This is a genomic window from Sphingopyxis sp. (assembly GCF_016704835.1).
GTDB lineage: Bacteria > Pseudomonadota > Alphaproteobacteria > Sphingomonadales > Sphingomonadaceae > Sphingopyxis.
On record NZ_JADIZJ010000001.1, the window covers coordinates 1 to 57,418 of the forward strand.

Here is a 57,418-nt window from a genome sequence, read left to right on the forward strand (position 1 = left end):
CGCTTTGAAGCGTGCCTGATCATCTATGCGCTGGCGGTGGGCGCGATGGCGCGCGGCGGCTCCTATCTGCACGAATATCCGGGGATCGGCGGCAAGCTGCTGCTAGTCGCGTCACCCAGCGGCATGAAGTTTTTCTGGCTGGAGCCAAGATTACCGACTGCCTGCGCTATGAACAAGCCGCGGCGCAAGATAGCGGACCTTCTAAACCGCAGCGGCCTTCCCCGCATCCCTGCGGGATATGCTAAGGCAGGAGCCATGAGCGGGATCAGCGGCCAGCCGGCCATCCAGTACCGAACATGTCTGTGGCCTGACGCCTGCGCGTCGCGCGCTCTGGCGGGCTGGCGCGGAGGCACGCCGCTGTTGTTTCTGAACGGCATCGGTGCCGACTTGGCCGCCGCAGCGCCGCTGCTCGCGCAAATCCACGGCCGCGAGGTGTGGACGCTCGACGTGCCAGGGTCGGCCGGCTCGCCCCGACGCCCTGCTGCCCTATAGCGCATCGACGATCGCCACCCGGTGGTGATGGAGATCGCCGATCGTTTCGCTCACAAGATGATCGACATCGCAGGGATTCCAGCTGGGGCGGCGCGCTGGCGCAGCAGCGTGCGGTCAATTTCCAAGCCGCGTCCTGCGCCTCGTCCTGATGGCAACGACACCGTTATGGGCGCGCCCAGGATTGGGTAGGCCGCGATGTTCGACGACGACATGCAGGCGAACGGGCTGAAAATCCGGAGCGCGACCCCGCCGCAAACATAGCGTATCAGACGGCGGCGATGGCGGGTTGGACCAGCGCGGCTATCTGCCGAAGCTGGAGGCGCTGCCGACGCTGGTACTGACCGGCGAACGGGATGGCGTCATGCCCGCCTGCTATGGTCAGATGCTTGCCAGCCTGATCGACGGCTCCGGGTGCTGGAAGGTGGTGCCGGGATCGCACCTGTTTCCCTTCACCCACGCCGCCGCGATTTGCGGCGCGGATCCAGCGTTTCTGGTTCCAGCCCGGCAGCGGGGCGAAGCATGACCGCCGCTTAAGGAAAATCGGCAATCGCAGCCGCTGTCGCGTCAGGGTCTTCATCATCGGCAAATGACCGATGTTTTTAGGCAGCACCGCCCCAGACCCCGCATCCTTTTTCACCGAGAAGTCTGCGCGCCCCGCTGGGATTGATGATGGAATCTTTATCGCCGAACAGGATCAGCGTCGGCGCCTTGATTTATCACCGACCCGCGCCGCCATCGCGGGTTCGCGGTCCATCCGCGCCCCGCGTGAGCGCCTCGCGATTGCCGGGGAAGCTGGCAGCACTCCCAATAGCGGTCGATCCCATCGCCCCATCGACGATCGTCTGCTTTTCGACCGATCCGCGCAGCGACTGTTCAACCAGCACGCGCGGCGTGATCTGGGTCGCGAGCCAGCGACCGAAGGGATATTTCAGGATCCGAAAGCCGACATTGATTCGGGCGCTCTTCTCTCCTCGGCGCGGCGGCATGCCGCTTGCGTCGAGCAATAGCAGCGCATCGACCCGCCCCGGCCGTGCCAATGCGTAACGCCACGCAACCCAACCGCCCATCGAATTGCCGCCAAGGATGAAGCGATCGAGGTGACTTTGCGGCGACGACATCGACCGCCGCTGCCATGCCGTCGGCGCTGTAATCCTTGTCCGGAGTGCCACCGGTCAGCCCACGGCCGGGCAGGTCGAGCGTGACGATACGGTAATCGGCGCCCAGCCGCTGCACCAGCGGTTCCCAGGTGTGCAGGCTGCTGTTCGACCCGTGCAGGAGGATAATTGCAGGCCCGCCGCGCTTGCCCTGGTCGCGATAGTGGATGCGCTGCCCCGCCGGTCCGGCCGCGAACACCGCGTTCGGTCCGCCATATTGCGATCATCGCCTCGCGATCGGTATCCGACGTGCGCAGCGCGAGGAAAATGGCGAGGATCGCCACGAGCAACCCCAGCGGGATCAGTAACCGCTTTCGCCGGAACAACGGACGCCGCGGCGGCTGTGGTTCGAAATCGTCGTCGTCGATCATCATCACGCCCCTCACGGCTGGCGCGACCCTAGCGCGCGAGCGCAGTCCGTCAATGCGAGGCTAGGAGCCCGTCCACGATTTAGCATATTTGGGCTGGACTGCGGCGATGAGTTTTGATTCAGTCGGGGGATGAGCAAGCGCTTTCTTCCCTGGGATGTTGATCAGGTATCTCTGTTTCCGCCTTCGGTGTCGGATTATGTCCCGGTCTCGCACCCTGCCCATTTTGTTCGGGATCTGGTGCGCGACGAGCTGGATCTCGAAGCGGTCTATGCATCGTATGACGATGCTCGTGGGGCGCCGGCGTTTCATCCTGCGATGATGACGGCGCTGCTGCTATACGCGTACACGCAGGGCCTCTATTCCTCGCGACGGATCGCGCGGGCTTGCGAAGACCGGCTCGATTTCCTTGCGGTGACGGCCAGTTCGAAGCCGGATTTTCGGACGATCTCAGAGTTTCGCAAGCGGCATCTCAAAGCGCTGTCGGGATTGTTCGTACAGGTGCTGAAGCTGTGCGCCGAGGCTGGCCTGGTCATGCTTGGCCACGTCGCGCTGGACGGTACCAAGATCAAGCCAATGCGTCCAAGCACTGGCGATGAGCTGCCCGTCATGCAAAAGGCCGAAGCGGCGCTTGCGGCCGAAGTGGCAAGCTGGCTCAAGTCTGCCGAGGCCGCTGACCGCCGCGATGATGCGAGCCTCGGTGCCGGCCAGCGCGGCGACGAGTTGCCCGACTGGGTTGCCGACAAACAGCAGCGCCTGACCAGGATCCGTGAGGCCAAGGCCGCGCTCGAAGCCGAGGCCCGAGCAAAGGAAGATGCCAAGGCTGCAAGGCGAAGGGCGATGATGACGATCGCAGCGATGGACCGCGGCCAGGCCGCAAGCCTGAGCATCCGCCAGGAACGCCTAAGCCCAAGGCACAGCGCAACCTGCACCGACCCGGACAGTCGGATCATGCCGGGCAGATGGCTTCATTCAGGCGTATAACGGTCGGATCGCCGTCGATGCGACCGCGCAAATAATCGTGGCGCATTCGCTGTCGAACTCGTCAGCCGATTCACTTTGCCTGATCCCGCTCACCGACGCTGTCACCCGGAACATGGAGGCAAGAAGGCCAGGAGATCTCGGCGGACGCCGGCTATTGCTCCGAAGCCAATCTGGCCGGGCTCGGGATCGCGAGATTTCCGCTTACATCGCCACGGGCCAGGCCAAGCGCCCGACGACCGGAGGCAAGGTGGGCGGACCGCTCACCCCAGGCGATGCGCCAGAAGCTCAAGCTTGGCGGACACCGCAGTCGCTATCGTTTACGCAAACAACTGCCCGAACCGGTTTTCGGACAGATCAGCAAGCGCGCGGATTCCGTCAGTTCCTCCTGCGCGGTCTCGACAAAGTCCAAGACGAATGGAGCCTCGTCTGCATCGCCCACAATATCACCAAGCTCTGGGCCGTAGCGTAGTTCTGCCCTCTTCGATTGCGTCTCTTCAGCGCCACAGGCCGCAACCAACCCGGCATTCGGGCCCAATCCACCGCGATTCCACCACCCCTCAGGTCAAAACCGCGCGAACGCCGTCATGTCCGCCGCGACACCTGCGAAAAAAGAGTTCGTGGACGGGCTCCTAGTCGTGAATTTGGCGACGAAAAGTTTCCGGCAGGAAGAACAGCCCGATGACCAGCGTGATCACCGCTACCACGACCGGGTACCACAGGCCGTAGTAGATATTGCCCGTCGCCGCGACCATCGCGAACGCGGTCGTCGGCAGGAAGCCGCCGAACCATCCGTTGCCGATATGATAGGGCAGCGACATCGAGGTGTAGCGGATGCGGCTTGGGAACAACTCGACCAGCATCGCGGCGATCGGACCATAAACCATCGTCACCAGAAGCACGAGGTAGAAGAGGATCGCGACGACGAGCGGTTTGTTGATCGCCGCAAGGTCGGCTTTCGGCGGATAGCCAGCTTCCGTCAGCGCTCTCTGGATGGACTCCCTGATCTCGCCCAGATTCTCCATTGGCGCTGGCGAGCCGCCGAAGGTCGTTGTCGCTACCTCCAGCACGATGCGATTTCCGACGAGAAGCCGCATTTCGTTCGATCCCGGCGCGAGTTGCCGGTCTTCCGTCTGATAAGGCACACCTGCCTTCGCCAAATAGGCCTTGGCGACGTCGCAGGGACTTGTGTTGAACTTGTTTTGACCGATCGGATCGAACTGAAATGAGCAGTATGTTGCGTCCGTGATGAGAGTCACCGGCGCGCGCGCCTGCGCCTCGGCCAGCGCCGGGTTGGCGGCGGTGGTCAGCATGTGGAACGCCGGAAAATAGGTCAGCGCGGCGAGCGCACAGCCTGTCAGGATGATCGCCTTGCGCCCGATCTTGTCGCTCAGCCAACCGAACAGGATGAAGAAAGGCGTGCCGAGCGCGAGCGCAATGGCGATCAATATGTTCGCGGTCGCGCCGTCAACCTTCAGCGTCTTTTCGAGGAAGAACAGCGCATAGAATTGGCCGGTGTACCAAACGACCGCCTGCCCCGCGACAGCGCCGAACAAGGCGATGATCACCCATTTGAGGTTGCCCCAGCGCCCGAACGCTTCGGTCAGCGGCGCCTTTGACGTCGTACCCTCATCCTTCATTTTCTGGAAAACGGGGCTTTCGTTGAGCTGGATGCGGATCCACAACGATACGCCGAGCAGGATGATCGAGACCACGAACGGGATGCGCCAGCCCCAATCGGCAAACGCTTCCTCGCCGATCAGGGTGCGGATGGTGATGACGACGCCCAGCGCCGCGAACAGGCCGAGCGTCGCGGTGGTCTGGATGAAGCTGGTGAAGAGCCCACGCTTTCCCTCGGGCGCATGTTCGGCCACGTAAGTCGCCGCGCCGCCATATTCGCCGCCGAGCGCCAGCCCTTGCAGAAGGCGCAAGACAACGAGCAGGATCGGTGCGGCGACGCCGATCGACGCATAGCTGGGCAGCACGCCGACGAGGAAGGTCGAGGCGCCCATCAGACCCATGGTGACGAGGAAGGTGTTTTTGCGCCCGACCAGATCGCCGATGCGGCCGAACACCAACGCCCCGAAAGGGCGCACGGCAAAGCCTGCCGCAAAGGCGGCGAGCGCAAAGATGAAGCCGGTGGTTTCGTTGACGCCCGAGAAAAATTGCGCCGAGATGACCGTCGCGAGCAGACCGTAAAGGTAAAAATCATACCATTCGAAAACGGTACCGAGCGACGAGGCGAGGATAACCTTGCGTTCGCTTTGGCGCGTGTCGATGGGTGTTGCCCCGATCGGTCCGGTCATCCTCTTCCCCCGATCGCCCCGAGCCAGTCGAAGGCCGTTCTCCGTTTAGCGACGCTAAAGGAAAGAGCGGTGCTTCGACAAGCTCAGCGCGAGCGGAAAGAGAATATTGTTTAGCGCATCAACCGACGCGCGTCACCGCACCCTTATGCGCGCCGACGCTCTTGTTGCGCGGGCGGAAGCGGCGCTTGCGCTGGCCTTCGGCGCCTTCGCCGGCCGGAGTATCGCGGCGCGGACCGCGATCACCGCGCGGCTGGCCGCCGCTCGGCTGGCGGCGCGCATCCTGACGCTGACGGTTCGGGTCGCGGCCCTGGCCGCCGGTGTCACGCGGCCCCGCAACCGGCTTGGGCAGGTTGCGCACCAGCTCATTGAAATTCTCCGGCAGCGGCATCGGCTCGGACTTGCTGCGCGTGACGCGCTCGATGTCCTTCATATACGGCCGCTCGTCGGGGGCGATGAAGCTGATTGCCATGCCCTCGGCGCCGGCGCGCGCGGTGCGGCCGATGCGGTGGACATATTGTTCGGGTACGTTCGGGATTTCGAAGTTGATGACGTGCGAAACGCCCGACACGTCGATGCCGCGCGCGGCAATGTCAGTCGCGACGAGCAGCTTGATGTCGCCCGAACGGAAGGCCTGCAGCGCGTGGGTGCGCTGCGACTGGCTCTTGTTGCCGTGGATCGCCATCGCCTTGATCCCGGCGCCCGCCAGATGACGCACGACGCGGTCGGCGCCATGCTTGGTGCGGGTGAAGATCAGCGCGCGGTCGATATCCTGGGTCGCAACAACCGAGTGCAACAACGCCTGCTTTTCCTTCTGTTCGACGAAGGTCGCGAACTGACGGATCTTTTCGACGGTGGTTGCCTGCGGGGTGACCGACACGGTGACGGGATCGTTGAGGAACTGCTCGGCCAGACCGGCAATTTCCTTGGGCATCGTTGCCGAGAAGAACAGGTTCTGGCGGCGCGACGGCAGCAGCTTGGCGACGCGGCGCAGCGAGTGGATGAAGCCCATGTCCATCATCTGGTCGGCTTCGTCCAAAACGAAGATTTCGACGTCGTCGAGACGCAGCGCGCGCTGGTCGATCAGGTCGAGCAAACGACCCGGGGTCGCGACGAGGATATCCACGCCGCCCGACAGGTCGCGGATCTGTTTGTTGATCGGCACGCCGCCGAACACTGTCGAGACGCTGAGCTTGGTAAAGCGGCCATAGTCGCGGCAGCTCTGCGCAATCTGCGCCGCCAGCTCGCGCGTCGGCGCGAGGACGAGCATGCGGCAACCGCGCGGGGTAGGGCGGTGCGGGTAGGTCAGCAGGTGGTGGATCGAGGGCAGCGAGAAACCGGCGGTCTTGCCGGTCCCGGTCTGCGCGATACCGCACAGGTCGCGGCCCTTCATCAGCGGGGGGATTGCCTGCATCTGGATGGGGGTCGGGACGGTATAATCCTTGGCGGCAAGCGCGCGATTGATGTCGGCGTGCAGGCCAAAGTCGTTAAAAGTTGTCATAAATACTCACTATGAGCGACGCGCAGGCGCATCCGTTCGGATCGAACGGACGGCGCACGGGCCGCGGGTTCGAAACGACCCGCGTGAAAGGGTGCCTCTGGGGACAAAGCGCTGGTCCGGCTCGTCCCGCGCCTGAGATTGGGCGGGAAAATCACGCTGCCGGTAGTTACGGCGGGTGATCCCGCCATGCTGCGCTGCAACAGCATATGGCATGGGTTGCGTGCTTTTGCAAGATAATTGCGCGGAGCAGGATTGCTCCCCTCCTCCGTTCGTGCTGATCTTGTCGAAGCACAGTTCTTCTCTTCGGCCGTCGGAGAAGAAAGAACGGCCCTTCGTCAAGCTGAGGGCGAACTGGAGAGGGAGGGCGTCATGGCCGAGAAGATCATCGTTATCGACGAGGGCACCACGTCGACCCGGACGATGCTGTTCGCCGCCGACGGCACCCCGCTCGGCAGCGCGCAGCGCGAGTTTCAGCAGCATTATCCCGGTCCCGGTCTGGTCGAACATGACGCCGCGGAGATCTGGGAGGCCACCCTCGCCTGCACCCGGGCGATGATCAAGAAAGCCGGGGGAGCGGACAAAGTCGCAGCAATCGGGATTACGAACCAGCGCGAGACCGTCGTGTTCTGGGACCGCACCACCGGCGAACCGCTCGCGCCCGCGATCGTGTGGCAGGATCGGCGCACCGCCGCCGACTGCGCGGCGCTGAAAGACGCGGGGCATGAAGCGGCGGTTCAGGCGACGACCGGCCTGCTGCTCGATCCCTATTTTTCGGGGAGCAAGATCGGCTGGGCACTCAAACACTGGCCGCAATTGCGCGAAGCGGGCGACCGGCTCGCGGTCGGGACGATCGAATCCTATCTGATCTTCCGGCTGACCGGCGGCGTGCATGTCAGCGATGCGACCAATGCGTCGCGGACGTTGCTGATGGACATCAACGGGCGAGGCGGCTGGGATGCGGGACTGTGTGCTCTGCTCGGCGTACCGATGTCGCTGCTGCCCGAGATCACGGGTTGCACGACCACCGTGGGCACCACCGATCCCGAGCTGTTTGGCGGCGCAATCCCGATTTGCGGTATGGCGGGCGATCAGCAAGCAGCGACAATCGGTCAGGCGTGCCTCGCGCCCGGGCAGACCAAGGCGACCTTTGGCACCGGCGCCTTCATCCTGTCGGCAAGCGGGACGACGCGCCCGCATTCGCAAAACCGGCTGCTTGCGACGGTGCTGGTGGAGGAAGGCGATGTCCGCAGCTACGCCCTGGAAGGATCGGTATTTGTCGCGGGGAGCCTGATAAAATGGCTGCGCGACGGGCTGGGCCTGCTCGCCAATGCGGGCGAGAGCGAAGGGCTGGCGCGGTCGGTGACCGACAATGGTGGGGTGTATCTGGTCCCTGCCCTCACCGGGCTCGGCGCGCCGCACTGGCGCCCCGATGCGCTTGCTGCGATCTCGGGCCTCAGCTTTGCCAGCACCAAGGCGCATGTCGCGCGCGCCGCATTGGAGGCGCAGGCGTATCAGGCGCACGACCTGAAGTCGGCCTTTGCCGCCGACGGGGTCGATTGGGCCGACCTGCGCATCGACGGCGGGATGGCGGCGAACGACTGGATGGCGCAGGATCTGGCCGACATGCTGAACCTGACCGTCGAACGCCCCGATTTCGTCGAGAGTACGGCTTTGGGCGCCGCAATGCTCGCCGCTACCGGCGCAGGGCTGCACCCCGATCTGGCGAACGCGGCGAAAGCGATGCGCGGCACCGCGACGCGCTTCACCCCGGCGCTGAACGCCGACAAACGCAAAGCGCGCCTTGCCGGGTGGCAAAGCGCGCTTGCAAAGGTTTTGAGCTGACCGCCGAAGCGATTAGCGCTTGAGCGTCAGACCACCAAAGCGCTTGTTGAACTTGGCAACCTGGCCCGCCGCGTCGAGCATGCGGCCGTTGCCACCGGTCCAGGCAGGGTGTGCGGTGGGGTCGATTTCGAGCGTCATCGTGTCGCCCTCTTTGCCCCACGTCGAGCGCGTCTGATATTCGGTGCCATCGGTCATCTTGACCGTGATCATGTGATACGCAGGGTGAATGTCTTGTTTCATGTCTTAAGCTCCTGTGCCGCTGGTTACCGACCAGCGCGCGCGAGTCTGTGCGTCCGGGGACGCGAAGGTGCGGCCCCTAGCGGCGAATGCCCGATTTGGCAATAGTTAGTCCGCAGGCGGGTCGGCGATCATCGCTGTGAACTGGCATTCCGCGGCGAGCACGCCGTCGAGCATCGCCTTGCCTTCGAACCGGCAGACGCTGCGCTTGGCTTGGATGATCGTTGCGTGCAGGTCGAGCAAGCAGCCGGGTTCGACGGGCTTGCGGAATTTCGCTCCATCGATCGCCATAAAATAGACGAGCTTGCCGGTGCCGGCGAGCCCCATCGATTCGATCGCGAGGACACCGGCGGCTTGCGCCAACGCCTCGACGATCAAAACGCCCGGCATGATCGGCCGACCGGGGAAATGCCCCTGGAAAAAGGGCTCGTTCATCGTCACCGCCTTGATCGCGTGGATCGAGGTGTCGGGCACGATCGACACCACCCGGTCAACCAGCAGCATCGGATAACGGTGCGGCAGCAGCGTCAGGATCCGGCGGATATCTACCGGTCCCATGGCTCCTGCCGCTTTTTCCCCGTCGGTCACGATATTAGCGGGTCGTCGGTGCGGTGCCGGTCGGCGCCGGTGCGGCAGGCGTCGTGCCCGGCTGCGCGGTGCGGGCGGCATCCATCAGCTGCTGGTTGCGCTGCTGAACGAGTTGTCCCGGCTGGTAACCGGCGGGAACCGCGGTCGACACCGTCGGAAGGATCCGGTTGAGTTCGGTCACGACGGAATCGGTGATGTCGACATTGTTTTCGCGCGCCAGTACCGCATCGGGATTGAGCAGAAGGTCGATCTTTTTCCCCGTCATCGCGGCGCGGATCGCTTCGTTCATGCGAACGCTGATCTGGTCTTCAACATAAGCGATGGCGAGTTCGATCGGACGACCGATCTGGCCGAGTTCGGTCTGCGCCGCCTGGCGCTTGTTCTGAACCGCCTGACCAGCGGCCTGCAACGCCGCCTGGTTCTGCGGGGTTTTTTTCGATTCTTCGTTATATTTGGCGATCAGGACGTTGATTTCGGCCTGCAGCGTCTGGCCGCGCGACTGCTGCTGGTCGATTTGCGCCTTGTAGGTCGTTTCGATCTGCTGCGACGCGACCGTGAAAGCGTTCGAACGCGCGGCGGCGACGCGCACGTCGGCGACGGCAACCGCCTTCGCCTGCGCAACTGCAGGGACGGCCATGATCGGCGAAACCGACAGCGTGGCGATGGCGAGCGCCGAAGCGGTGAGAATTTTCTTCATTAGAATTGAGTTCCTACGTTGAATGAGAAGCGTTTGGTATCATCACCCTCTTCTTTGCGAAGGGCGTAAGCGAAGTCGATCCGGAAGGGACCGAAAGGCGAGTTCCAGTTGACCCCGGCACCGATCGAAACGCGCGGCATCCAGGTATCGCCAAAGAAGCGCTCCTCGAAGGGGTCGAGGCGCGAGAAGCCGGTCGGACATGTCGTATATTGGCCAGTTCCCGTCGGAACGCCGCCCGCCGGCGTCGTCGTCGTTTCATCGGCAAACTGGCTCGTGCCCGTCGCCGCATTGCGGCAGAGCGATTTGACGAGGCCTTCGCCGGGCACGCCCGGACGGGTATCGCGAAAAGTCGCAAGCGTGGTCAGTTCCGGCCTGCGGACGCTGAACACCGAACCGACGTCGAGGAAAATCGAAGGCCGAAGCCCGAGTTCCTTCGCCCCGGTGCCGAGCGGGATGTCCAGTTCCAATCGGCCCTGATAATAGGCGCGGCCGCCGAGCGCGTCATCGATCTGACCGCGACTGCCGTCCGTCTCTGTGACAACAACAGGATTGGCGGGATCGGTATTATCCACCGAATATCGAATTACGCGCGGACCAACGCCGCGAATATCGAAGCCGCGCATTTGCGGTTCGCCCAGGAAGAATCGGTCGGTCAAGCGCACCTTGTCGCTGGTCGGGGTCGGGGCGCTGCCAAAGGGATAGATATAACCGCCCTCGGCCGAGATGTTGAGGATGAAGCGACTACCAAGATTGAAGTGTTTGGACGCGTTCGCACGGGTACGGACATATTTGACGCTGCCGCCAAGTCCCGCAAAATCCTGGCTGAGCGACAGCGACTGGCCGCGGGTAGGACGGATGCGGTTGTCGCGGTCATCATAAGCGAGCGTGTAGCCGACGAGCGAAGTGGTACGCTTGCCGATCGCATCGCACAGATAGCGTCCCGCGACGAACGGGTCGCATTGATTGCCAAAGAAATATGTACCGCGGTCCAGAGTCACATCGTCATAGTTCAGGCTGTAGCGCGCGAAGAAAGACATGAATTCGGTGAGCGGCACGCCAGCGTTAAGCTGGAAACCGGTCGTCACCTGCTCAAACGTCGTGCGGCGATCATTGTCGATGAAGTTGAACGAGTTCAAATCGCGGCGATACACGCTGCCGCCGACGGAAATATTGCGGTCGAACAGATAGGGCTCGGTAAAGCCAAGCTCGACCGACTTCGAATAGCTCGAATAATTGACCGACGCCTGGAGCTGCTGGCCGAGGCCGCGGAAGTTGCGCTGGCGGATCGATGCCTGGAGCAGGAAATTCTCAATCGACGAGAAGCCAGCCGACAGCGAGAGTTCACCCGTCGGCTTTTCCTCGACGTTGGTTTCCAGGATGATACGGTCGGGCGCGCTGCCTTCCTTGCGCTCGATTTCCAGATTTTCCTGGAAATAGCCGAGGCTGTTGAGGCGGTTCTCGGTGCGCTTGATGCCAAAGCTGTTGAACGCGTCGCCTTCGTTCAGGCGGAACTCGCGGCGCACGACCTTGTCATGCGTCAGCGTGTTGCCGTTGACGTCGATGCGCTCGACATAGGTCCGCGGACTTTCGGCCACATTGAAGGTGATCGCCATCGTCCGCGTTTCGGGATCGCGGCGAAATTCGGGATTGATGTCGGCAAAGGCATAGCCGAACAGGCCAGCGGTCTCGCTCAGGCTTTCGACGGTGTCCTCGACCAGCTTGGCATCGTACCAATCGTCCTTCTTCATTGGCAGCAGCGTCTTCAGCATTGCAGGCTGGAAGTCGCGCAGCTCGCTCTTCACATCAACGTCGCTGAACTTGTAGCGCTCGCCTTCTTCGACGACATAGGTGATGATGAAGTCCTGCTTGTTGCTCGTCAGCTCGGCGACCGCCGAGATGACGCGGAAATCCGCATAGCCGTTCTGCAGGTAGAAGAGGCGCAGCTTCTGCTGGTCATAAGCCAGACGATCGGGGTCGTAGCTGGTGTTCGACGACAGGATCGTGAGCAAGCTCGACTGCTTGGTCGCCATTTCGTCCTTGAGATCGCCGTCGCTGAACTTTTCATTGCCGAGGATGCTGATCTGGCGAACCTTCGATTTCGGTCCTTCGTTGATTTCAAACACGACATCGACGCGATTCTGGTCGAGCGACACCATCTTGGGCTCGACCGTCGCGGCGAAGCGGCCCTGGCGCTTATAAAGCTCGATGATGCGCGCCACGTCGGCGCGGACCTTCGAGCGCGTGAAGATTTGGCGCGGCGCAAGCTTGATTTCGGGCCGGATCTTGTCTTCCTTCAGGCGCTTGTTGCCCTCCAGGATGACACGGTTGATAACCGGATTCTCGGTGACCTCGATCGTCAGCGCACCATTGTTGTCGGTGATCTGGAAATCCTTGAACAGCTCGGTGGCGGCAAGATCCTTGAGCGCCTGGTCGAGCGTCGCGCGATCGTAGCGCTGACCGACGCGAAGCCGCAGATACGACAGGATCGTCTGCGCCTCGAGCCGCTGGTTGCCGACGACGGTGATCGTCTGCACCGTGGTGGCGGTCGGAGCCGCTTCGCTCGCGGGCGCGGGCACAGTTGGCGGCGCGACTTGCTGCGCCATCGCCGGCGCTCCGAGCATCGTTCCTGCCATGAGGAGGGCCGACAGCTGTGTCCGCGCCGAGAATTTGTGTGAAGCCACGCTGTTCATCCCGAAAAAATAACTCAAAAGCGACCAACCCGCCTGACCACGGGCTCGCGCGCACTCCCTGCCCCAGACTCGCTAGCCAATCAAGCGCGCGATCCCGTCCCACAGGCCCAATGAGCCCAAATCGTTGAAAGTCACGACCAGCATCAGGGTGACGACCGCTGCAAAGCCGAATCGGAACGCCCATTCCTGCACCTGCGGCGGCGCGGGGCGGCGCCGGATTGCTTCATAGGCGTAGAAAAGCAAATGACCACCATCGAGCATGGGCAATGGCAAGAGGTTGATGAACCCCAGATTGATGGAAATCAGCGCGATGAAGAATATCAGCGACGCAATCCCCAGCGTCGCCGCCTGCCCCGAAATTTCGGCAATCTTGACCGGTCCGTTCATGTCCTTGATCGACCGGCGCCCGGTTAGGAATTGACCTAATACCTCGCCCGTCTGTCGGACAATCTGCCAAGTCTGGCGGAGGCCGACCGCCGGGGCTTCGAGCAGCGCCACCGGTTGCAACTGCGTAGGCGGCGGCGCCAGACCGATGATAGCGCGTTCATATTCCTTTCCGAAGGGGTCTTTGTCTTTGACCAATCGCGGGGTGAGTTCGACGACGCGCTCGCTGCCGCCGCTGACCACCCGGACCTGCATCGCTTCGCCCGGACGGTGCGCGACCGCCATCGGGATATCCCCGAACACCGCGATCGGTCGCCCGTCGATTTCAACGATCCGGTCGCCTGTCCGCAGGCCTGCTGAAGCCGCGGCGGACCCGGCCTCGATCCCGCCGGCGACCGGCGGCGTCACCGGCGTACCGCCAACCCATGCAAAGCCGGCAAGAATGAGAATCGCGAACAGGAAATTGGTTACGGGGCCTGCTGCCACGATCAGCGACCGCTTCCACACCGGCTGGGCCGGAAAGGTATGTGATTTCTGGTCGTCAGGGAGTTGCTGCCAGTCGGCATCGGGCTGGCTGACAGCGTCCCGGTCGCCCGCGAACTGGACATAACCGCCCAGCGGCAGCCAGCCGATCTTCCATTTGGTACCGCGCTTGTCGGTCCAGCTGACGATCTTGCGTCCAAAACCTATCGAGAAGGTGTCAGACTTTACACCGCACCAGCGACCGACGATGTAATGGCCATATTCATGGACGAAGACGAGCGGGCCGAGGACCAACAGGAAAGCGGCGACGGTGAAAGCGAAACCGGGGGTCTCAAGCATGTTCTAATTGGTCCACAAAATGCTGGGCAGACGCGCGGGATGCGGCATCGACGCTGAATATATCTTGAAGCGATGACGGGGCCGCAGGTTCCACGGAGTCGATCACCCGGCGCACGGTATCGACGATCGCGGGAAAGGAAATGCGGCCCGCCAGGAAGGCGGCCACGGCCACCTCGTTCGCCGCGTTCAGTTGCGCCGGGCGGGCGCCGCCCGCGGCGATCGCGGCGCGGCACAGCGCGGTGGCGGGAAAACGAACCTCGTCGGTCGCCTCGAAATCGAGCCGCGCGATGGTGGCCAAGTCGAGCGGCGCGCAGGGCGTTGCCATCCGCTGCGGCCAGGCGAGCGCGCTTGCAATAGGGATCCGCATATCGGGCGAACCTAACTGGGCCAGCGTCGAGCAGTCGATATATTCGACCAGGCTGTGGATCACCGATTGCGGATGAACGAGGATTTCGATGCGATCGAGACCGACAGGGAAAAGATGATGCGCCTCAATCAGTTCGAGGCCCTTGTTCATCATCGTTGCCGAATCGACGCTGATCTTGGCGCCCATCGACCAGTTCGGATGCGCCACCGCCTGCGCCGGGGTGACGCGCGCCATGTCGGCGGCGCTCATCGTGCGGAACGGCCCGCCGCTGGCGGTCAGGATGATGCGCCGCACCTGATCGATGCGGCCACCCGCCAGACACTGAAAGATCGCATTATGCTCGCTGTCGACCGGCAGAATCGTCGCGCCGGATGTGCGCGCAACGGCTGACATCAGCGCTCCGGCCGACACCAGCGCCTCCTTGTTGGCGAGCGCGACATCATATCCCGCCGCCAGCGCGGCCATCGTCGGGGCCAGTCCGGCGGTGCCGACAATCGCGGCCATGACGAGATCCGTCTGACGCTGCGCGGCTTCGACCAGCGCATCCGCGCCTGCGGCGGCTTCGATGCCGGTATCGGCCAGCGCGGCCTTGAGGTCGCTGAGCCGCGCGGCGTCGGCGATCACCGCGACATCAGGGCGAAACTCCCTGGCGAGCTTTGCCAGTTCAGCGACGTCGCTGTTGGCGGTCAGCACCGTGACGCGCCACGCCTCGCCGTCGCGCCGCACAAGGTCGAGAGTCGACTGCCCGACCGAACCCGTGGCGCCGAACAGCGAAAGGCGGCGCTGCGTCATGTCAGCCCGCCGCACCAACGCTCAGCTGCCCGACATAAGCCAGCGCACCCAGCAACAGCGCCACCGGCAATATTCCGTCGACGCGATCAAACAGGCCGCCGTGACCAGGAATGAGCTTGCCCGAATCCTTGACCCCGGCGCGGCGCTTCATCCAGCTTTGCGCAAGATCGCCCATCTGCGCGAGCAGTCCCATGCACAGGCCGATCCAGAGCGGCACGCCGATGATGCCCGCACGGTCGCCAATCGTGGCGCTGGCGATCAATGCTGCGATCATGCCACCGATCAGCCCCGACCATGTTTTGGACGGACTGATCGTCGGCGCCAGACGCGCGCCGCCAAAGGCGCGGCCAGCAAAATAGGCACCGATGTCGGTCGCCCACACCATGCCGAACACCCAGAGCGCCGCGGTCATGCCCAGCTGATCGCGAATGAACCACAGCCCCGCCATCGCGCCAAGCGTCAACACCGGCCCCAGAATATTCAGCAGCGCCTTGGCGCCGCTGCGCAGGGTCATCGCCCGCACCAGCGCAAACCATTCGACCAGCATCAACGCGCCGCCGACCAGCAGCAACAGCCCGAACGCCAGCCCCCCGAACCACAGGGCGGTCCCGGCAATCGCGAACAAGATGATCGCCGACCCCGCGCGCACCATGAAATCCGATTTCTTCCCTTCGGCTGCCGTCGTCATAACTTATAGTCCCCCGTAACGACGATCGCGGCGCGCAAAATGGTCGAGCGCCGACTGCAGGTCGGCCGGTTTGAAATCCGGCCACAATATGTCGGTGAAATAAAGCTCGGCATAGGCTGACTGCCAGAGCAGGAAATTCGACAGTCGCACTTCGCCCGAGGTGCGGATGAGCAGATCAAGCGGCGGCATGTCGGCGGTGTCGAGATGCGCCGCGATCGCCGCTTCGCTGATCTCGCCCGCTGCGGCGGCGGCCTGCGCGGCGCGGACCAGCTCGTCCTGCGCGCCATAGTTGAGCGCGACCGCCAACGTCGTGCGCTTGTTGCCCGAGGTACGTTCGAGGGCATTTTCGATCAGCGCGACAACGTCGGGCGCGAGCGCGCGCCAGTTGCCGATCACTTTCAGCTTCACGTCATTGGCGGCAAATTCGTCGAGGTCACTGAGGATGAAGCGCTTCATCAGACCCATTAGATCGCTGACTTCTTCCTCGGGCCGTTTCCAGTTTTCCGAAGAAAACGCATAAAGCGTCATCGCCTCGATGCCGAGGTCGCCCGCCGCTCGAACGATGGTACGCACCGCCTCAACGCCCGCTTTGTGACCGGCGACGCGGGGAAGCAGGCGTTTTTTGGCCCAGCGGCCATTGCCGTCCATGATGATGGCGACATGGCGCGCGCCGTGATTTGGAATTTTCACAAAAGCCTCAGAAGCCATTGGTATCGAGCGAAGTCGAGACACGGCAAGGCGAGCGCGGACTCGGCGCGTCTCGACTTCGCTCGACACCAACGGAAGAGAGGGAAGCGCCGGAAAGCACTAGCCCAGGATTTCCTTTTCCTTCGCGGTTGCCGCGGCATCGAGTTCGGCGATCGTTGCGTCGGTCAGCTTTTGCACCTCGGTCTCGTGGCGCTTGCGCTCGTCCTCGCTGATTTCTTTCTTGTTCTCGTCAGCCTTGAGATTGTCCATCCCGTCGCGGCGGACGTTGCGCACCGCGATGCGTGCCGCCTCGGCGTATTTGCCGGCAAGCTTGGACAGCTCCTTGCGGCGTTCCTGCGTCATTTCGGGGATCGGCAGGCGCAGCATCTGGCCATCGACGATCGGGTTGAGCCCCAGCCCCGCCGAACGGATCGCCTTGTCGACCGGCCCGACGTTCGATTTGTCCCAGACCTGGACGGTCAGCATGCGCGCCTCGGGCGCGCTGACCGAGGCGACCTGGTTCAGCGGCATGTGGGCGCCATAGACCTCGACCGTCACGGGATCGAGCAGCGCGGTGTGCGCGCGCCCGGTACGCAGTCCCGACAGGTCGCTCTTCAGCGCCTCGATCGCGCCGTGCATCCGGCGCTCAAGGTCGGCCTTGTCATATTTCGCCATTGTTTCGTCCTCTTCTTATGCTTAGCGTGTTCAGGCGCTGCCGGGGGCGTCGGCCACGACGGTCGAAACCCCCTCACCAGCCAATACCCGCGCCAGATTGCCGGCTTCGCGGATATTGAACACGACGATCGGGATATGGTTGTCGCGGCACAGCGCGACCGCGCTCGCGTCCATCACCTTCAGATTGTCGGCGAGCACGCGGTCATAGCTGAGCGTATCGTAACGCACCGCCGACTTATCTTTTTTGGGATCGGCATTATACACGCCGTCGACACTGGTACCCTTGAGCAGTGCGTCGCACTTCATTTCGGCAGCGCGTAGCGCGGCGCCGCTGTCGGTGGTGAAATAAGGCGCGCCGACGCCCGCGGCGAAAATCACGACACGGCCCTTCTCCAGATGGCGTTCGGCGCGGCGACGGATCACCGGCTCGCACACCTTGTCCATCTCGATCGCCGACTGGACGCGCGTTTCGACGCCCAATTGTTCGAGGGCGTTCTGCATCGCCAGCGCGTTCATGACAGTGGCGAGCATGCCCATATAGTCGGCCTGCGCCCGGTCCATGCCCTTGGCGGCGCCCGCCATGCCGCGGAAAATATTGCCGCCGCCGATGACAAGGCAGATTTCGAGCCCGCGCTCCTTGGCCGCCTTCACTTCGGCCGCCATGCTGGCAACCGTTTCCGGGTCGATGCCGAACGGGGTCGACCCCATCAACGCCTCGCCCGACAGTTTCAGCAAGATGCGTTTCATGCCGGGCAGAGCCATGATCGGGGGAACCTCTTTCAACCACTTGATAAGCGAATGGCGCGCACCCTAGTCAGAGTACGCGCCATTGCCAAGCGGACTGCCGCGCCGCAGCGCAGCAACTCCGCGTTTTGTTTTAGACGCCAGCGACCGCTGCGACTTCCGCCGCGAAATCGCTTTCTTCCTTCTCGATGCCTTCGCCGAGCTGGAAGCGGGTGAAGCCCTTGAGCGTGATCGTCGCGCCGACATCCTTGCCGGCTGCGGCGACGACTTCGGCGACCGGGGTCTTGCCATCCATGACGAACAGCTGCGACAACAGCGCGTTTTCCTTGCGGAACTTCGCGATGCCGCCGTCGACCATTTTCGACACGATGTCAGCGGGCTTGCCCGACTGCGCAGCCTTTTCCTCGGCGATCGCGCGCTCGCGCGCGACCAGCTCGGGGTCGAGATCGTCGCCGTTCAGCGCCAACGGATTGGCGGCGGCGACGTGCATCGCGAGCTGCTTGCCCAGCGGTTCGAGCACGTCGGCACCAGCCGTCGATTCGAGCGCGACGAGCACGCCGATCTTGCCCATGCCGGGGGCGGCGGCGTTGTGGACATAAGCGGTGACGACGCCCGAGTTCACCGACATGATCGCCGAACGGCGCAGCGACTGGTTTTCACCGATCGTAGCGATATTCTGGGTCAGTGCTTCGGTGACGGTGCCGCCGGCCGGATATGCGGCAGCGCCAAGCGCGTCGGCGTCGGTGATGTTACCGACGAGCGCGACCTGGGTCACGTCGCGAACGAAGCCCTGGAACTGCTCGTTCTTGGCAACGAAGTCGGTTTCGCTATTCACTTCGACCATCGCACCGCGGGTGCCGTCGGTGACGACGCCCACGAGACCTTCAGCGGCAACGCGGCCGGCCTTTTTGGCGGCGGCGGCGAGGCCCTTGGTGCGTAGCCAGTCGATCGATGCTTCGATGTCGCCGCCATTTTCGGCGAGCGCCTTTTTGCAGTCCATCATGCCGGCGCCCGTGCGGTCGCGCAGTTCCTTGACGAGAGCGGCCGTAATTTCAGCCATGGGTGATCCTTTCCAATGTGGGGGCAATCCGGCCTGCCGGAACTGCCGATACGCCGCGCGAATGGCGGCGTGATAAGTCAGAACGGGGCCCCGGGGGGGGCGGGGGGGGGAGGGGGGCGCCGCCCCGGGGGGCGCGGGGGGGGCGGGGGGGGGCGGGGGGGGGGGGGGGGGCGGGGGCGGGGCGGGGGCCGGGTCCCGGGGGGGGCGCGGGGGCCCTCGGCAGCCGGAGCGGCTTCGACGGCAGGTGCGGCTTCGACGGCCGGGGCTTCTTCGGCAACCGGAGCCGCAGCGTCTTCGACCAGCGCCGGCTCGGCGACCGGGTTCACCGCCGCGCCCAGATCTTCACCGCGATCGGCGCGCGCCTGCTGGCCGCCACGCGTCGCTGCCTGAGCAATCGCATCGCAGTACAGGCGGATGGCGCGCGCGGCGTCATCGTTGGCGGGAACCGGGAACGCGATGCCGTCGGGCGACACGTTCGAATCGAGAATAGCGACGACGGGGATGCCAAGGACGTTGGCTTCCTTGATCGCCAGCTCTTCCTTGTTCGCGTCGATCACGAACATCACGTCAGGAATGCCGCCCATGTCGCGGATACCGCCGAGCGACATTTCGAGCTTGTCGCGTTCGCGGGTGCGGTTGAGCACTTCCTTCTTGGTCAGGCCCGAGGTGTCGCCCGAGAGCTGCTCTTCGAGCGTCTTGAGACGCTTGATCGAACCCGAGATCGTCTTCCAGTTGGTGAGCATGCCGCCCAGCCAGCGGTGATTGACGAAATGCTGACCCGAAGCGCGGGCGGCATCGGCGATTGGACCCTGCGCCTGGCGCTTGGTGCCGACGAACAGGACCTTGCCACCCGAAGCCGCCGACGAGGCGACGAATTCGAGGGCGCGCGCAAAAAGCGGCACGGTCTGCGACAGGTCGAGAATGTGGATGCCGTTGCGCGCGCCGAAAATATACGGCTTCATGCGCGGGTTCCAGCGGTGGGTCTGGTGGCCGAAGTGAGCGCCAGCCTCGATAAGATTCTGCATCGTGACGACAGGTGCCGCCATAGTCTTTCTCCTTCCGGTTGGTCCTCTGGAAAGCAAGAACCGGGCTCCGCAAGCGGATGATCCCGGCACCGGTTTATGTGCGCCTTCCATGTGGAATGCGCGGGCCGTTAGCCGCGTTGGTCACCAAAAGCAAGCGCCGACGGTGCATTTGGGATGAACAGCGCGCGCGTCGGATCATTCGATCCGGCGCCAATCTGACTCCATTCGTCGCAAAACACTTGAGAACAAATCAAGAACATGCAACCAAAAGCCAAGCGAAACCGTCATTCCCCTTGGAAAGGTTTCGTTAACGAATCCCGGAAGGACAGATCATGGTTCAGGTTGCAGCCGCACTTCTCTTTGCCTTCGCCGCCGGACTCGGCATCACGGTGATCCTGGCCATGCTGAAATCGAACGAGTCGGCGATTCTTTCGGCGCTGCTTGGCGAAGGCGCTTTCGCGGGCGATACCGCACCGCAGCCCGGGCCTGCGACCGTCATCAAGCTCCGCCCGTCAACTCCGCTTCGCCACGTCGCACGCGCCATCGTCGCCCGGCCGCAGCTTAGCCGCGCCGCCTGACCTTGGCGTAGCTGGCGAGGCCAAACGGCAGCGTGGCGGCATAGAGGGCGCAGACGGCGAGCAGCGTCAACCACGGGGCGGTTACCAGCGCAGCGCCGAGCAATCCTACCCCCGCCAAGGCGAATAGTCGCCACGAACGACGCAGGCGGATCGAAGCCCAGCTGTAGGTCGGTAGCGCCGAGATCATCAGCATCGCAACGCCGAGCGCCCAAGGCATCACGAGATACCATTCGCGGAAAAGCTCATTGCCGGTCGTCAGCCAAAGATAGACCGGCACGAACGCCAGGCCTGCCCCGGCCGGCGCGGGAATTCCTGTATTGAACCCGGCGGACTTGTGCGGCTGAAAATCGGCATCCATTCGCGAGTTGAAACGCGCCAGACGCAGCGCACAACAAACCGCCAGCGCGAGCGCCGCGGTCCAGCCGAATTTCGGCGCATCCTGCAGCGACCACAAGAACAGGATCATCGCGGGGGCCACGCCGAAGGCGATCACGTCCGAAAGCGAATCGAGCTCGGCACCGAATTTGCTCTGCGCACGCAGCAGGCGGGCGATCCGCCCGTCCATGCCGTCGAGCACCCCGGCGAAAATTACTGCAGCGATCGCGAGTTCAAACTGCCCGCCGATCGCGAAGCGCACCCCGGTCAGACCAAAGCACAGCGCCAGCACCGTAATCGCATTGGGGGCGAAGGCGCGCAGGCCGATGCCGCCGATCCGGCGGCCCGCAGCGTCGGCGGGAAGTTGGTTGTCGTCTATCACCCTATTGCCCGATGCCGTCGATCATCGCAGACTGACCGATCCGCGCGACGACGGTCTCGCCCGCCAGCGTCCGCTGACCAAGCAACACCTGCGGCGTTGTCCCCGCGGGCAGAAAGACATCGACGCGGCTGCCGAAACGGATCAGCCCGACGCGCTGGCCCGTGGACAACTCATTGCCCATCGTTACAAACGGCATGATCCGCCGCGCAACCAAGCCCGCGATCTGGGTGAAGCCGATACGAACGCCATCGGCGCGCTCGACGACGAAATGCTGGCGCTCATTCTCTTCGCTCGCTTTGTCGAGATCGGCGTTGAGGAATTTACCCGGGATATAGACAAGCTTGCGCAGCGTTCCGGCGATCGGGGTGCGGTTGATATGGACATCGAACACGCTCATGAAAATCGACACGCGCAGCATCGGCGCATCGCCCAGTCCGTCGGCGCCAGCGATTTCGGGTGGCGGAACGACTTCGGCGATCTGCGTCACCAGCCCATCGGCGGGCGCGATGACGACATCGCTGCCGGTCGGGGTGATGCGGACGGGATCACGGAAAAAACTACCGACCCACAAGGTCACCCCCAACATCAGCCAGCCGACAATCTCCCAGCCGAGCAGCCAAAAGCACAGCGTGATGATCGCGGCGATCAAAAGGAACTTGCGCCCCTCGGGATGGATCGATGGCCATTGCCATTTGATTCCGCCACCGGGGCGGTTGGAAGAGATGATGTTGGACATGGCCGTTCTTCTAGGGTGCGTGCCTGACACTGACAATGGATAAGGCAGGGCTCGGGTTCCACCACGCCCATTGATCAATCGCGCGGCTTTGCCTAAGGCCCGCTGCAACTCCGACTCCCCAAGGATAAAGGCAGCAGCATGGGCAAGATCAAGGTAGCCAACCCGGTCGTCGAACTCGACGGCGACGAAATGACCCGGATCATCTGGCAATGGATCCGCGAACGGCTGATCCTTCCCTACCTCGACATCGACCTGCATTATTACGACCTCAGCATCGAGATGCGCGACCAGACCGACGACAAGATCACCGTCGATGCCGCCAACGCGATCGCCAAATATGGCGTCGGCGTAAAGTGCGCGACGATCACCCCCGACGAACAGCGTGTAGAGGAGTTTGGACTCAAGAAAATGTGGAAGTCGCCGAACGGCACGATCCGCAACATCCTCGGCGGCGTCGTCTTCCGCGAACCGATCGTGATGAAGAATGTCCCGCGCCTCGTCCCCGGCTGGACCGACCCGATCGTCGTCGGCCGTCATGCGTTCGGCGACCAGTATAAGGCGACCGACTTCCGCGTCCCCGGCCCCGGCAAGCTACGCCTGGTGTTCGAGGGTGAGGACGGTACGCTGATCGACGAAGAAGTATTCCTTTTCCCCTCATCGGGCGTCGCGATGACGATGTACAACCTCGACGATTCGATCCGCGACTTTGCGCGCGCCAGCCTCAACTATGGCCTCGCGCGTAAGTGGCCGGTGTATCTGTCGACCAAGAACACGATCCTGAAAGCCTATGACGGCCGCTTCAAGGACATCTTCGAAGAAGTGTTCAATGCCGAGTTCAAGGCGCAGTTCGATGAGGCCGGCATCGTTTACGAACACCGCCTGATCGACGACATGGTCGCATCGGCGCTCAAATGGTCGGGCAAGTTCGTCTGGGCTTGCAAGAACTACGACGGCGACGTGCAGTCGGACACCGTCGCGCAGGGCTTCGGCTCGCTCGGCCTGATGACCAGCGTGCTGATGACCCCCGACGGCCAGACCGTCGAATCCGAAGCTGCGCACGGCACCGTTACCCGTCACTATCGCATGCACCAGCAGGGCAAGGCGACATCGACCAACCCGATCGCGTCGATTTTTGCGTGGACTGGCGGGCTCAAGCACCGCGGCAAGCTCGACGACAATGCGGCACTGGTGCAGTTTGCCGACGACCTCGAAAAGGTCTGCGTCGCGACAGTCGAAAGCGGCAAGATGACCAAGGATCTGGCGCTGCTGATTGGCCCCGACCAGAACTGGTTGACCACCGAAGGCTTTTTCGAAGCGATCGTCGAGAATCTCGAAAAGAAGATGGGCGCATAAAAAACAAGCGAAAAGGTTGGGATAGCTCTCTAGCCAATCGGGGCCGGCCTGCATAAGGTCGGCCCCTATGGTATCGGCAACAGAAACATCTGCCATCGGCAACGCGCTGGTGGTTCTCGGCGCGGCGGGCATCGTCATCCCCGCCTTTGCGCGTTTTCGCCTGCCACCGGTCATCGGGTTCATCCTCGTCGGCCTGCTGGTCGGGCCGTCGGGACTGGGATCGCTGGCCGGCGATTATCCGTGGCTGAAACATGTCACCATCGGAACGACCGACGACATAGCGCTGTTCGCAGAATTCGGTATCATTTTGCTGCTGTTCTCGATCGGGCTTGAACTGTCGTTCCGCCGTCTTTGGTCCTTGAGGAAGCTGGTGTTCGGGGTCGGCGCCGCCGAATTGCTGCTCGGCGGCGCGATATTGGGCGGCGCACTGTGGTTGCTCGGCGACCTGTCGACGCCCGCGGCGTTCGGGCTCGGGATCGCCCTCGCGCTATCCTCCACCGCGCTGGTGCTGCCAATGGTGGGCACCAAGTCGGCGGTGGGCCGTGCATCTTTTTCGATGCTGCTGTTCGAGGATCTGGCGATCGTTCCGATCATTTTCATCCTCGGCGCCCTGGCCCCCAATCCCGCCGGAAACAACGCCGAACTGCTGATGACGACCTTGTGGCAAGGCGCCCTCGTCGTCGCGGTGCTGGCCGTCGCTGGCTGGTTCCTGTTGCCGCGCATCTTTGCCCAGGCGGCGCGCGCCAAAGACCCAGAGCTGTTTCTCGCCGCCAGCCTGCTCGTCGTCATCGTCGCCGCGCTCGCCACCGCGACCGTCGGACTGTCACCGATCGTTGGTGCGCTGCTCGCGGGACTGATGATCGCCGAGACCGAATATCATGGCGAGGTCGAAGCGATCACTGCACCCTTCAAAGGCCTCGCGCTCGGGGTGTTCCTGATCAGCGTCGGCATGGGTCTGGATCTCAAGAGCATTGCCGAACAATGGCCGATGCTCATTGCGGCGGTCGTCGGGGTCATCGCGGTCAAGTCGGTTGTCACCGCCCTGCTGTTGCGCTTTTCCGGCGCACGTCGCGGTACAGCCGCCGAGGTTGGCTTGCTCATGTCGAGCCCGTCGGAAACGACCCTGATCGTGTTGACCGCCGCGCTGACGGCGGGGATCATCGATCCCGAAACAGCAAGCTTCTGGCAGCTTGTCACGGCGATCGGCCTGACCATCACCCCACTGCTGGCGCGCGTCGGGCACGACATGGCGCGGCGGATCGAAATGCGCAGCGACGACACGCCTGAGGATGAGCCGGCAGTGGCACGTACCGTTATCGTTGGTTTTGGGCGCGTCGGCCGCACCGTCGCCGAGCTGCTGCGCGAACATGGCCGATCCTATATTGCGGTCGATGCCAATATCGATAGCGTGGCGGTGGCGCGCCGCGACGGATTTGCGGTTCGTTTCGCCGACGTCGCTCGGCAAGGTAGTCTGGACAAGCTGGGCATCGAAAGTGCCGACGCGATCGTGCTGACGATGGACGATCCCGTACAGCAATTGCGGATGACCAAACAACTTCGACAGAAATTTCCCAACTTGCCCATCATCAGCCGCGCTCGCGACGCCGACCATGCCGCCGCATTGTATCAGGCAGGCGCCAGCGATGCAGTGCCCGAAACGCTCGAAAGCTCGCTGCAACTTGCCGAGGCAGTGCTGATCGACCTGGGCGTCGCGATGGGGCCGGTGATCGCGTCGATCCACGATGTGCGCGCCAAGATGCGGCGCGACATCATGACCAAGGGCGAACTGGACCGCGAACCGCGCATCCGCAAAATACGCGCGCCGACGCCCGGCAGCGAGACGACCTAGCGGCCGCCTGCGGTCGTCGCTGCCGTCGCGGTTGCCACCCCAAGCGCCGACGCATCTGCCAGCGTCATCCCCTTGGGCAGGATTGCCAGCGACCATTGGCGCTGCGGTGTCAGATATTGCTGCGCCAGCCGCTGGACATCGGCAGCGGTGACGGCGGCGATATCGTCCTGCATCGACAATGCCGCGGCGGTGACGCGCGGATCGCGCGTCGCGCCTTCGAGCAGGAACATCCAATAGACATTGCCGGTCGACGCCCGCGCGACCTGTTCGCGGATCGGCACCGCGTTGCGCGTCAGTTCGTCTGCGCTCACCGGCTTCGCCACCAGATCGGCAGCGATGTCGCGCGCGATGCCATAGAAGCGGTCGAGATCCTTAGGCGCGAGCAGGCTGCCGACGAGTAGATAGCCGCCGCTGTCAAAGCCCGTCGGCCAGTGGCTGTCGACCACGGGACCATAGCTCGCCCCCTGTTCGGCGCGGAGACGATCGAACAGGCGGTCGTTGAATATCGCGGCAAGCACTTCGAGTCCGCGCGCATCGCGCGGATTGGCCAGGCCGCCGCTGGTCGGCCACGCGGTCATCGCCGCGGCCTGCCCTTCCGCGCCGCGATGATAGACAATGTCGGGCACGGTGGCGGGTTTGGCAAAGTCGACGCGCTGGCCGCCGACGGGCGCCAATGTCGTTCGGGGCGGCAGCGCACCCAGCGTGCTCGCCAGAATCTGGCGGTAATCGACCGCTTCAAGGTCGCCAAAAATCTGCACTTCGATCGGTCCGCTAGCGAGGCGCGGTTCCCAGAAAGCCCGGAAGGCCGCGGGCGTCAGCGCTGCGATCTGCGCCTTGTCGGGCGCCGCCCAGCGTGCGTCGTTGCCCGTCAGCCAGCCGCGCAGGTTGCGGTCGAGAACCGCATTGGGGGTGGCGTCGTTGAGGTCGTAGCCAGTGAGATAGCCGACGCGCAGGCGCTCGATCGGCGCCGCGTCCCAGCGCGGCTGCGCCAGCTTGGCCGCGATCAAGCGCATCTGGTCAGCGAGATCGGCGGGTTTGCTTTCCGCCGACAGTTCGAACGCGTCGTCGTCGATCGCAAAGTTGAGCTGGATCTGTCGCCCGTTGGTCAGCTGGTCGATCTCGTTCTGTCCCCACGGCCCGATTCCGCTCGCGACGAGCGCATAATCGCCGGTCCATAGCAGGTTCGGCGCGTCGGCGGCGACGCTGCGGTTGCCGGTACCGAACCGCACGTTGACGCGCACCTTGCCGGGTTCGACCTTATTGTTCGACACCAGCGCGGTGACGCCATTGGCGAATGCGATCCGCTCGGCGCGCAGGCCGAGCAGGCTGTCGGTCGATGTAATCGTACCCGGCGTCCCGAAGCCGGGAAGTTGTTTGAAATCGGCTTTTACAGTTGCCAACCGGTCGTCGCGCGCGGTCACCGGTGCCTTCAACGCCGCTAGCACAGCCGCGTTGCCGCCCGCCGCAGTCGGGGTCGTCAGTACGACGCGCGTCACGGGCGCCGCAAAGATCGCTTTGCTGACGTCGAGCATCATTTGGGGTGTCGCGGCTGCACGGATCGCCTTGAACATATCGACCTGCCCCTGAGGACTGGTCACGACCTCGTGAATATCGACCGCGCGTACCATGTCGTCGGCCAGTCGCGCGCCGGGCTCGTTGCGGGCATTTTCCCATTCCTTGCGCAGAAACGCTTCGATCTCGTTCGCTTCGCGGTCGATATCGGCCTGTGAAGGCGGGGTGCTTACTGCATCGGCAATCACGCCGCGCACATCGGCAAGCGCGGCCTTCCAGTCGCTCAAGGGAACGATCGATGCCATCGTGACGTCGGCACTGCGGCTGACATATTGCTGTTCAACCGTCGCGACCAGATAGCTGCCGCCGCTGCGCGCGCGGTTTTCCAGCCGCCGATTGACCAGCGCCTGCGCGATGAATTCCAGATAGAGCCGTCGCGTGTTTTCGACCGTGTCGATCCGCTTTTTCCATGGGCGCACCATGGCCAGCGTCAGGGCGAACGGCTGGTTCGCTTCGACGATCTCGCGCGCCGCCGGCGCCTTCGGATCGGGTTTGCCGAAATCGGGGTCGGCGGGATTCGGCCCATTGGCGCGCCAGTCGCCGTAATATTTCGCGACCAGCCGGGCCAGTTCCGCGGGATCCGCATCGCCGACGATAACCACGACTGCACGATCGGGGCGGTACCAGCGCTCGTGAAAGGCCGCGACCGACGTTGCACTTGCCTTGCCCAGCGAAGCGGTGGTGCCGATGGGCGAGCGGTCGCCGAGCAGCTGGCCCGCAAACAGATGCGCGTTCGTCTCATCGCCTATCCGCTTTTGCGGACCGTCCGATTCGCGTAGTTCAGACATCACAACACCGCGCTCGGCCGCAACCGCCAGTTCCGAAATCCGCGGCTCGCGGACCATGCCCGACAGCAATTTCATGCTTTCGTCGAGGTTGACCGGCGTCACGCTCGGCAAATCGAGTTGATAGACGGTCTGGGTCGGGGTGGTCTGCGCGTTCGAGTCGCTGCCAAAGGTTACCCCGAAGCGCTGCCAGATGCGCTTGGCTTCGCCATCGGGGATGTGTTCGGACCCGCGGAAGGTCAGATGCTCGAGCAAATGCGCATAGCCGCGCTCCTGTTCGGTTTCAAACATCGAACCGACGTCCATGCGGACGCGGATCGACACCTGCCCCGGTGGCACGCCGTTGTTCCGCACCGCATAGCGCACACCGTTGGGCAGAGCGCCAAACTGCCACGCGGCGTCGCGCGGAATATCGCTGCCAGAATAGAGCCAGTCGTTTCCCGTCGCCTGACTAGTTGCGGCGGTCGGCGCGGCGCCGCTCTGCGCGCCAACGGCAATTGGAAGCAGCAACAGCGCCGTAGCGGCGCCTGCACTCAGAAGCGATCGGTAAATATGAAGCGGCATATGCGCGGGAGAAATAGCCATTGGGCTATCATATCGTGTTCAAACCTTGCTGGCCACTGAACTGTCGCGACGCTTGTCGGGTAAACCGCATCAGTTTAGCGATGGGGGATGACCGACACGAGCAACCCGCACCCCGCCACCTCGATTGCCGCACTCGTCCAGATGACCAGCGGTATCGATCCTGTCGCCAATCTCGCGACGATTGATCGCGCCATGGCGGATGCGGTCGCAGGCGGCGCAACGATGGCCTTCCTGCCCGAAATGTCGCTGCTGCTTGATCGCGATCGCGGGCGATCGGCGGCGCATATCGTTCGCGAAAGCGACAGTCCCTGGCCCCCTGCGCTGCAGGCGCTGGCGCAAAAACATGGACTGTGGCTCCATTCCGGATCGATGCCGCTGCTGGCCGACGACGGCAAACGCCGGGTCAACCGCAGCCATGTCATCGCCGCCGACGGCAGCATCCGCGCGCGCTACGATAAAATCCACATGTTCGACGTCACCCTGCCATCGGGCGAGAACTGGACCGAGTCATCGGCTTATGCCGGCGGTCGCGCGCTCGCGGCTGTCGATACCCCGCTTGGCCGTTTGGGACTGAGCATCTGCTACGATTTGCGATTTCCAGAGCTTTACCGCGCGTTGGTCGATCAGGGCGCGACACTCATCGCGATCCCCGCTGCGTTCACTGTCTCGACCGGCGAGGCGCATTGGCATGTCCTGACGCGAGCCCGCGCAATTGAAACCGGCTGTCATGTGCTCGCGGCGGCGCAATGCGGGCGCCATCCGGACGGCCGATCGACATACGGTCATAGTCTCGCGATCGATCCGTGGGGCATGGTGCTGGCGGATATCGGCGAGGCCAGCGACGCAACCAGGTATCGCGTGATGCTTGCGCCAATCGATGCCGCTGCGGCGGATCGCGCGCGCGCAGCGATCCCATTGGCGAACTCGCGGGCTACGCGGAACATCGCGCTTTAAACCGTATCCAGTACCGGTCGCACCGCAGGCCGACACAATGCGCGAAAGCGTACCGAGACGCACAAAAGGCCCCGAGCAAGCTCGGAGCCTTTTGGTAACTTTAACGATCAGCCGAAATTACGGGCTGGTCGGCGCGTCGTCGTTGTTGTCCGACGCGATGATGATACCACCAACGATCGCAACGAGAGCGAGAACTGCGATGATCCAGCTGGTGCTGCCTTCGAGTTCGCTCTGGCCATCAACGGCCGAAGCGGCACGGGCTGCAGGAGCGGCCGACGCGGCAACCGGGGCTGCAATCATCGAGGTCGCTGCGAGAGAGATCGCAGCCTTTTTGAGCAGGTTCATTATATTCTCCGTCCACTGGATTAGTCTTGTCGAATCACACCGGGGGGCTCCCCGGTCTGCTTCTGCAAAGCCGTCTTAGGCACAGCGTTCAGCAAATGCAACGACGATTTGGCCTAGCCCGGGAATTCTTACCAAATTGCTAAATAGAGAGAAAGTTGTTGTCCGGACCGCGCTAGCCGCGGCGAACGCGATCAAATGGTTCGCTGATCACAGGGTAGCCCAAATGACCCGGAATGCACAAAAACGCCTGCCCCTCGCGGTCTTCGATCCACGGCGTAATCAATTCAACCGGAAACTGGACCGAATGTTCAGAAAAACCCCCAAAATCGGGAACCTGGGCCAAGCGTTCGAGGTTGCGGCGGGTGGGAAAAATGACCGAGACCTCGCCGCGGTCGGCCATCGACAGCGTCTGGCGCGCGCTCGCCCAGAAAATATGACTATGCTCGGCCTCTTCTACCGTCAGTTCATGGCTGTGGTGCGGGGCCGCAACCGCGTAGAAACGCGTGTCGAAGGTCCGTGCCTCTTTGAAATTCGGACACCAGCGCGCAAATGGTATCAACGAATCCAATGCGATTCGGTCCCCACGCGCCGCCAGCATGTCGGACAGGAGGGTTCCCCCGAGCAACGCCCGACGAGCACCAGCCACGTCACCGCCTGCCAGCCCGCGCCAGCCTACGGCAAGGCCGGTTTCCTCCAGCGTCTCGCGCAGCGCCGCCACGCGCGCGGCGCCATCGGCTTCGTCGAGGTCGGGCGCATGCTGGCGCGCCACGAGATAATCGTCGGGATCAACCCGCCCACCGGGAAACACGACCGCGCCCGCGGCGAACGCCATATTGGTTGAGCGTTTGACCATCAGTATTTCGTCGGGTCCACCGTCTTCGGACGGGCGCATGATGACCAGCGTGGCGGCCGGGATCGCACCTTCGGGCAGGACTTCCAATGGAGCGGACGGCGGAACGGCGCTGGTCATGTCCCCTGCGATAACCGGACGCTGAAGGCTTGTCATCTCGGCATTGCGGCGCTGCAGGCGCGGGTGCAAGTATGGGGCGCACAGAAGGGGAGCAGGACATTGGGAATCGTCGAGATTTTGGGGGTCGCCGGCAGTTTGAGCCTGCTCGCCGGCTGGCGGCTCTACCTCACCATTTTGGCCACGGGCATCGCGATGCATTTTGGCTGGCTGCCACTCCCCGAACATTTGGCAGCCTTGCAGGTGCTGGCGAACCCGTGGGTACTGGGGGTCGCGGCGATCGGCACCCTCGCGGAATTCCTTGCCGACAAGATCGCCTGGGTCGATTCGATCTGGGACATGATTCATAGCGTCATTCGCCCGCTTGGCGGCGCGCTGCTTGCGCTGGCGCTCGTCGATGCGTCCGATCCGACCTGGCAGGTCATCGCTTTCCTGCTCGGCGGCGGCGGCGCACTGCTGAGCCACGGCGCCAAGGCAACGACGCGCGCCGTGGTCAACGCCAGCCCCGAACCGTTCAGCAACGCAGTGGTATCGACCGGCGAAGATGTCGCGACCGGTGGACTGCTCGCGCTGGCGATCGCATTCCCTCCACTCGCGATCGTCATCGCGATCGTCATGGCGATCGCCGCGGTCGTCGTGATCATCGCGCTGCGCCGCTTGCTCCGCAACATCAAGGCGACGCTGAAGCGCGCACTGGGCGACGAACCGCCGGACGCAGGTCAGGCCCCATCCACCTGAAATTGCCGCGGATATTGGCGATTTGGTAAGAATTGGATTATAAGTTCAGATCATATCCGCACTATTTCCTCGTGGTAACGGGAGATAGGGACCAGGCGGCACCCGTTTGAAAATGGGGAAGCCAAATGATCCGCAACGCGCGTCCGCCAACCTCTCACGCTGACCGCACCAGCGGTCGCCTCGCTTCCTCGCCCGGACGCCTGTTGCTGTTCACCGCACTCGCCTCGTCGCTCGGCCAGGCGTCTCCGGCGCTGGCCCAATGCATCTTTACGCCGACCGCCGGCGACGATGTCCATGTTTGCGACAGCGGAACGTCGGCAGGCGGCCTGAACGACACGGGCGGCAATAACCGCCTTGAACTTCCGGCGGGAGGATCAGGGATGATCGCGGGCAATGTTAGCTTTGGATCGGGCGAAGACATCGTCGCCATCGGGTCGGGCCAGATTACCGGATCGGTCGATCAGGGCAACGGCGGCGACCGGTTCGATATCAGCGCGGGGACGGTGACCGGCGGCCTGCAGCAAGGGGAAGGAATCGACGATTTTCGTATGACCGGCGGCGAAATCGGCGTGCTCAACCAAGGCGGATCGCTCGACACCTTCTTCATGTCGGGGGGACGCATCGTCGACGCATTCGACGATGGCGACATCGCTATCATGACCGGCGGCCGGATCGGCCGCGTCAACATGAAGCTCGCCGACAATCTGTTCGACATGTCGGGCGGGACGATCGACCGCAACCTCGTCGCCGGGTTCGGCAATGACACAATTATCCTGACGGGCGGCACCATCGGAGGCAATATCAGCCTGTCCGGCGGGACCGACAGCATCACGATCACCGGCGGCTCGGTGGGCGGCGACGTGCTGATGAGCGTTGGCACCGACAGCTTCGTGTGGGACGGCAGCGGCGTCGTGCATGGGACGATTGACCTGGGCGGCGACGACGACATTGCGCGGCTCGCCAACCTGACCAACGCCCATCTTGGCGGGTCACCGCGGATCACCGGCGGCGCAGGGATCGATGCGCTCGTTTTCGACAATGTGACGACCGGCGGCATCGCGCGCTTCGACGGCTGGGAAAATATCGAGGCGACCAATGACAGCGAATTGACGTTTGATGGCTTCCTTAGGCTCGGCGATGCCGGGACTGCCACAGGCAGCTTCAACCTCGATGCGTCGAGCACGATTTTCGGCGGCGGCCTTCAGGGCGGCGTCGCCGCCTTTACCGCCGGTCAGCGCGCAACGCTGGTCAACGCCGGGCGAATCGACCTGACCAATGGCGGCAATGCGCCAGACGACAGCTTCATGATAAGCGGCGACTATGTCGGCGACAGCGGGCTGCTGTTGATCGATACGGTCCTCGGCGGTGACAGCTCGCTGTCGGACAAACTGGTAATCGACAGCGGCAGCGCATCGGGAACGACCGGCATCACCGTGCGCAATGCCGGCGGCACCGGCGCGATCACGGTACAAAATGGCATCCTTGTCATCGAGGCGATCAATGGTGCGACGACCGCCAGCGGCGCCTTTGCTCTCAACCACCGCGTTGCGGTTGGGGCGTATGAATATTTCCTGTTCCGCGGCGGCACCACCAGCGGGACGGGCGAGAATTGGTACCTGCGATCGACGCTGCCACCGCCGCCCGCACCTGCCCCTTCGCCCGAGATCCCGCCGCCGCCCCAGCCCGCGCCTGCGCCGCCGGTGCTGACGCCGCCGCCCGCAGCCGCGCCCGAGCCGGCACCGCCCGAACCGCCCGTCCCGCCCCCTGCCTCGGTGCCGGACCCGCCACCGCCCCCGCCCGAGCCGACACCGGTAAACCCCGATCCGGTCGATCCAGCACCACCGGTGACCGAGACAGACCCGCCGCCGCCTCCGACGCCCGAGCCGCCGCCGGCGCCCGAGTCCGAAGCACCGGCCCCGCCGCCTGAGCCGCCAGCCGAGCCCGCGCCGCTGCCTCCCCCCGACCCCGAGGTCGCCGCCGAGCCGCCGACGCCGGGTGCGACGCCGATGGAAGCCGATGTCGTGCCGCTCTATCGGCCCGAGGTCGCGGCCTTCGTGGTGTCGGTACCGGTTGCGCACCACCTGGCCAGCGTGACGCTTGGGACGTTCCATGAACGTCGCGGCGAACAGGCATTGGTGCGCGGTGGGGGCGCGCTGCCCGCGACATGGGGCCGGTTATTTGCCGAGGACAGCGAGATCAAATGGGGCGGCGACGTCGCGCCTTCGCTGGACGGTGATCTTTCGGGTTTCCAGATCGGGCAGGATTTTGCCGGTTGGGGCGAGGAAGGCGGCACTTATATGCGCCTCGGCGCCTTCGTCGGACGCTCGTCGACCGACGGCGCCGTCCGCGGTGGCGCGCTCGGCTGGAACGACCTGACCGTTGGCCAGATCGGCGTCAAGGCGACGAGCCTCGCCGGCTATACGACACTGTTTGGCGAAAGCGGCTGGTATCTGGACGCCGTCGTCATGCACAACTGGTTCGAAGGCACGTCATCGGCGAGTTCGGGCGAGGCGATCGACATTGACGGCAACGGCTGGACCGCCTCGCTCGAAGCGGGCTATCCCCTCGCGCTGTCGAAGCGCTGGACGCTCGAACCGCAGGTGCAGATCCTGTGGCAGCAGGTAAAGTTCAACGACCGCGCGGATGCTTTCTCAACCATAGACTTCGCCAAGGGTGACGTGCTCACCGGGCGCGCCGGGCTGCGATTTCAGGGAAAATATGGCGGCTTCCAGCCCTTTTTGCACGCGAGCCTGTGGCACGGCTTTGCAGGAGATCAGGCGACCATGTTCGGCACCGATCCGATCCGTACCAACCTGGCGCGCACCGAGGCCGAAGTCGGTGCCGGACTGATCGCACGTGTCGGTGAAAACGCCGCGGTGCATGTGAAAGGCGATTACAGCTTCAATGCCGACGGGCGGCGCGGCCGACGGCTGGGCGGCACGATCGGCATCACGATCCGCTGGTAGGCGGCCGGATCAGGAGGGCAGCAGCGCCTTCAGCGGGGTTTCGGTGTCGGCAAGTTGCTCGGCGGTCGCCGCCAATCCGGCGGTGACGATCATGCGGCCCTGAACATAATCCTTGGTTGCGTTGACGCAGTCGATAGCGATCACGCGGCCTGCCTTCAGATAGACGACCGAGAAGCTTCGCGTTGCCGGATCGCCGCGCATCACCGCGCGGTCGTGGCCGGTCGACAGCCCCGCGGTCTGGAGCTTGAGGTCATATTGGTTCGACCAGAACCAAGGAATCGCATGGTAGGGTGCTTCGTCGCCGCAAATGCCCTTGGCGACGACATTCGCCTGATCATTGGCATTCTGTACCGATTCCAGCCGGATCACAACGCCTTCGGCAAAATCATTCTCATGCGCGGCGCAGTCGCCAATTGCATAGATGTCGGGCAGGCTGGTCTTGCAATACCGATCGACAAGCACGCCATTGCCGCCGTCAGCGCCTGCCGCGATGAGCGGTTCGACCGCGGGGACGATGCCGATTCCGACGATGACCAGATCGGCAGCGACGACCTCGCCATCGGCGAGCCGCACGCCGGTCACATGGTCTTCGCCCTCGATAGCCTCGACCGCAACGCCAAGTCTGAGGTCAACGCCATGTTCGCGATGTTCGCGTTCGTAGAAGCGCGATAGTTCGGTCCCCGCGACGCGCGCCAATACGCGGTCGAGCGCCTCAAGCAGCACCACCTTCTTGCCCGCCTTGCGCAGCACCGCGGCGGCCTCGAGCCCGATATAACCGCCACCGATGACGACGATCTGGCCGGCCGTTTCGGACGCGGCTTTCATCGCATCGGCATCGGCTCGGGTGCGCACCCCCTGTACGCCAGGCAGATCGCCGCCGGGGATTGGCAGCATGCGGGGCGACCCGCCTGTCGCCCAGACGAGCTTGCCATAGCCGATCGCCTCGCCGCCATCGGTGGTGACGCTATGTGCTGCAGGATCGACAGCGACGACACGCGTGCCAAGCAGCACCGTCACCTCGCGCTCGTCCCAATATTTGGCGGGACGCAGCTGGATGCGCTCGAATTCCTTTTCGCCGGCAAAATATTCCTTCGACAGCGGCGGACGCTCATAGGGAAGCTCGGGCTCGTCGCCGATGATCGCGATGCTGCCGGTAAATTTCTGTGTGCGCAGCATGATCGCAACTTGCGCACCGCCATGACCAGCCCCCACAATCACCACGTCGAACTGCATCGCTTTCTCTCCCATTACCCGCGAGCGCGTCTCTTGCATGAGGCGCAGGGGGAGACAAGCCGCGCCGAGCTGACGATCGGGAAAGAAAAACTTGACGAGCGCTCGTTGCCAGTCCGATCGCCGGGCCGGTCAATTGCGGCAGGCGAGGCGCGCACGAATGGCGGCGGCACCCGGGAAATCCGAACTTCCCGACGCCGGATCAGATAGACGGAAGCACGACGAATTCTCGTCCACATTCATCAAAAAACGCACCAGAATCGTCTTGTCGGATGGGGTTTCGTCAAAGGATGGCGAGGTGATAATCACATCTGGCGCCAGCTATCGGGCTTGCGCCGTTGGCCGGCGATTGTCGGAATTGCGTAGAATATGGCGTCTTCGCAAACGCCAATGCGCGGATAGATTAGTTCGCGCCTGTCCTCGGGCGCCACCACACCCGAATATCGAAATGCTGGCACTGCATTCGCGGGCCAGACAACCTCTATTTTGTATGGCGCGGCCGCTTCCGCAAGCGCCTCATTCGGCGACAGTATGGGCGCGGCGGCAACCACATAGTCTTCATTGATGACCCGAAAAGCGAGATCGACGATATCGATCGCTTCATCCGATCGAACAGCAATCGAGATATTATGCTCGCAAATGGTCAGCGGACCATAGGCGACGCCCTGCGCCCGCGGCGAACCCTTGGAGCAGGATAGGACCATCACTGGAAAGTGACACGTACTAGTTCACATAAGGCGAGGCCCGAAGCACATTCAACTACGAAAGTTTTTTGCCCTTCCCGACGGCAAACCACGAAACGGACATCCGACCAATCGCAATGATCCGCAAGCGAAATGCCGGCGTTGCAATCCACCGGAGATTCTGCCCAACGATGCTTGTTTTCGTTCCGCCTCGCTGATACAGGCGCGCCTCGTTGCCGCTTTAGCTCAGTTGGTAGAGCACATCATTCGTAATGATGGGGTCACAGGTTCGAGTCCTGTAAGCGGCACCAGCACCTTCCGGATTGAAAAACTGACGATCAGCTGCAATGCTGGCGACGCTCGGCGCGAATGCGATTCGATTATGCGCGACGCGCACCGCCCTGCAACAGCAGACAGCACGCGCAACTCCGCTTCAGCCCTGCGTTTCTACGCAGGAGTTTTCGCTGTCGGTTCCTATTTTTGACCACGCCACGCGAGGAAGATATGGTGCCCAGAAGAGGACTCGAACCTCCACGCCCTTGCGAGCGCCAGCACCTGAAGCTGGTGCGTCTACCAATTCCGCCATCTGGGCACGGGGTAGGAGCGGGCGCTTAGCGGGGGGGCTGGCGGCTTGTCAACCGCGGCGCGCGGCTCGCCGCACATTTTATCGCAATGCTGCGGGTTTCACGTCGTCGGACCGCGGACGCCCCTTGCCCCCTCCCCCGCTTCGCGGCATGGGGATGCCATCGGGCGCTCGCAGCGCCACCCTGAAAGAATTGATCACAGGCGGACGCAATGCAGAAACTCGACGGGCAATTGATCACGGTGCTGGGCGGCGGCGGCTTCGTGGGCCGCTATGTTGTGCAGCGCCTGCTCGCGCGCGGGGCGCGTGTCCGCGTGGCGCAGCGCATCCCGCGCGCTGCGACTTTCCTCAAGCCGCTCGGCGGGCTAGGCCAGACGCAGTTCGTCGCGGTCGATGTTCGCGATCCCGCCAGCGTCGCGCGCGCCGTGCAGGGAAGCGATGCGGTGATTAATCTGGTCGGCGCCTTCGACAATATGCAGGCGGTGCAGGCCGATGGGGCGGGCCATGTTGCCGCCGCGGCCAAAGCGGCCGGCGTCGGCGCGCTGGTCCATGTCTCAGCGATCGGCGCCGATCGGGACAGCCTGTCGGCCTATGGCCGCAGCAAGGGTGATGGCGAAACCGCGGTGCGCGCTGCCTTCTCGGGCGCCGCAATCCTCCGCCCTTCGATCGTCTTTGGCCGCGAGGACCAGTTCATCAATCGTTTTGCCGCGATGATCCGCATGGCGCCGGTGGTCCCCGTCGTGGCGCCCAACACGAAGTTCCAACCGGTCTACGTCGGCGACGTCGCCGACGCCGTTGTGGCCGCGCTGGACGATGCTGCCGCGGGGCAGACCTTTGAGCTGGGCGGGCCGCAGGTAATGACGATGGGCGCGTTGCAGCGCTGGATCGCCGATGCGACCGGCCGCTCGCCGCTGTTCGTCGACGTTCCCGATGTCGTGGCCGGGGCGCTTGCGTCGGGATTTGGCTGGGCGCCTGGCGCCCCGATCACCAAGGATCAGTGGCTGATGCTGCAAAATGACAATGTCGTCGCCGATGGCGCCGCGGGGCTAGCCGAGCTGGGCGTCGCGCCAACTTCGCTCGCCGCGGTCGCTGACGACTGGCTGGTGCAATATCGCCGCCACGGCCGCTTTGCACAGCTTGCCTCGCACTGATGGGTATCTGGCTGACCGTCATCATCCTCGGCATTGTCGAGGGTCTGACCGAATTTCTTCCCGTCTCCTCAACCGGCCACCTGATCCTCGCGACCGAGCTGCTTGGCTATGATGCCTCGCGCTGGGCGATCTTCAATATCGCGATCCAGCCGGGAGCGATCCTCGCGATCGTCGTCCTGTACCGGAAACTGTTCTGGGACATGTTCACCGGCTTTTTCCGCCGCGATCCAGTGGCGATCGCTTTTGTTCGTAACCTGCTACTCGCTTTTTTCCCGGCGGTCGTGCTGGGCTTGGCGTTCGGTGATTATATCGAGGTGCTGCTGGAAAATGCCGTCGTCGTTGCATGGGCACTGATTATCGGCGGTTTTGCGATCCTGCTCGTCGAACGCTTCGCCAAGCCGGTCGAGAGCGGTGGCGTCGCCAACCTGTCGGTGCGTCAATCGGTTCTGATCGGCGTTGTCCAGTGCCTCGCGATGATCCCCGGGGTCAGCCGCTCGGGCGCCACGATCCTGGGCGCAATGTCGTTCGGCGTCGACCGCAAGACCGCCGCAGAATTCAGCTTTTTCCTCGCGCTGCCGACGCTGACCGGCGCGACGGTGCTGCAGTTGTTCAAACATCGCGACGCGATCACCAGTAATGATCTGGGGTTGATCGCGGTCGGGGCGCTGGTCTCGTTCGTCGTGGCCTGGGCGGTGATTAAGGGGTTCCTGGCCGTCGTCACCCGATATGGCTTCGCGCCCTTTGCGTGGTACCGAATCATCGTGGGCATCGCTGCGCTGATCTGGCTGAACTCGAGATAGGGCCGATACGGTATTAATTGTGAAAGATAATTGCGCTTGAAACTGTATATTTTCAATTTGGATTGAATTTAAGGACAGCAAAACTTCCCTAATTGTCATTTCACCCGTGACAGAGCCTTTCCAGCCATGCATCTGCCCCGCATCGAAGGGGAAATTGCATGGCTGCCGATCGCATGCTCCAGTTTGTCGAGCGCGAACAACATTATCCGGACAAACGCTCCGCAGAGGAGCGCGCGCGGGATTTTCGCGAAATCGCCGAGCGGTATGCGGCGTCCGATGCCGACGCACAGGCCGCGCGCTGCTCGCAATGCGGCGTCCCTTATTGCTCGGTGCATTGCCCGCTGCACAACCATATCCCCGACTGGCTGCGCCTGACTGCCGAGGGGCGGCTGCGGGAGGCTTATGAGCTGAGCAATGCGACGTCGACAATGCCCGAGATCTGCGGCCGCATCTGCCCGCAGGACCGCCTGTGCGAAGGCAATTGCGTGATCGAGTTTTCGGGCCATGGCGCGGTCACCATCGGCAGCGTCGAAAAATACATCACCGATACCGCCTGGGCCGAGGGCTGGGTCGAACCGCTGCACCCCGGCACGGCGACCGGCCAGTCGGTCGGGATCATCGGCGCCGGCCCGGCGGGACTGACGGCGGCCGAATATCTGCGCGTCGCGGGGCACGAGGTGCATGTGTACGACCGTCACGACCGGGCCGGCGGGCTGCTGACCTATGGCATACCTGGTTTCAAGCTGGAAAAAGAGGTCGTGATGCGGCGCATCGACCGGCTCGCCGACGGCGGCATCCACTTCCATCTGGGCTTCGAAGTCGGCGGCGATGCGACGCTCGACGCGCTGCGCCAGAAGCATGACGCGCTGCTGATCGCCACCGGGGTTTACAAGGCGCGCGAGATCAATGTTCCCGGCAACGAAGCCGAAGGCGTCGTTGCTGCGCTCGACTATCTGGTCGCGTCAAACCGCAAGGGCTTTGGCGATGCGGTTCCCGCGTTCGACGACGGCCGCCTGAATGCCGAGGGGAAGCATGTCGTGGTCATCGGCGGCGGCGATACCGCGATGGACTGCGTCCGCACTGCGGTGCGTCAGGGCGCCAAGTCGGTCAAATGCCTTTATCGCCGCGACCGCGAGAATATGCCCGGCTCGCTGCGCGAAGTCGCGAACGCCGAGGAAGAAGGCGTCGAATTCGTCTGGCTCTCCGCGCCCAACAGCTTCACCGCTGATAAACATGTCAAAGAGGTCGCGGTCGCGGGCATGCGCCTCGGCGCCCCCGACGCCAGCGGCCGCCGCAGCCCCGAAGTCGACCCCGGCCGCACCTTCGACCTGCCCGCCGACATGGTGATCAAGGCGCTGGGCTTCGATCCCGAAGACCTGCCCAACTTGTTCGGGGCCCCCGACCTCAGCGTCACCCGCTGGGGCACGCTTCGCGTCGATCACCAGACGATGATGACCAGTCTGCCCGGTGTTTTCGCCGCGGGCGACATCGTCCGCGGCGCCAGCCTGGTCGTCTGGGGCATCCGCGATGGCCGCGATGTCAGCGACCAGATGGCAACGTGGTTGAAAGCCAAAGCGAAAAGCGAAAAGAAGGCAGCATGACCAACAGGGGAAGGAATTCATGATGTCGAAGTTCAAATTGACGCTGCTCGCCGGGGCGTTCGCGTTGACACCGCTGACTGCCACCGCTCAGGAAGCGCCCGTCGCCGAAATCGTCGCTGACGATAGCCAAGGCGATGTCAACAGCGAAGCCTATGCCGCCGACGCCAAGGCCAAAATGCAGAAGGAAATGGATCAGGCGATCGCGCTGGTCGAAAAAATGTTCGACACCAGCAGCCTGCCGCCAATCGAGCCCGCCCGCCTGACGCTCGCGCAGCAGACGATGAACGCGCTGATCCCCGCCGGCAGCCTCGAGAAGATGATCGACAATCTCTATGGCAAGATGTTCAAGACGATCATGGGCGAGCTTGGCGGCCAGTCGGACCTGATGCTGTCGATCAAGACCGGGGTCGAAAGCGACAAGATTGCGACGCTCGATGAGGCGACGAAGACCAGAATCGCCGATATGTTCGATCCGCATCGCAAGGAACGCGAAGACCAGATCACCCGGGTACTCAAGCCGCTAATCAGCGAAGCGCTGACCGATTTGGAGCGACCCATGCGCGGCGGCATGGCCAAGGCCTATGCCCGCAAGTTCAGCGCGGCGCAGCTCACCGACCTCAACACCTTCCTCGCGACACCCACAGGGAGCTTCTATGCCAGCGAATGGATGGAACTGCAGGCCGATCCCGAAGTGATGGTTGCGGTGATGAAGGCGCTACCGCCAATGGTCACAAAATTCATGGACCGTGGGCCGCAGATCGAAAAGGACATGAAGGAGCTGCCCAAAGAAAAGCAGCTGTCCGACTTTAGCGACAAGGAACTCGCCGCGCTCGCCAAGCTGATGAAGGTCGATGTGAAGGTGCTGAAGGAACAGCGCGACATGTGGAAGACTGAGTCTGTCGAAGCCACTGCGGTCGATGCTGCGGCGGATGCGGCGGATTATGCTGAACCGACGGACGCTGCCGCTGATGCAGCGGGCGATGCCGCCGACGCCGCGGCGGAAGCAGCCGCAGCTGCCAGCGATTACGCCGTCGACGATCCCGCCTATGACCGCGGCAACTGGTCGGCCGCCGACTTGAAGCACGTCGAGGATCTGGAAGCCGCATCCGGAAATGCGGCTGTCGCCGCCGCCGAAGCACAGGAAGAAGCGGTCGCCAACGCGCGCAAGAAGCTGCCCGACTGAATACTGCCGGCATCCCAGCGGACGCCGGGATGACGAACACGAATAGACCGTCAGGACGACAAAGATGACCCACTACCCCACCGCCGAACACGCCCGACTTGCCGAACACGGCATGTATCGCCCCGACATGGAATCCGATGCCTGCGGCGTCGGCATGGTCGCGGCGACCGATGGCAAGGCGTCGCGCCGCGTCGTCGAGGCAGCCATCGAGGCTTTGCGTGCAGTGTGGCATCGCGGCGCGGTCGATGCCGACGGCAAGACCGGCGATGGCGCGGGCATCCATGTCGACCTGCCGGTGCGCTTCTTCGACGATGCGATCGCCGCGTCGGGGCACAAAGTGCGTCCGAACCGCCTCGCCGTCGGCATGATCTTCCTGCCGCGCACCGACCTGGAAGCGCAGGAGCATTGCCGCACGATCGTCGAGGCCGAGATCATCGACGCGGGCTTCACCATCTATGGCTGGCGCCAAGTGCCGGTCGATGTGTCAGTGATCGGCGACAAGGCCCAGCGCACCCGCCCCGAAATCGAGCAGATCATGATCGCCGGGCCGCTGCCCGACGAAGCATCGCTCGCCGAGTTCGAAAAGCAGCTCTATCTGGTCCGCCGTCGGATCGAAAAAAAGGTCATCGCGGCGCAGATCGCCGACTTCTACGTGTGCAGCCTGTCGTGCCGTTCGATCATCTACAAGGGGCTGTTCCTCGCCGAGAGCCTTGCCGATTTTTATCCCGATCTGACCAGCAAGCTGTTCGAAAGCCGCGTCGCGATTTTCCACCAGCGCTATTCGACCAACACCTTTCCGCAATGGTGGCTGGCGCAGCCGTTCCGCTGCCTTGCCCATAATGGCGAAATCAACACGATCCGCGGCAACAAGAACTGGATGAAAAGCCACGAGATCAAAATGGCGAGCCTCGCCTTCGGCGAACATTCGGAAGACATCAAGCCGGTGATCCCGGCGGGTGCGTCGGACACCGCCGCACTCGACGCGGTATTCGAAACGCTGTGCCGCGCCGGGCGCGACGCCCCGACCGCGAAGCTGATCCTGGTCCCCGAGGCGTGGACCAACGAAAATGACGTGCCCGACAACCACCGTGCGATGTATAGCTACCTCGCCAGCGTCATGGAGCCGTGGGACGGACCCGCCGCGCTCGCAATGACCGACGGTCGCTGGGCGGTTGCAGGCATGGATCGCAACGCGCTCCGCCCGCTGCGCTACACACTCACCGCCGACAATCTGCTCGTCGTCGGGTCAGAAAGCGGCATGGTGCTGCTGCCCGAGGCGAGCATCCGCAAGAAGGGCCGCCTTGGCCCCGGCCAGATGATCGCCGTCGATCTCAATGAGGGTGTCCTCTACGAAGATATGGCGATAAAGAACAAGATCGCCGACGCCCACGATTATCCCGCGCGCGTCCGCGGTTTCCGCACCATGGCCGACTTGCCCAAGGGCGGCAAATCGAGCCTGCCGATTTTCGAGCGCAGCGATTTGCTTCGCCGTCAGGTCGCCGCGGGTCTGACTATGGAGGATATGGAGCTGATCCTGTCGCCGATGGTCGAGGATGCCAAGGAAGCGATCGGGTCGATGGGCGACGACACCCCGCTCGCGGTCATCTCCGACAAGCCGCGTCACGTCGCCCAATTCTTCCGCCAGAATTTCAGTCAGGTCACCAACCCGCCGATCGACAGCCTGCGCGAACGGCATGTGATGAGCCTGAAGACACGCTTCGCCAACCTTGCCAACATCCTCGACGAAAAGGGGCAGAGCGACCATGTCCTCGTCATCGACTCCCCCGTCCTCGTCGGCGACGACTGGGATCGGCTGCGCGCCTATTTCGGCGATGCGGTGGCTGACATCGATTGCACCTTCCCCGTCGGCGGCGACGCCGCGAGCCTGCGCGAAGCCATTGCGCGCGTGCGCCGCGAGGCCGAAGATGCGGTGCGCGCCGGGCGCAGCGAACTGTTCCTGACCGACCAGAGCATCGGTGAAAATCGCGTCGGCATGGCGATGGTGCTCGCCGCTGCCGCGGTCCACACCCATCTCGTCCGCAAGGGTCTGCGCAGCTATGCCTCGATCAACGTGCGGTCAGCCGAGGTGCTCGACACCCATGCCTTTGCGGTGCTGATCGGGGTCGGCGCGACGACGGTCCATGCCTATCTGTCCGAAGCGGCGATCGCCGACCGGCACGCGCGCGGATTGTTCGGCAGTGAGCTTTCGATCGACGATTGCCGCCTGCGTTTCCGCAAGGCAATCGACGACGGCTTGCTCAAGATCCTCGCCAAGATGGGGATCGCGGTGGTTTCCAGCTATCGCGGCGGCTATAATTTTGAAGCCGTCGGCCTCTCCCGCGCGTTGGTCAACGACCTGTTCCCGGGTATGCCGGCGAAGATTTCGGGCGAAGGTTACCAGTCGTTATTCATCAACGCGACCGAGAAGCATGAGGCAGCTTTCGACAAGCGCGCGACGACTTTGCCGATCGGCGGCTTCTATCGCCAGCGCGCGGGGGGCGAGACGCACGCCTATTCGGCGCAGCTGATGCATTTGCTGCAGACCGCGGTCGCGACGGACAGCTATTCGACCTATCTGCAGTTTTCGCGCGGCGTTGCCGACTTGCCGCCGGTGTACCTCCGCGATCTGATGGAGTTCAACTATCCGGCCCAGGGCGTGATGCTCGACAGCGTCGAGGCAATCACCGAAATTCGCAAGCGCTTCGTCACCCCGGGCATGTCGCTTGGCGCGCTGTCGCCCGAGGCACATGAGACGCTGGCAATCGCGATGAACCGCATCGGCGCCAAGGCGGTGTCGGGCGAAGGCGGCGAAGCCACCGAACGCTACCAACCCTATGCCAATGGCGACAACGCCAACAGCAATATCAAGCAGATCGCGAGCGGCCGCTTCGGCGTCACCGCTGAATATCTCGGCGCGTGCGACGAGATCGAGATCAAGGTCGCCCAGGGCGCCAAGCCCGGCGAAGGCGGCCAGCTGCCCGGCTTCAAGGTTACCGAATTCATTGCGCGCCTGCGCCATGCAACGCCAGGGGTGACGTTGATCAGCCCGCCACCGCACCACGACATCTATTCGATCGAAGATCTGGCGCAGCTCATCTATGATCTCAAGCAGATCAACCCGAGGGCGCGGGTCTGCGTGAAGCTTGTCAGCTCGGCGGGCATCGGCACCGTTGCCGCGGGCGTTGCGAAAGCCCACGCCGACGTCATCCTCGTCGCGGGCAACACCGGTGGCACCGGCGCCTCGCCCCAGACCAGCGTAAAATATGCCGGCACGCCGTGGGAAATGGGGCTCAGCGAAGTCAACCAGGTACTCACGCTCAACGGCCTGCGTCACCGCATCCGTCTCCGCACGGATGGCGGACTCAAGACCGGGCGCGATATCGTCATCGCCGCGATATTGGGCGCTGAGGAATATGGCATCGGGACTTTGAGCCTCGTCGCAATGGGCTGCATCATGGTCCGTCAGTGCCATAGCAACACCTGTCCGGTCGGCGTCTGCACCCAGGACGAAAAACTGCGCGCGAAGTTCACCGGGTCGCCGGAGAAAGTCATCAACCTGATGACCTTCATCGCCGAGGAAGTGCGCGAAATCCTCGCCCGGCTCGGCTGCCGCAGCCTCGACGAAGTGATCGGCCGCACCGAATTGCTGCGCCAGGTCAGCCGCGGCGCCGAACATCTCGACGATCTCGACCTCAACCCGATCCTCGCCAAGGTCGACGCCCCCGACAACCAGCGCCGCTCACATGGACTGCTCCGCAATCCGGTCCCCGACAGCCTCGACGCGCAGATCCTGAATGACGCGAAGCCACTGTTCGAACGCGGTGAGCGGATGCAGCTGACGTACAATGTCCGCAACACCCACCGCGCCGTCGGCACCCGCCTATCGGCCGAAGTGACGGCAAAGTTCGGAATGAACGGGCTCGCCGATAATCATGTTCAGGTCCGCCTGCGCGGTACCGCGGGCCAGTCGCTAGGCGCTTTCCTGTGCAGCGGCATCACGCTTGAAGTGTTCGGCGATGCCAACGACTATGTCGGCAAGGGATTGTCGGGCGGCCGCATTGTCGTGCGCCCCACCGTGTCGAGTCCGCTGGTGAGCCAGCATAACAGTATCATCGGCAACACCGTCCTTTACGGCGCGACGGCGGGCACCTTGCTCGCGGCGGGCCAGGCGGGTGAGCGCTTCGCGGTCCGCAATTCGGGCGCAAGAGTTGTTGTGGAGGGCTGCGGCGCCAACGGCTGCGAATATATGACCGGCGGGGTCGCGGTAATCCTTGGCCCCGTCGGCTCCAACTTCGGCGCCGGAATGACCGGCGGCATGGCATTCATCCTCGACACCAATGGCCAGTTCGAGCGCCATGCCAATCCCGAATCGATCGTCTGGCAACGGATCAACAGCGCGCATTGGGAAGCGGTGGTGAAGGATTTGGTCGAGGACCATGCCAAGGCCACGGGAAGCAAATGGTCGAGCGAAATCCTTGCCGACTGGGACCGCTGGAAGGGTCAGTTCTGGCAGGTCTGCCCCAAGGAAATGCTCTCCCGCCTGACCCACCCGCTGAGCGATGCCGAGGCAGAGGTGGTCGCGGCGGAATAAGTCCTCCCCGTCGCGCAGCGATGGGGAGGGGGACCGTCGCCGAAGGCGATGGTGGAGGAGCCGCGTCGGCTCCATGGCCCTCCATCAGCGCTCCGCGCTGCCACCTACTCATCGCCGCGCGACAGCGAGGATCGCTTATCCCGTTCCGGCGGCAGTTCATCGCAAGAGGAGCGCACGTTCAGCGCAGCGAAAGCGTTGCACCGCTATGCACGCCCCTTTGCTGAACCTTGCGTCCTTTGAAGGGATGAAAGCCGTGACACGTTTGACCATGATCGCTCTCCCCCTGCTCGTGCTCGCCGCGCCGCTCCCCGCGGCCGCAGCCGATAGCGAATTGCGCGATACCGTCGCAACGCTCAACGATCCGGTGGCGCAGGACCGCATGGCCGACACCATCACCGCGATCGTCGGCGCGCTGATGCAGATGCCGGTCGGCCCACTCGCCGACGCCATCGCCCGCGTCGATCCCGAATCCGACGCCGCCTATATCCCACGCGACGCAACGCTGGGCGAGGTTGCGGGCCGCGATCCCGATTATGCCGATCGCATGGGCGCCGACGTGCGCGCCACGACGCGGATGGCCGGACAAGCCGCTTCGGCGCTCGCCGTTTACGCCCCGGTGCTCAAGGACATGGCGCGCGACATGGCCGCACAATGGGAACGCGAACGCGCCGCCCCGCGCCGCTAAGCTGACAATCCACAACTCGGGAGCATCGCAGCGCGCCATACCCGTTGCGCGCGGCGCCCCGCTGCCGCTATGCCGGGCGCATGTGGCAACTCTATCAATTCCCGCTCTGTCCCTTTTCGCGCAAGGTGCGCCTGTTGCTGGGCGAAAAAGGCGTCGGCTATGAATTGGTGCGCGAATCGCCGTGGGAGCGCCGCGACGAGTTCATCGACCTCAATCCGGCGGGGCGCACCCCGGTGATGGTTGATCAGGCGCGCGGTCAGGTGCTGATCGACAGCATGGCGATTGCCGAATATTTCGAGGAAACTGTCGAAGGCAAGGCGATGATCAACGGCACCGCGGCCAACCGCGCCGAAATCCGCCGCCTGACCGCGTGGTTCGACCATGATTTCTACTATGAGGTCACCGGGCCGCTACTATTCGAGCGCATGCAAAAACGTATCGTCCACCGCCAGCCGCCCGACGGCGGTGCGCTGCGCGAGGCGATGAAGGCGGCGAACAACCATCTCGACTATGTTGATTACCTCATCGACCACCGCACCTGGCTCGCTGGCGCGACGATGAGCCTCGCCGACCTGACCGCCGCGGCGCATATCTCGGTCGCAGATTATCTCGGCGGGATCGACTGGACGGGGCATGAGCAGACCAAGGGCTGGTATTCGGGACTGAAGTCGCGGCCAAGCTTTCGTCCGCTGCTCGCCGAGCGGATGGAAATCGTGACACCGCCGAAATATTATGAGGATGTCGATTTCTGATCGGACGGATCAACAGCCTTTATACTTCCAGTTCCGGTCCTTTCCCTCGGCAACCTGCGCGACGATCGTTTCGATACGCTTGAGGCGCGTTTCCTCGCGCTTCGCCTCGATCACCCATTCGATATAGTCGCGGCGCTTGCCGGGTGAGAATGCATCCCAATGACTTTGGGCTGCAAAATTGGCTTTGAGCGCTGTGCCGAGATCGGCAGGCAGATCGAGCGCTGGCTTGCGCTTCGGTGGCGGACGTTTCGGCTTACCTTCGTCGCAGAGCGCCACCGCCTTCACAATCATCGCCGCCATCGCTTCATCGCTCGGCAGATCAGCCAGCGACGCCAGCCGCCCCATGCTGCCCATCGCGCCCTTGTTGCGCGGCGAGCCCGTCACCTCCTCGTCGCGCCAGAAACCAAAGGTCGCATGATCCTTAAACGCCGCCATGCCCGCGAAATTCTGCCTGCCGAGCACGAAATGCGGCACGCCCCATTTCAGCGTTTCGTAGGCGCCAGGCGCATGGTAATGCACCAACTCGCGCAAATGGCTCAGGATCGGCTGCGCAAAGGGCTGCACCTTCGCGATATAGGCATCGACGCGCGGATCGCGGATTAAGCCGGCCACCGCGCAGCGACCAGATAGTTGAGCGCCTCGCTGCCGCCGAGCTTGAAGCCCTTGGCGAGCGAGGGCAGCAGGCCGGTGCGGTCGACGACTTCAAGACCCGCGTCTTCTAGCAGCTTGGTGAGTTCTTCGGGCTTCAGAAACTGATCCCAGTCGTGCGTCCCGCGCGGCACCGCACCGACGCGCTCGGCAGCCTCGACGAGCAAGAGTTTCGACAGCATCGTGCGGTTCGGCGTCGACAGGATCATCAACCCGCCGGGCGCCAGCCGTGCTGCGAGTTCGACGATAAAGGCGGCGGGATCAGCGACATGCTCGACGACTTCCATCGACGTGACAAAGTCGAAGGTCGCGGGAGGCAGCGCAGCCAGTTCGCCCGCAAAATAATCGATCGTCAGCCCCTGCCCCGCCGCATGCGCCCGCGCCGCGGCGATATTCTCGGGCGCCGCATCGACGCCCGTCACCTTAGCGCCCATCCGTGCCAGCGGCTCGGCGAGCAGCCCCGCTCCGCAACCGACATCGATGGCGCTCCGCCCAGCCAGCGAAAACCGCTCGCGCGCATCGCCATGCCAATGCGCGTCGATCTGCGCGCGGATATACGAAAGCCGCACCGGGTTGAGCTTGTGCAGCATCGCCGACGACCCGTGCGGATCCCACCAGTCGGCGGCGAGTGCCCCGAAATGGGCGGCTTCTTGCGGGTTGATCGTGGCAGCACTCATGCCCCGCGATGTGGCACTCCGCCTCGCGCCATGCAAGAAATTCTATCTGCTGCGAGCCAAGCCGGTCTTGCCATCGCACGCCCCCTTGCCTAACAGCCGAGCGCCGCAGAAAAGCTTGGAAAAGTTGCGGTGGAAACCAGATCAGGAAAGCGGGGCGACATGGCGCGGATCGTGATGAAATTCGGAGGCACGTCGATGGCGGGCACCGAGCGGATTCGCACCGTCGCGAAACTCGTCGCGCGCGAAGTCGCCAACGGCAATCAGGTCGCGGTCGTCGTCTCGGCGATGGCCGGCGAAACCGACCGGCTCGTCAATTTCTGCCGCGAGGCTAATCCGCGCTACGATCCCGCCGAATATGACGTTGTCGTCGCCGCGGGCGAACAGATCACTTCGGGCCTGCTCGCGCTGACGTTGCAGGCGACGGGCACGCCCGCGCGCAGCTGGCTCGGCTGGCAGCTGCCGATCCGCACCGAGGAAGCTCATGCCCGCGCGCGTATCGCCGATATCGACACCGGCGCGCTAAGCGCCGCGATGGCGCGCGGCGAGGTTGCGGTGATCCCGGGCTTTCAGGGTCTGATGGACGACGGCCGCGTTTCGACGCTCGGCCGCGGCGGGTCGGACACCAGCGCGGTCGCGGTCGCCGCGGCGCTGAAAGCCGACCGCTGCGACATCTACACCGACGTCGACGGCGTCTATACCACCGACCCGCGCATCGTCGCGCGTGCGCGCAAGCTCGACTATGTCACCTATGAAGAAATGCTCGAACTCGCGAGCGTCGGCGCCAAAGTGCTTCAGACGCGCTCGGTCGGGCTGGCGATGAAGATGGGCGTGCGCGTTCAGGTGCTCTCCAGTTTTGTCGAGGGCGACGAAGCTCCCAAAAAAGGCACGATGATCGTCAGCGACGAGGAAATAGAGGAACATCAGATGGAACGGCAGCTGATCACCGGCATCGCCCACGACAAGAATGAAGCCAAGGTTATCGTCACCCGCGTGCCCGACCGGCCGGGCGGCGTTGCCAATATCTTTGGCCCGCTCGCCGCGGCCGGGATCAACGTCGACATGATCATCCAAAACGTCGGCCGCGACAAGGGCGAGACCGACGTGACCTTCACTGTGCCGCAAACCGACCTGCTGCGCTCGATCGACCTGCTCGACGCCGCAAAAGACAAAATCGGTTTCAACCGCATCATCAGCGACGACAAGGTTGCCAAGATCAGCGTCGTCGGTGTCGGCATGAAGAGCCACGCCGGGGTCGCGAGCACGATGTTTCGCGCCTTGGCCGATCGCGGCATCAACATTCAGGCGATCTCGACCAGCGAGATCAAGGTCAGCGTGCTGATCGACGAGGATGAAACCGAACTCGCGGTGCGCGTGCTGCACACCGCTTACGGCCTCGACGCCGACTAAGGCGCTCGCGCGAATATTTTCCCCTGCGAAAGCTGGGGCCAATACCAGTAGAACATCCATTGGGGCCCGGCTTTCGCCGGGGAATAATCTTCTTCTATTCAGCCGGATGCAGCCCGCCGGCACGGCGGCGGAGCCGGGTCTGCGTGATGACATGCACCACCGCGATATGGACGGCGAACAGGCCGAATTTCGACGCAAGCGGAAAGACGCCGATGAACAGCGGCCACCAGGCTGTAGAAAAGAGTGCGACGATCAGGTTGAGCGCGGCGCTCGCGAACATCATCGCCGCCCAGATCATGCCGAACCGGTCCATCACGTCACCGACGATAGCCAACTGCGCCGGGGGAATATAGCGACTGAGCCAGCCCTTGCGCAGCATCACCGTCCCGACGATCAGATAGACGATCGTCGGCTTCGCCATCACAAAGCGCGGATCGCCGGTGAACAACGTCGCTGCGGCGGCGAGGAGCACCGACGCCAGGCTGATCCACTGCAACGCCGCGACTTTGTGCCCGCTCGCGAGTTCATATCCAACGACTGCGACCGCGACGACCGTGCCGGCGACTGTGGCCGGGCCGATCCCGGCACCAACGGTCAGCAACACCGCAAATACGATGACGCCGAGAGAGTCGAACAGCATCGGTCCGATGGCATAGAGCATGGCACGCATGAGGCATCGTCTTCCGGGGAATCAATGTTGTCGCCGTCAACATTGACGTCTGCGGCGCGCGGGGTCAAGAATGAATTTACATCGTTAACATTGGGCGCGGCGAAACGCGCCAGGCGCACGGTGGGCACGACGGGTCGCGGACATCGCTTCCCGCCGCTCGCCACTGCCCTTAGCTGACCCAAATCGGGACGACATCCTCACGGTTAACGGATTCGCGAAAAGCCGCCGATTTTGCTAACAAGCTGTTAACCAATCGGCCCGGTCCGAGGGAACAGGGAGTCAGTCATGCGCACGTTCGTTTTGTTGGGGGTGGCCGCAGGGTCGTTGTTGCTGGCGGGCCGTGCCCATGCCGAAACGCCGATGATCGACGCGCGCGCGCCCACCGACGTGGCTGTCAGCGCCTCCTATAATCATGATCCGCGCCCCGCGCTCGATTATGGCACGCCCGCCGATCCCGATGTCCGCGTCTACACGGGCCATGCCGATCGAGTGCCGAGCGAAGTCGAATATCGCCGCGTATCGGGTTACGACGCCGAAGGCCGCTGGACCGGCACTTGGAACGGCACCTATGAAACGCCCGACGGTCGCCGTTACGACGGCAGCTATGAAGGCACCGTCGAGGGCCATGGCGCCGGCTATCCGCCGCCTCCGCATCACTATTATGGCGCCGGTTACGACCCGCGGCATGACGCAGAAATGGAACGCCGCTGTGGCCGGGGGGGCACGGTAGGCGGCGCGGTTGTCGGCGGTGTCGTGGGGGGCGTCGTCGGCAACCGCATCGCCGGGCACGGTGATCGCACCGCGGGCACGCTGATCGGCGGCGGCCTTGGCGCGCTCGCCGGTGCTGCGATCGGCGATGCGTCGGACAAGAAGAAGTGCGAAGCCTGGTGGTCGAGCCGCGGTTCGCACCATGGCGGCTCGACCTATCATCAGAGCGGCTATGGCTACTACACCCCCGGCGTTGTGGTCACGACGATCATCACCGGCGGGGCGCCGGTCGTGACCGAAACGGTCGAGACGACGACGCGGACCTTTTATGAAAATGTGCCGGTGCGGAAACGCTATGTGGCAAAGAAAAAATGGAAGCCCCGGCCCATGCCGCGCTGCGCCTGCTGATTACCCGACAGGTCTGGTCACCTGGAGTTCGAAGGCCCGCCGTCGCAACGATGGCGGGCCCTTACCATTTCGAGACTCGTCTCGTCCCGTGAGAGCAACGGTTCAGCGGCGCGAAAGCATTGACCGCGTAGCGCATAAATATCGCGGGCCGGACCACCCTTTGCCCGCCCTTGGGGAGTATCCCTCGATGCGTAAATTCACCAGCCTTGCCGCCGCCGCCGCGGTCGTCGTCACCTCGGTCGGCATCAGCGCCGTCCCCGCCGAAGCGCGGTCGCGCCATGGCGGCTGGGGCTATCGCCATCACGACCGCGTCAGCACCGGCGACGTCCTTGGCGGCCTGCTGATCATCGGCACCATCGCCGCGATCGCCAGCGCCGCGAGCAAGGACAAGCGCGAGCGAGCACCCAATTATCGTTACGACCCGCCGTATCGCGACGACCAGCGCTATGACCAGCGCGACAGCGATTTTGTGCCGCCGGTCGACGATCGCCCGGAAACCGGCGACTCGCGCCCCTATCGCGATGGCGATGCCCAGACGCGCGCCGCCGATGCGTGCAGCTGGGCGGTCGAGGCCGAAATGGGCGACGATGCGCGCGTCGATCGCATCGACGGCACCGAGGCGAATAATGGCGGCTGGTACGTCACCGGCACCGCGTCGCAGCTGGGCGGCGAGGTTCGCAGTTTCGGATGCAGCTATCGCAATGGCCGCGTCGTCGACGTCAATTTCGGCTGAACCTGCCCCTTGATCAACAGCTTATGCGGGGCCGCGTCGCCTGAGGGTGGCGCGGCCCTTCGCTTTGAAGCTGAACGCCAGCAAAACCAAGGCTGAACGCCAGATAAGCGACGGGTTCAGCGTCGTGTCACCCCCGAATCGGTAGAACGTCTCCAACAGGCTGCAACGCTGCTGCCTGCGCCTAAAGGAGACCGAACCATGGCTATCAAGACCAACCTGACCAAGGCCGCAATTGGTGCGGCCGCCGCTGGCGCGATGTTGATGAGCGCCGCGCCTGCCGCTGCCCGCGACCGGTATGACCGCGACGGGATCAGCGCGGGCGAAGTGATCGCCGGCGCCGTTGTGCTCGGAGGCCTCGCCGCGATTTTGTCGAGCGGCAACACCGACCGATATGATCGTTATGACGACCGTTATCGCGCCCGCTAGAACGACGCGCGCTACGGCTATGGCTACGATTATAACCGCTATGGCAACAGCCGCAGCGCCGTGAACCAGTGCGTCGGTGCGGTCGAAAACGGCAGCCGCCGCTATGGCAACACCGACGTCACTCAGGTGACCAGCATCGATCGCAAACGCGATGGTTATAAGGTGAAGGGCCGCGTCGTCGTCCGCGACGGTTACGGCGGTCGCTGGGGTCGTGGTGGCTATTACGATCAGGGCAAATTCACCTGCGACATCCGCTATGGCCGCGTGCAGGACATCCGTTTCTCGGGCCTGCGCTAACGTCAAAGCCCCTCCCCGACGGGGAGGGGCTTTTCTTTGTGCCTGCAACGCCGCATGAAGCGGGGATGATCAAACACAGTCTGCTTGCCGCCCTGCTCCTCGCCGCACCCATGGCGGTGCACGCGAAGGACGCCACCCCCGCCGCCGACCCCGCGCGCTTGAAAGCCGACGTCGAAAAACTGGTGTCGTTCGGCACTCGCCATACGCTGTCTTCGGCGACCGATCCCAAACGCGGCATCGGCGCGGCGCGCAATTGGGGTGCAGCCGAGTTTGGACGCATTTCCAGGGCTTGCGGCGGCTGCCTTAAAGTCAAACGCATCGCCAATCGCTTTGACGGGCCGCGCGCGCCCGACGGCGTAATCGTCGAAAATGTGTTGGCGATCCAGAAGGGCACCGGCGACCCCGCGCATGTCATCATCATCGCGGGGCATATCGACAGCCGCGTCAGCGACCCGATGAACTTCACCGCCGACGCGCCCGGCGCCAACGACGATGCCTCGGGCACCGCCCTCGTGATCGAGTCCGCACGCCTGTTATCGAAACAGAAGCACCGCGCGACGATCGTCTATGCGCTTTTGTCGGGCGAGGAACAGGGATTGTGGGGCGGCAAGCTTCTGGCAAAGCATGCGAAAGACCAGAACTGGCAGGTCGCGGCGATGCTCAACAACGATATCGTCGGCGGCACTCACGGCACCGACGGGTCGATCGTCGACAACCGCGTCCGCGTGTTCAGCGAAGGCATCCGCGCGTCGGAGGATCTGGCCGCGCAACTCGCGCGGCGCGGGATCGGCGGCGAGGACGATGGCCCGTCGCGCGCGCTGGCCAAGGCAGCGATCCGCGCCGGACAGCAGAGCCCGGCGATCGGGCTGGAAGTGCTCGCGGTGCGCCGCCCCGACCGTTTCCGCCGCGGCGGCGATCATCTGCCGTCGCTCGAGCTGGGTTATCCGGCGATCCGCTTCACCGTCGGAATCGAGGATTATGACCATCAGCATCAGGATCTGCGCACCGACAATGGCCGCAAATTTGGCGACACTGTCGACGAGATGGATTTTGCCTATCTGGCGCGCGTCACCGCGCTCAACGTCGTGCTGGCCAGCGAGCTTGCCGCCGCGCCGCCCGCGCCCACCAGCGTCAGCATAGATGGCGCGGTCAGCTCGAACACCACAATCAAATGGTTGCCGATCGCCGGCGCCGCCGCATACCGCATCCACTGGCGCCGCGCCGATAGTATGGCGTGGACGGACAGCCGCCAGGTCGCGGGCGATGCTCCAGCCGAGCTGATGCTGCCCGGGGTAATCGTCGACGATCATTTCTTCGGCGTTTCGGCGCTTTCGGCCGATGGCAGTGAGAGCATCATCACCTTCGGCGGGCTGCCGCCCGCGCCCTGACCCGTAAATATTACCGAACACGCTATACGAAAATTTACCTTCCGCTGTTACCGCGACAACGGGACCATAATTATCGGCCGACGTGGGGGTCGGGCGACAGCAATGGGTCGCGCCATGTCAATTCCCGAGGCTCCCCCAGCCTCACCTCCTTCGGACGAGAAGCGCCAGCCGCGTCAGTCGCGCCTCGTCAAGGCGGCGCTTGCCTGCACGCGACTCGGTCAATTCGATGTAACGATCCGCAACGTGTCCGAAACCGGTATCGGTGGGCAGGCGCCGGGCGCGCTGCATATCGGTGAACGAATCACGGTGTTCCTGCCCGGTCACGAACCGATGCTCGGCACGGTGCGCTGGGTTGCGGGCCATCGCTTTGGCATCCAGACGGACCGACCGGTCGAGGCCTCACGTCTGCGCGCGGCGCATGGCAGCGGGGCTGCCGTTCCCGACCATATCGCGGGGTTCGAAATCGTCCCGCCGCCGACAGCGCCGGCGCGGCGCCCGGGACTGGTGCTGGGGAGCGCGCAGCCGTCGCAGTTCGGGCGCAGCGTTTGGCAGGGCAAGCAGCAGTAGGGGCAGGGTTGATCTTCGGGATGGACCGAGCTGGCGCTGGCTGCGTCGCGGTATGACCGCCGCCCTCGCGAAGGCGGGGGCAGCTGTCGTCTACGCGGCGACGAGCGAATTTGGCCTGTCACGGCCCTGCCTTCGCGGGGGCGATGGCAAAATCGGCAAACCCAAGCCCCACAAGAAAACCGGCGCGGATTGCTCCGCGCCGGGTTCCCTCGGTTAACTCGTGGCGAGAAGCGAAGCGTCAGGCGACGCGGCGCACCTCATTGCCCTCGTCGTCGATGTCACGCAGGACATAACCGCGGCCCCAGACCGTCTCGATGTAATTTTCGCCTTCGCACGCCAGAGCGAGTTTTTTGCGCAGTTTGCAGATGAAGACGTCGATGATTTTGAGTTCGGGTTCATCCATGCCACCATAAAGGTGGTTCAGGAACATTTCCTTGGTCAGCGTCGTGCCCTTGCGGAGCGAAAGCAGCTCGAGCATCTGATATTCCTTGCCGGTCAGATGCACGCGGGTCGTATCGACCTCGACCGTCTTGGTATCCAGATTGACCGCCAGCTTGCCCGTCTTGATGACGCTCTGGCTGTGACCTTTCGACCGGCGGACGACCGCATGGATGCGGGCGACCAGCTCGTCACGGTGGAACGGCTTGGTGACATAATCGTCGGCACCGAAACCGAACGAGCGCACCTTGCTGTCCATTTCGGAAATGCCCGAGAGGATCAGCACCGGCGTCTGCACCTTGGCGGTGCGGAGCTTTTTGAGCACGTCATAGCCGTGCATGTCGGGCAGGTTCAGGTCGAGCAGAATGATGTCGTAATCATAGAGCTTGCCCAGATCCAAGCCTTCTTCACCGAGATCGGTGGTATAGACGTTGAAGCCTTCGGTCGTGAGCATCGTGTCGATCGCCTTGGCGGTCGTCGGCTCGTCCTCGATCAGCAATACGCGCATTGGGCACCCCTTGATTGTTTCCCACGATAGCCCTGCATTTTCGACCGCATGACCATCCTGCGATGCCACCGACCGACCCCTGTTGCGGACTGCCGGAACATTAACCACGAAACTAATGAAGGGAAAAGGTTAATTTTGATTTAACCCGCAGAACTCCGCGAGTCGCGGCCGATGCACGACCGCTTCAGCGTCTCGACCAGATGGTCGGCCAGCGCCCGCACTCGCGCCGGGCGCAACCGTGACGGCGGCGACAACAGGTGCAGATAGGCCTGCGGGATCGACCAGTCGTTAAGGATCCGAACGAGCGCCCCCGACGCCAGCGCCTCCTCTGCGATGAAGTCGGGCAGCACCGCAATACCGCCGCCCGCAATCAGCAGCGGGATCATGATGTCGCCATTGTTGGTGAACAGCGGCCCGGTCGGGATCACCGTCGCTTCCTCACCGTCGCGACGGAAGTGCAGCGGCAAAGAGCGCTCGCGGTGCCCGTAACCGATCAACCGATGCGATCCGAGATCGAGCGGATGGCGCGGCGTCCCGCGCTGTTCCAGATAAGCGGGGCTGGCGATCACCGATGCCGCAACCGGCGCGATCGTCCGCGCGAGCAGGCTCGAATCCTCCATGCTCGCGATGCGCAGGCCCAGGTCGATGCCCTCAGCAATCAGGTTGTGGCGCGCATCGCTCAGCATCACCTCGATCTCGACAGCGGGGTGCATCGCGAGAAACGCGGCAAGTGGCCCGCCGAGCACCTTGATCCCAAAGCTCATTGGCGCCGCCAGCCGGATCGGTCCGGCGAGATCGACGCGGTCGCCCCGCGCCGCCTCGGTCGCCGCGGTCGCCGCCGCCACCATCGCATGCGCCTCTCCGAGTAACCCGGCGCCAGCGGTCGAGACAGTAACGGTGCGCGAACTGCGATGGAGCAACGCAATGCCGAGCGATGTTTCAAGGCGCGTCACGGCCTTTGACACGCTCGCCTTTGACATCCCGAGGGACGCTGCAGCGGCG

Annotated in this window: 48 protein-coding genes, 2 tRNA genes and 4 pseudogenes (1 of these 54 cut by a window edge); 25 read left to right on the forward strand and 29 right to left on the reverse strand. The window is 63.7% G+C overall.

Annotated elements, in window-relative coordinates:
• Positions 1-492: pseudogene (locus IPF76_RS20660) on the forward strand (hypothetical protein); the annotation flags it as partial.
• A gap of 286 nt (positions 493-778) precedes the next feature.
• Positions 779-1,015, forward strand: a complete 237-nt coding sequence (locus IPF76_RS00015; RefSeq protein ID WP_293837955.1) for an alpha/beta hydrolase — start codon at positions 779-781, stop codon at positions 1,013-1,015.
• A gap of 193 nt (positions 1,016-1,208) precedes the next feature.
• Here the strand turns inward: IPF76_RS00015 and IPF76_RS00020 are convergent, their stop codons facing one another.
• Positions 1,209-1,610 (reverse strand): alpha/beta hydrolase, encoded by a 402-nt coding sequence (locus IPF76_RS00020; RefSeq protein WP_293837958.1) that lies wholly within the window; start codon positions 1,608-1,610, stop codon positions 1,209-1,211.
• Between the two features lie 49 nt (positions 1,611-1,659).
• A pseudogene (locus IPF76_RS20665) lies at positions 1,660-1,845 on the reverse strand (alpha/beta hydrolase); the annotation flags it as partial.
• Positions 1,846-2,146: 301 nt separating this feature from the next.
• Here IPF76_RS20665 and IPF76_RS00030 point away from each other — a divergent pair.
• Positions 2,147-3,467: pseudogene (locus IPF76_RS00030) on the forward strand (transposase).
• A 160-nt stretch (positions 3,468-3,627) separates the two neighbouring features.
• Here the strand turns inward: IPF76_RS00030 and IPF76_RS00035 are convergent.
• A complete protein-coding gene (locus IPF76_RS00035; RefSeq protein WP_293837961.1) occupies positions 3,628-5,301 on the reverse strand; it encodes an MFS transporter in 1,674 nt (557 codons plus the stop codon).
• Between the two features lie 118 nt (positions 5,302-5,419).
• Positions 5,420-6,799 carry a DEAD/DEAH box helicase gene (locus IPF76_RS00040; protein WP_293837964.1) on the reverse strand — a complete coding sequence of 460 codons (1,380 nt, stop codon included), beginning with the start codon at positions 6,797-6,799 and terminating at the stop codon, positions 5,420-5,422.
• A 369-nt stretch (positions 6,800-7,168) separates the two neighbouring features.
• Between IPF76_RS00040 and IPF76_RS00045 the strand changes: the two genes are divergently transcribed.
• Positions 7,169-8,641: a glycerol kinase gene (locus IPF76_RS00045; protein WP_293837967.1), complete on the forward strand. Its 1,473-nt coding sequence runs from the start codon at positions 7,169-7,171 to the stop codon at positions 8,639-8,641.
• 12 nt (positions 8,642-8,653) lie between these two features.
• Here IPF76_RS00045 and rpmE read toward each other — a convergent pair whose 3' ends face one another.
• The 12 genes and pseudogenes from rpmE to rpsB form a co-directional block, all read right to left on the reverse strand.
• On the reverse strand, positions 8,654-8,881 hold the full coding sequence (gene rpmE, locus IPF76_RS00050) for a 50S ribosomal protein L31 (protein ID WP_088439403.1): 228 nt from the start codon (positions 8,879-8,881) through the stop codon (positions 8,654-8,656).
• A 105-nt stretch (positions 8,882-8,986) separates the two neighbouring features.
• Positions 8,987-9,436: a 3-hydroxyacyl-ACP dehydratase FabZ gene (fabZ, locus tag IPF76_RS00055; protein WP_293837970.1), complete on the reverse strand. Its 450-nt coding sequence runs from the start codon at positions 9,434-9,436 to the stop codon at positions 8,987-8,989.
• Positions 9,437-9,470: 34 nt separating this feature from the next.
• Positions 9,471-10,163 carry an OmpH family outer membrane protein gene (locus tag IPF76_RS00060; RefSeq protein WP_293837973.1) on the reverse strand — a complete coding sequence of 231 codons (693 nt, stop codon included), beginning with the start codon at positions 10,161-10,163 and terminating at the stop codon, positions 9,471-9,473.
• Entirely contained in the window at positions 10,163-12,853 is a 2,691-nt protein-coding gene (gene bamA, locus IPF76_RS00065; RefSeq protein WP_293841814.1) for an outer membrane protein assembly factor BamA, read from the reverse strand. The genes IPF76_RS00060 and bamA overlap by 1 nt, the downstream gene beginning before the upstream one ends.
• A gap of 72 nt (positions 12,854-12,925) precedes the next feature.
• Positions 12,926-14,059, reverse strand: coding sequence for an RIP metalloprotease RseP (gene rseP, locus IPF76_RS00070; protein WP_293837976.1), 1,134 nt, complete (start codon positions 14,057-14,059; stop codon positions 12,926-12,928).
• Positions 14,052-15,218, reverse strand: a complete 1,167-nt coding sequence (locus IPF76_RS00075; RefSeq protein ID WP_293837979.1) for a 1-deoxy-D-xylulose-5-phosphate reductoisomerase — start codon at positions 15,216-15,218, stop codon at positions 14,052-14,054. The genes rseP and IPF76_RS00075 overlap by 8 nt, the downstream gene beginning before the upstream one ends.
• Position 15,219: 1 nt before the next feature.
• On the reverse strand, positions 15,220-15,906 hold the full coding sequence (locus IPF76_RS00080) for a phosphatidate cytidylyltransferase (protein WP_293837982.1): 687 nt from the start codon (positions 15,904-15,906) through the stop codon (positions 15,220-15,222).
• A 3-nt stretch (positions 15,907-15,909) separates the two neighbouring features.
• Positions 15,910-16,614 (reverse strand): polyprenyl diphosphate synthase, encoded by a 705-nt coding sequence (gene uppS / locus IPF76_RS00085; protein WP_293837985.1) that lies wholly within the window; start codon positions 16,612-16,614, stop codon positions 15,910-15,912.
• Between the two features lie 99 nt (positions 16,615-16,713).
• Positions 16,714-17,268 carry a ribosome recycling factor gene (gene frr / locus IPF76_RS00090; RefSeq protein WP_293837988.1) on the reverse strand — a complete coding sequence of 185 codons (555 nt, stop codon included), beginning with the start codon at positions 17,266-17,268 and terminating at the stop codon, positions 16,714-16,716.
• A gap of 30 nt (positions 17,269-17,298) precedes the next feature.
• Positions 17,299-18,030, reverse strand: coding sequence for a UMP kinase (pyrH, locus tag IPF76_RS00095; protein ID WP_293837991.1), 732 nt, complete (start codon positions 18,028-18,030; stop codon positions 17,299-17,301).
• Positions 18,031-18,145: 115 nt separating this feature from the next.
• The gene (gene tsf / locus IPF76_RS00100; protein ID WP_293837994.1) at positions 18,146-19,072 is read right to left on the reverse strand and encodes a translation elongation factor Ts; all 927 of its coding nucleotides are present in this window, start codon (positions 19,070-19,072) and stop codon (positions 18,146-18,148) included.
• A 281-nt stretch (positions 19,073-19,353) separates the two neighbouring features.
• Positions 19,354-20,118 (reverse strand): annotated as a pseudogene (gene rpsB, locus IPF76_RS00105) (30S ribosomal protein S2); the annotation flags it as partial.
• 311 nt (positions 20,119-20,429) lie between these two features.
• Here rpsB and IPF76_RS00110 point away from each other — a divergent pair.
• A complete protein-coding gene (locus IPF76_RS00110; protein ID WP_293837997.1) occupies positions 20,430-20,675 on the forward strand; it encodes a hypothetical protein in 246 nt (81 codons plus the stop codon).
• Here the strand turns inward: IPF76_RS00110 and IPF76_RS00115 are convergent.
• Both IPF76_RS00115 and IPF76_RS00120 read right to left on the reverse strand, forming a co-directional pair.
• The gene (locus IPF76_RS00115) at positions 20,659-21,432 is read right to left on the reverse strand and encodes a phosphatidylcholine/phosphatidylserine synthase (RefSeq protein ID WP_293838000.1); all 774 of its coding nucleotides are present in this window, start codon (positions 21,430-21,432) and stop codon (positions 20,659-20,661) included. The genes IPF76_RS00110 and IPF76_RS00115 overlap by 17 nt on opposite strands.
• Before the next feature lies 1 nt (position 21,433).
• Entirely contained in the window at positions 21,434-22,168 is a 735-nt protein-coding gene (locus IPF76_RS00120) for a phosphatidylserine decarboxylase (protein ID WP_293838003.1), read from the reverse strand.
• Between the two features lie 138 nt (positions 22,169-22,306).
• Here IPF76_RS00120 and IPF76_RS00125 point away from each other — a divergent pair, with 138 nt between their 5' ends.
• Positions 22,307-23,521, forward strand: coding sequence for an NADP-dependent isocitrate dehydrogenase (locus IPF76_RS00125; RefSeq protein ID WP_293838006.1), 1,215 nt, complete (start codon positions 22,307-22,309; stop codon positions 23,519-23,521).
• Between the two features lie 67 nt (positions 23,522-23,588).
• Complete coding sequence (locus IPF76_RS00130) at positions 23,589-25,370, forward strand: cation:proton antiporter (protein WP_293838009.1); 1,782 nt, start codon at positions 23,589-23,591, stop codon at positions 25,368-25,370.
• Here IPF76_RS00130 and IPF76_RS00135 read toward each other — a convergent pair.
• A complete protein-coding gene (locus IPF76_RS00135) occupies positions 25,367-28,312 on the reverse strand; it encodes a M16 family metallopeptidase (RefSeq protein WP_293838012.1) in 2,946 nt (981 codons plus the stop codon). The genes IPF76_RS00130 and IPF76_RS00135 overlap by 4 nt on opposite strands.
• Positions 28,313-28,399: 87 nt before the next feature.
• Here IPF76_RS00135 and IPF76_RS00140 point away from each other — a divergent pair, with 87 nt between their 5' ends.
• A complete protein-coding gene (locus IPF76_RS00140) occupies positions 28,400-29,266 on the forward strand; it encodes a carbon-nitrogen hydrolase family protein (RefSeq protein ID WP_293838015.1) in 867 nt (288 codons plus the stop codon).
• Positions 29,267-29,383: 117 nt separating this feature from the next.
• On the opposite strand, the gene IPF76_RS00145 is transcribed toward IPF76_RS00140, so the two are convergent.
• Together IPF76_RS00145 and IPF76_RS00150 are read right to left on the reverse strand one after the other, a co-directional pair.
• Positions 29,384-29,611 carry a hypothetical protein gene (locus IPF76_RS00145; RefSeq protein WP_293838018.1) on the reverse strand — a complete coding sequence of 76 codons (228 nt, stop codon included), beginning with the start codon at positions 29,609-29,611 and terminating at the stop codon, positions 29,384-29,386.
• A gap of 172 nt (positions 29,612-29,783) precedes the next feature.
• Positions 29,784-30,581: an NUDIX domain-containing protein gene (locus IPF76_RS00150; protein ID WP_293838021.1), complete on the reverse strand. Its 798-nt coding sequence runs from the start codon at positions 30,579-30,581 to the stop codon at positions 29,784-29,786.
• Positions 30,582-30,680: 99 nt separating this feature from the next.
• Here IPF76_RS00150 and IPF76_RS00155 point away from each other — a divergent pair, with 99 nt between their 5' ends.
• Together IPF76_RS00155 and IPF76_RS00160 are read left to right on the forward strand one after the other, a co-directional pair.
• A complete protein-coding gene (locus tag IPF76_RS00155) occupies positions 30,681-31,316 on the forward strand; it encodes a DUF4126 domain-containing protein (RefSeq protein ID WP_293838024.1) in 636 nt (211 codons plus the stop codon).
• A gap of 125 nt (positions 31,317-31,441) precedes the next feature.
• On the forward strand, positions 31,442-34,282 hold the full coding sequence (locus tag IPF76_RS00160; RefSeq protein WP_293838027.1) for an autotransporter outer membrane beta-barrel domain-containing protein: 2,841 nt from the start codon (positions 31,442-31,444) through the stop codon (positions 34,280-34,282).
• 9 nt (positions 34,283-34,291) lie between these two features.
• Here IPF76_RS00160 and IPF76_RS00165 read toward each other — a convergent pair whose 3' ends face one another.
• Both IPF76_RS00165 and IPF76_RS00170 read right to left on the reverse strand, forming a co-directional pair.
• Positions 34,292-35,515: an FAD-dependent oxidoreductase gene (locus IPF76_RS00165; RefSeq protein WP_293838030.1), complete on the reverse strand. Its 1,224-nt coding sequence runs from the start codon at positions 35,513-35,515 to the stop codon at positions 34,292-34,294.
• Positions 35,516-35,644: 129 nt separating this feature from the next.
• Complete coding sequence (locus IPF76_RS00170) at positions 35,645-35,821, reverse strand: hypothetical protein (RefSeq protein WP_293838032.1); 177 nt, start codon at positions 35,819-35,821, stop codon at positions 35,645-35,647.
• Positions 35,822-36,430: 609 nt separating this feature from the next.
• On the opposite strand from IPF76_RS00170, the gene IPF76_RS00175 reads away from it, so the two are divergent.
• Positions 36,431-36,506, forward strand: a tRNA-Thr gene (locus tag IPF76_RS00175).
• Positions 36,507-36,700: 194 nt separating this feature from the next.
• Here the strand turns inward: IPF76_RS00175 and IPF76_RS00180 are convergent.
• Positions 36,701-36,787: transfer RNA gene (locus tag IPF76_RS00180), tRNA-Leu, on the reverse strand.
• 203 nt (positions 36,788-36,990) lie between these two features.
• Between IPF76_RS00180 and IPF76_RS00185 the strand changes: the two genes are divergently transcribed.
• The 7 genes from IPF76_RS00185 to IPF76_RS00215 all read left to right on the forward strand — a co-directional run bounded on the left by IPF76_RS00185 (position 36,991) and on the right by IPF76_RS00215 (position 47,541).
• The gene (locus tag IPF76_RS00185; RefSeq protein ID WP_293838035.1) at positions 36,991-37,929 is read left to right on the forward strand and encodes a complex I NDUFA9 subunit family protein; all 939 of its coding nucleotides are present in this window, start codon (positions 36,991-36,993) and stop codon (positions 37,927-37,929) included.
• Positions 37,929-38,729, forward strand: coding sequence for an undecaprenyl-diphosphate phosphatase (locus IPF76_RS00190; protein WP_293838038.1), 801 nt, complete (start codon positions 37,929-37,931; stop codon positions 38,727-38,729). The genes IPF76_RS00185 and IPF76_RS00190 overlap by 1 nt, the downstream gene beginning before the upstream one ends.
• Positions 38,730-38,887: 158 nt before the next feature.
• A complete protein-coding gene (locus IPF76_RS00195; protein WP_293838041.1) occupies positions 38,888-40,330 on the forward strand; it encodes an NAD(P)-dependent oxidoreductase in 1,443 nt (480 codons plus the stop codon).
• 19 nt (positions 40,331-40,349) lie between these two features.
• Positions 40,350-41,513 (forward strand): DUF2059 domain-containing protein, encoded by a 1,164-nt coding sequence (locus IPF76_RS00200; RefSeq protein WP_293838043.1) that lies wholly within the window; start codon positions 40,350-40,352, stop codon positions 41,511-41,513.
• Between the two features lie 64 nt (positions 41,514-41,577).
• On the forward strand, positions 41,578-46,104 hold the full coding sequence (gene gltB / locus IPF76_RS00205) for a glutamate synthase large subunit (protein ID WP_293838046.1): 4,527 nt from the start codon (positions 41,578-41,580) through the stop codon (positions 46,102-46,104).
• 253 nt (positions 46,105-46,357) lie between these two features.
• On the forward strand, positions 46,358-46,789 hold the full coding sequence (locus IPF76_RS00210) for a hypothetical protein (RefSeq protein WP_293838049.1): 432 nt from the start codon (positions 46,358-46,360) through the stop codon (positions 46,787-46,789).
• A gap of 80 nt (positions 46,790-46,869) precedes the next feature.
• Positions 46,870-47,541 (forward strand): glutathione S-transferase family protein, encoded by a 672-nt coding sequence (locus IPF76_RS00215; protein WP_120218272.1) that lies wholly within the window; start codon positions 46,870-46,872, stop codon positions 47,539-47,541.
• Between the two features lie 9 nt (positions 47,542-47,550).
• Here the strand turns inward: IPF76_RS00215 and IPF76_RS00220 are convergent, their stop codons facing one another.
• Entirely contained in the window at positions 47,551-48,153 is a 603-nt protein-coding gene (locus IPF76_RS00220) for a YdeI/OmpD-associated family protein (protein ID WP_293838056.1), read from the reverse strand.
• Positions 48,141-48,866 carry a bifunctional 2-polyprenyl-6-hydroxyphenol methylase/3-demethylubiquinol 3-O-methyltransferase UbiG gene (gene ubiG / locus IPF76_RS00225; protein ID WP_293838059.1) on the reverse strand — a complete coding sequence of 242 codons (726 nt, stop codon included), beginning with the start codon at positions 48,864-48,866 and terminating at the stop codon, positions 48,141-48,143. Before ubiG ends, IPF76_RS00220 begins: the two co-directional genes overlap by 13 nt.
• Positions 48,867-49,025: 159 nt before the next feature.
• On the opposite strand from ubiG, the gene IPF76_RS00230 reads away from it, so the two are divergent.
• Positions 49,026-50,273, forward strand: coding sequence for an aspartate kinase (locus IPF76_RS00230; RefSeq protein WP_293841816.1), 1,248 nt, complete (start codon positions 49,026-49,028; stop codon positions 50,271-50,273).
• Between the two features lie 94 nt (positions 50,274-50,367).
• Here the strand turns inward: IPF76_RS00230 and IPF76_RS00235 are convergent, their stop codons facing one another.
• Complete coding sequence (locus IPF76_RS00235; protein WP_293838062.1) at positions 50,368-50,943, reverse strand: septation protein IspZ; 576 nt, start codon at positions 50,941-50,943, stop codon at positions 50,368-50,370.
• A 285-nt stretch (positions 50,944-51,228) separates the two neighbouring features.
• Here IPF76_RS00235 and IPF76_RS00240 point away from each other — a divergent pair, with 285 nt between their 5' ends.
• The 6 genes from IPF76_RS00240 (at position 51,229) to IPF76_RS00260 (ending at position 55,470) form a co-directional block, all read left to right on the forward strand.
• Positions 51,229-52,059 (forward strand): glycine zipper 2TM domain-containing protein, encoded by an 831-nt coding sequence (locus IPF76_RS00240; protein ID WP_293838065.1) that lies wholly within the window; start codon positions 51,229-51,231, stop codon positions 52,057-52,059.
• 187 nt (positions 52,060-52,246) lie between these two features.
• Positions 52,247-52,792, forward strand: a complete 546-nt coding sequence (locus IPF76_RS00245; protein WP_293838068.1) for a hypothetical protein — start codon at positions 52,247-52,249, stop codon at positions 52,790-52,792.
• Positions 52,793-52,990: 198 nt separating this feature from the next.
• Entirely contained in the window at positions 52,991-53,218 is a 228-nt protein-coding gene (locus tag IPF76_RS20670; protein WP_366498859.1) for a hypothetical protein, read from the forward strand.
• Positions 53,219-53,278: 60 nt separating this feature from the next.
• Entirely contained in the window at positions 53,279-53,515 is a 237-nt protein-coding gene (locus IPF76_RS20675; protein ID WP_366498861.1) for a hypothetical protein, read from the forward strand.
• Between the two features lie 110 nt (positions 53,516-53,625).
• Positions 53,626-54,903 (forward strand): M28 family peptidase, encoded by a 1,278-nt coding sequence (locus tag IPF76_RS00255; protein ID WP_293841819.1) that lies wholly within the window; start codon positions 53,626-53,628, stop codon positions 54,901-54,903.
• Positions 54,904-55,017: 114 nt separating this feature from the next.
• Complete coding sequence (locus IPF76_RS00260; RefSeq protein ID WP_293838071.1) at positions 55,018-55,470, forward strand: PilZ domain-containing protein; 453 nt, start codon at positions 55,018-55,020, stop codon at positions 55,468-55,470.
• 238 nt (positions 55,471-55,708) lie between these two features.
• Here the strand turns inward: IPF76_RS00260 and ctrA are convergent, their stop codons facing one another.
• Positions 55,709-56,416, reverse strand: coding sequence for a response regulator transcription factor CtrA (gene ctrA / locus IPF76_RS00265; RefSeq protein WP_088443381.1), 708 nt, complete (start codon positions 56,414-56,416; stop codon positions 55,709-55,711).
• Between the two features lie 140 nt (positions 56,417-56,556).
• On the reverse strand, positions 56,557-57,418 hold the 3' portion of the coding sequence (locus IPF76_RS00270) for a LysR family transcriptional regulator (RefSeq protein ID WP_293838074.1). Its footprint extends 65 nt past the window's final position; the window shows 862 of its 927 coding nt (coding positions 66-927); its start codon lies beyond the right edge, outside the window; its stop codon occupies positions 56,557-56,559.

Excerpts from the sequence above, each read along its gene's own strand:
- IPF76_RS00060 (WP_293837973.1), bottom strand. The coding sequence starts at position 10,163 with ATGAAGAAAATTCTCACCGCTTCGGCGCTCGCCATCGCCACGCTGTCG.
- IPF76_RS00075 (WP_293837979.1), bottom strand. The coding sequence starts at position 15,218 with ATGACGCAGCGCCGCCTTTCGCTGTTCGGCGCCACGGGTTCGGTCGGG.
- bamA (WP_293841814.1), bottom strand. The coding sequence starts at position 12,853 with ATGAACAGCGTGGCTTCACACAAATTCTCGGCGCGGACACAGCTGTCG.
- IPF76_RS00045 (WP_293837967.1), top strand. The coding sequence starts at position 7,169 with ATGGCCGAGAAGATCATCGTTATCGACGAGGGCACCACGTCGACCCGG.
- ctrA (WP_088443381.1), bottom strand. The coding sequence starts at position 56,416 with ATGCGCGTATTGCTGATCGAGGACGAGCCGACGACCGCCAAGGCGATC.
- IPF76_RS00110 (WP_293837997.1), top strand. The coding sequence starts at position 20,430 with ATGGTTCAGGTTGCAGCCGCACTTCTCTTTGCCTTCGCCGCCGGACTC.
- IPF76_RS00260 (WP_293838071.1), top strand. The coding sequence starts at position 55,018 with ATGTCAATTCCCGAGGCTCCCCCAGCCTCACCTCCTTCGGACGAGAAG.
- IPF76_RS00125 (WP_293838006.1), top strand. The coding sequence starts at position 22,307 with ATGGGCAAGATCAAGGTAGCCAACCCGGTCGTCGAACTCGACGGCGAC.
- IPF76_RS00255 (WP_293841819.1), top strand. The coding sequence starts at position 53,626 with ATGGCGGTGCACGCGAAGGACGCCACCCCCGCCGCCGACCCCGCGCGC.
- IPF76_RS00120 (WP_293838003.1), bottom strand. The coding sequence starts at position 22,168 with ATGTCCAACATCATCTCTTCCAACCGCCCCGGTGGCGGAATCAAATGG.
- ubiG (WP_293838059.1), bottom strand. The coding sequence starts at position 48,866 with ATGAGTGCTGCCACGATCAACCCGCAAGAAGCCGCCCATTTCGGGGCA.
- IPF76_RS00130 (WP_293838009.1), top strand. The coding sequence starts at position 23,589 with ATGGTATCGGCAACAGAAACATCTGCCATCGGCAACGCGCTGGTGGTT.
- IPF76_RS00160 (WP_293838027.1), top strand. The coding sequence starts at position 31,442 with ATGATCCGCAACGCGCGTCCGCCAACCTCTCACGCTGACCGCACCAGC.
- IPF76_RS00185 (WP_293838035.1), top strand. The coding sequence starts at position 36,991 with ATGCAGAAACTCGACGGGCAATTGATCACGGTGCTGGGCGGCGGCGGC.
- IPF76_RS00150 (WP_293838021.1), bottom strand. The coding sequence starts at position 30,581 with ATGACCAGCGCCGTTCCGCCGTCCGCTCCATTGGAAGTCCTGCCCGAA.
- IPF76_RS00200 (WP_293838043.1), top strand. The coding sequence starts at position 40,350 with ATGATGTCGAAGTTCAAATTGACGCTGCTCGCCGGGGCGTTCGCGTTG.
- frr (WP_293837988.1), bottom strand. The coding sequence starts at position 17,268 with ATGGCGAAATATGACAAGGCCGACCTTGAGCGCCGGATGCACGGCGCG.
- IPF76_RS00145 (WP_293838018.1), bottom strand. The coding sequence starts at position 29,611 with ATGAACCTGCTCAAAAAGGCTGCGATCTCTCTCGCAGCGACCTCGATG.
- IPF76_RS00230 (WP_293841816.1), top strand. The coding sequence starts at position 49,026 with ATGGCGCGGATCGTGATGAAATTCGGAGGCACGTCGATGGCGGGCACC.
- IPF76_RS00035 (WP_293837961.1), bottom strand. The coding sequence starts at position 5,301 with ATGACCGGACCGATCGGGGCAACACCCATCGACACGCGCCAAAGCGAA.
- IPF76_RS00165 (WP_293838030.1), bottom strand. The coding sequence starts at position 35,515 with ATGCAGTTCGACGTGGTGATTGTGGGGGCTGGTCATGGCGGTGCGCAA.
- pyrH (WP_293837991.1), bottom strand. The coding sequence starts at position 18,030 with ATGGCTCTGCCCGGCATGAAACGCATCTTGCTGAAACTGTCGGGCGAG.
- IPF76_RS00240 (WP_293838065.1), top strand. The coding sequence starts at position 51,229 with ATGCGCACGTTCGTTTTGTTGGGGGTGGCCGCAGGGTCGTTGTTGCTG.
- fabZ (WP_293837970.1), bottom strand. The coding sequence starts at position 9,436 with ATGGGACCGGTAGATATCCGCCGGATCCTGACGCTGCTGCCGCACCGT.
- rseP (WP_293837976.1), bottom strand. The coding sequence starts at position 14,059 with ATGCTTGAGACCCCCGGTTTCGCTTTCACCGTCGCCGCTTTCCTGTTG.
- IPF76_RS00245 (WP_293838068.1), top strand. The coding sequence starts at position 52,247 with ATGCGTAAATTCACCAGCCTTGCCGCCGCCGCCGCGGTCGTCGTCACC.
- IPF76_RS00140 (WP_293838015.1), top strand. The coding sequence starts at position 28,400 with ATGACCGACACGAGCAACCCGCACCCCGCCACCTCGATTGCCGCACTC.
- tsf (WP_293837994.1), bottom strand. The coding sequence starts at position 19,072 with ATGGCTGAAATTACGGCCGCTCTCGTCAAGGAACTGCGCGACCGCACG.
- uppS (WP_293837985.1), bottom strand. The coding sequence starts at position 16,614 with ATGGCTTCTGAGGCTTTTGTGAAAATTCCAAATCACGGCGCGCGCCAT.
- IPF76_RS00040 (WP_293837964.1), bottom strand. The coding sequence starts at position 6,799 with ATGACAACTTTTAACGACTTTGGCCTGCACGCCGACATCAATCGCGCG.
- IPF76_RS00190 (WP_293838038.1), top strand. The coding sequence starts at position 37,929 with ATGGGTATCTGGCTGACCGTCATCATCCTCGGCATTGTCGAGGGTCTG.
- IPF76_RS00135 (WP_293838012.1), bottom strand. The coding sequence starts at position 28,312 with ATGGCTATTTCTCCCGCGCATATGCCGCTTCATATTTACCGATCGCTT.
- IPF76_RS00215 (WP_120218272.1), top strand. The coding sequence starts at position 46,870 with ATGTGGCAACTCTATCAATTCCCGCTCTGTCCCTTTTCGCGCAAGGTG.
- gltB (WP_293838046.1), top strand. The coding sequence starts at position 41,578 with ATGACCCACTACCCCACCGCCGAACACGCCCGACTTGCCGAACACGGC.
- IPF76_RS00195 (WP_293838041.1), top strand. The coding sequence starts at position 38,888 with ATGGCTGCCGATCGCATGCTCCAGTTTGTCGAGCGCGAACAACATTAT.
- IPF76_RS00080 (WP_293837982.1), bottom strand. The coding sequence starts at position 15,906 with ATGACGACGGCAGCCGAAGGGAAGAAATCGGATTTCATGGTGCGCGCG.
- IPF76_RS20670 (WP_366498859.1), top strand. The coding sequence starts at position 52,991 with ATGGCTATCAAGACCAACCTGACCAAGGCCGCAATTGGTGCGGCCGCC.
- IPF76_RS00235 (WP_293838062.1), bottom strand. The coding sequence starts at position 50,943 with ATGCGTGCCATGCTCTATGCCATCGGACCGATGCTGTTCGACTCTCTC.
- rpmE (WP_088439403.1), bottom strand. The coding sequence starts at position 8,881 with ATGAAACAAGACATTCACCCTGCGTATCACATGATCACGGTCAAGATG.
- IPF76_RS00020 (WP_293837958.1), bottom strand. The coding sequence starts at position 1,610 with ATGTCGTCGCCGCAAAGTCACCTCGATCGCTTCATCCTTGGCGGCAAT.